The following is a 56239-nucleotide window of genomic DNA, read 5'->3' on the forward strand; positions in this document are numbered from 1 at the left end:
CCAGCAACGGATCGAGGAAGCGGGCCTTCTGGTCCGGCGTGCCGACGGCGGCAAGCTTGGCGATCGGGCCGTTGGTGATGTTCAGGATGGTGCGCAGCGAAAGCCAGGCATAGCCGGCCTCTTCCATCATCATCGCCCAGGTGAGTTGGTCCAGCCCCATCCCGCCCTGCTCTTCGGACAGCCGCCCGCCGATGTAGCCGAACTGCGCCAGCCCCTTCAGGATCTCGAAGGGAAAGGTCTTTTCCTGATCATGCCGGCTGATCAGCGGGGCCACCTCCGCCTGCATGAATCGGCGAATGTTGTCGCGCAGCAGCCGCTGCTCGGAAGTTGCTTCGAAAAACATGGATGTCTCCTGTAATAGCCCGGTTGAGAAATGCATACGGCGCCAGCGGCATCATCGCCAGGCACCGTCGAAACAAAGCCGGACACAGGAGCGCTCCCATGTGCCGGCTTAATCCTTCTGGGCGGCGGGAAAGACCAGATCCCGTGCCGCCTCGATCACCTCCAGGTACTCGTCCTTGCGGCGATTGAATCGTTCGGTGGGGCCCGCCAGCGAGATCGCGAACGGTTCGTCGCCGATCCGTCCGGCCACCGCGATGGCCGTCACCCCTTCACCACCTTCGTCCTCGACCCATGCCCAGCCGCGCTCACGCACTTCCGCGATCTGCTTTTCCAGCGCAACCGGATTGATTTCCGTCTTGGGGCCCAGCTTGGGCAGCGCGCGCAGGCGCAACTGGCGCGCGGCGTCTTCCGGTGGCAGTACCGCCAGCAGCGCCTTGCCGAGCGCCGTGGCGTGCAAGGCCAGGCGTTTGCCGACGCGCAGCACGTAACGCAATTCGTAGCGGCTTTCCTGGAAGCCGGTCACCCGCACGTAGGCGCCGTCGAGCCGGCCGCACAACGAGGTCTCGCCCGTCTTGCCGGTGAGGAACTCGGTGGCCTCGGCCGCCACGGCTGCCAGCGGATCGTTGCCGGCAATGGCCTCGCAGATCGAATGGAGCCGCATCGTGGGATAGAAGCGGCGCGTGCGCGCGGTACGCATCAGATATCCCGTCTCGGTCAGCGTATGCAGCAGGTCCGAGCAACTGCTCTCCGGCAGGTCGAGCAGGCGCGCAAGTTCCGAATTGGAGAGCTCACGCTTTTCGCGCGAGAACACCTCGAAGACGGCAAGACTGCGCGCGGCAGCAGGAACAAAGCTAGGCATGGGTTCTCCGAAATTCTCGTGATGACAGGGCGGCGTCCGCCCAAACCGCACAGTCTACGAGATTTCGTACGCGCTTTCGTGTTTGACATGGGAGTTTACTACGATATACTGGATAATAATCCGACATATCGTAGTTAAGCAAGATAAAGATCGGCGACGGCACCGCGACGGCGCCTCGACGTGCGAGGCACCCGCGCCCCCTGATGGGCAAACAAGACACTGAAGAGGAGACACGATGCAGACTGCGGAATCCCGCTCGCCTGAAACACAAACGGCGCCATGCCTGGCCGTCCTGCGCTGCGGCGCATGTGACAAGCCCACCTACCCCGCTTCCGCCTATGGCTGCCAGTACTGCGGCGCCGAACCCGAGCGCGGCACGGTGGAACAGATGCCCGCCCGGGGCACGCTGCGCAACTACGTGACCGTCCATGCGCCGCTGGTGCGCGACATGCCTCCGCCATTCGTCGTCGGCGAGGTCGAATTCGCGGAAGGCATACGGGAAGAGATCCTGCTCGACGTGGCCAGCGAATCGGAACTGGCTCCGGGCATGACAGTACAAGGCGTGATCCGCCCCGACGCCCCGTGCGGCGACCGCTATCCACTGCGCTTCGCCCCCACAGGCCAGGAGGTGCAGCGATGAACCGCTTGCTTCAGCAAAACCCGGTCTACGTCATCGGCATCGGCCTGCATCCGTACCAGTTCGCATCGGACACCCCTTATGTCAGCCTTGGCCTGCGCGCGATGCGCGAGGCGCTGGCAGACGCCGGCATCGCTTGGCCGGAGGTGCAGAGCGCCTACGTGGGCACGTCGGCGATCGGCATGGCAACCGGGCGCATCATGTTCCGCCACCTGGGCTCCACCGGCCTCGCCGTGACGCAGGTGGAAAGCGCCTCGGCATCGGGCTGCTCGGCGTTCCGCCAGGCGTGTCTGGAGGTGGCGAGCGGCGTCGCGGACGTGGTGGTGGCGATGGGAGTCGACAAGTTCGGCGATGGCCGCAAGGCCGCCGACAAGGACGGCCTGCCGCACCTTGCGCCGACCGCGACCATGCCGCCCGTGAAGTTCGCGCTGATGGCGCATGAATACCTGCGCCAGCACGGCCTGAAGCCCGAAGCGATGGCGCGCGTCGCGGTGAAGAACCACGGCAATGCTGCGCTCAACCCGTATGCGCAGTTCCGCAAGCCTCGCACACTCGAGCAGGTCATGGCTTCGCCCAAGGTGGTGGGTGACCTGACGGTGCAGCAGTGCTGCCCGCGTGGCGACGGCGCCGCCGCCGTGATCGTGGTGTCCGAGGCCGCGATCAAGCGGCTCGGCCTGGACAAGCGCCGCGCCGTGCGCGTGCTGGCATCGGTGGCGAACAGCGAGGAGCTGAAACACGGCGATTCGTCGGCAGCCGTCGACATGGTGCGCAAATCCACTGCGATGGCGTACGAGCAGGCCGGCATCGGCCCGCGCGACCTGAACCTGGTGGAACTGCACGAGGCCTTCTCGATCGAGGAACTGGTCTACACCGAAGCCATGGATCTGTGCGCGCCCGGAGAAGGAGCGGCGTGGCTCGAACGCGGCGCTTCAGCCATCGGTGGCCAATGCGCGGTCAATGCATCGGGCGGCCTGCTCGGCATGGGTCATCCGACCGGACCCACCGGCATCGGACAGATCGCCGAGATCACGCGCCAGATTCGCGGCGAAGCACACGGACGGCAGCACCCCGGCGCGCGCCTGGGGCTCGCTCACATGATCGGGCTCGGCTCGGTGGCCTTCGCGCACGTCCTGGCGGCATCGCACTGACCCCACGGGCTCGCCGGCCGCGAGTGCGGTTGGCGAAGCCGCCGCGCACGTATCCGCACAAGCGATCGGCGTGTACATCATTCCAAGCAAGGAGACATCGATGCAGTTCGAAACCCTGTTGTACGAATTGGTCGAGGGCGTGGCCATCATTCGGCTGAATCGCCCGGAACGCATGAACACCCTCGGCGGCACCATGAAGCCGGATCTCGCCAAGGCGTTCTTCGAGCTGGCGCGGGACGACGCCAGCGTTCGCTGCGTGGTGCTGACCGGCACCGGCGACAAGGCGTTCTGCGCCGGCGCTGACATCAAGGAGCGCGCGGGCGGCACGGCCCACCCCGCCGATTACTACGTCACCCAGCAACGGACGCACGAGCTGTTCCGCGGCATCGAGGAATTCGAGAAGCCCGTGATCGCCGCCATCAACGGCGTGGCGCTCGGCGGTGGCCTGGAACTGGCCCTGTGCGCCGACATCCGGCTGGCGGCCAGATCGGCACGATTCGGCCTGCCCGAGATCAAGCTCGGCGTCATTCCCGCCGCTGGCGGCACGCAGCGCCTGCCGCGCGTGGTGGGTCCGGCCGTGGCCAAGGAGCTGATCTTCACCAGCGAACTGATCAGCGCCGACACGGCGAAGGACATCCGCCTGGTGAACCGCGTGATCGACGACGACAAGCTGATGGACGAGGCAATGACGATGGCCAAGCGCATCGCCGCGCAACCGCCGCTGGCCGTGCGCTTCGCCAAGCGGTCGGTCAACCTGGGAATGCAAGGCTCGGTCGACCTGGGCCTGCAGTTCGAGTGCTACGGCGCGGCCATGGTGGTGGACAGTGAAGACAGGAAGGAAGGGATGCGCGCATTCGTCGAAAAGCGCGAGCCCCGCTTCGTCGGGCGCTAGGCCGCACGCGAACGACCATCGAAACATCGGCACATCGAAAACTGGAGGAGAACAGAATGGAACTGCATCTGCAAGGCAAAGTGGCATTGGTGACTGGCGGCGGACAAGGCGTGGGCCGAGGCATCTGCCTTGAACTCGCCGGTGAAGGCGTCAGCGTGGTGATCAACGACTATTTCCTGGAGCGCGCGCAGGCGGTGCAGAAGGAAATCGAAGCGGCGGGTGGCCAGGCATTGGCCGTGCAGGCGGACATCGGCGACGCCGAACAGGTGGAACGCATGTTCGCGCAGACACGCGAACGCTTCGGCGACGTCGATATCCTGGTGAACAACGCCGGCGTGACTGTGGCGCGTCGCACCAAGGGCGGCATGCCCCCGACGTTCATGGAAATGCCGGTGGAAGACTGGAAGGAAGTCGTCGACCTGAACGTCTACGGCGTGATGAACTGCTGCCACAGCGCCCTGCCCGGCATGCAACGCAAGGGCAGCGGCAAGATCGTCAACATCATGTCCGAAGCCGGACGTGTCGGCGAGGCGCGCCTGGCGGTCTACTCCGGCGCCAAGGCCGCCATGCTGGGTTTCGCGAAGGCGATCGCGCAGGAGCACGGCCGTGACCGCATCAACGTCAACACCATCGCACTGGGCGCGGTGTCGCACGAAGGCATCGCCAACGGCCCGCTTCATCCGTCGTCCACACCCGAAGCCGACGACCGCCTCAAGAAGATGCTCGGCGCCTACCCGATCGCACGCGGGCTGGGCAGGCTGTCGCGTCCGGAGGACATATCCGGCGTGGTGGCATTTCTGGCATCGGATCGCGCGGCCTTCATCACCGGCCAGAGCCTCGGCGTGAGCGGCGGCTACGTGATGCTCTGAAGCCAGCCGCTCTGGCGCGCGCCAGATCCTGACGTCCGATGGAGGAGAACACATGAGTCCGGCAGCATCCGGCCACGCGGCCGAACGTATTTTCCAGACCCGCCTGGCAGCGCTGCTGAATATCCGCTATCCGATCCTCCTGGGCGGTATGCACCTTCTAGGCACGTCAGATGTGGTGGCGGCCGTGGTCAACGCAGGGGCGATGGGGTTCATCACCGCGCGCTCCTTCCCGACCCTCGACGCCTTTCGCGCCGACCTGCGCCGCTGCCGCACCCTGACCCGGGGTCGACCCTTTGGCGTCAACGTCACACTATCCGCGCGCGAGGACCGCAACCGACTGGCCGCGGCGTGGGTCGACATGGCGCTGGAAGAAGGCGTGCGCGTGTTTGAGAGCGCGGGCATGTCTCCCGAGCAACTGGTGGCGCCAATCCACGCCGGCGGTGGCCTGCTGATCCACAAGTGCCCGAGCGTGCGCCATGCACTCACCGCACAGCGGCTTGGTGTGGATGCCGTCGCGCTGGTGGGGCTCGAGGAAGGCGGGCATCCTGGCGCCAACCAGTTGTCCGCCTTCGTCAATGGTGCGTTCGCGCTGGAGCGCGTGGAGATCCCACTCGTCATCGGCGGCGGCATCGGCAGCGGCCGTCAGATCGCCGCCGCGCTGGCGCTTGGTGCTGATGGCGTGGTGATGGGCAGCCGCTTCATGGTGGCCACGGAAATCGCTGCCCACCGCGCGCTCAAGAAGCGCATCGTCGCGGCCGACGAGCATTCCTCGATTGTCATCTTCCGCACCCTGAAAGATACTTGGCGCGTGCTTGACAACGCCGCCGCGCGCGAGGTGCAACGCCTCGAAGCCGAGGGCGCCCGCACTCACGCGGCATTTGGCGACCTCATCCTGTCGTCACGCACTCAGGAGCGCGTGTACCTGCGCGGAGACACCGACGCCGGCATCGTCTCACTCGGACCGGCCGGCGGATTCGCCGATGCGATCGAACCGGCTGGAAGGATCATCGAGCGTCTGGTCGCGAATGCGTGCACTGCGTGCGGGGCCATGATGCAGCGCGTGGAGAGGAAGTGGGCGTGATGCTGCTCCATGTAGCCTACGATCCGGCGCCGCTACCTCCCACATCCGCGGCAAGATAGCCATCCCAATCCGGTTTGCGCCGCTCTTTCGCCGCGCGCACGCCTTCGATGGCCTCGGGGTGCATTTGCGTTACGAACACCTTCGAACCCCGCGCGCCTCCTGTGATCGATCATCGAGTGGCCCGGCCACACCAATCGCACCGCCGACGAAGGCGAGCCAAGCATAGCGTCGGGGCCGCCGTATAAATCGCTGCCTCAGCTGGCCCGGGGTGGCGTATCCCAGACTGGAAGCGCCACAAGCTGAACGCGCAGCGGCGTCCCGCTAGATTGCCGACTCTCTCACGGCACCCGTGGCAAAGAACGCCTGCAGGTTCTCGAACACCAGTTCCGCCATCGCCTGGCGTGTCTCGTGCGTGGCGCTGGCAATATGCGGGAGCATTACGACGTTGTCGAGCCCGAACAGCGCCGCGGGCACGTTCGGCTCATCCTCGAAGACATCCAGTCCGGCCCCGGCGATGCGCTGGTGAACCAGTGCGTCGACGAGCGCGGCCTCGTCCACCACGGTGCCGCGCGCGATATTGATCAGGAAGCCTTGCGGACCCAGTGCGTCGAGGACGGCGGCTGAGACCAGGTGGCGCGTCGACGGACCGCCGGCGGTGGCGATGACGAGGTAGTCGGCCCAGCGCGCCAGGTTCGCCAGCGAGGGCTCGTAGGTGTAAGGCGCATCGTCGGAGCGGTTGCGGCTGTGATACCTGAGCTCCATGTCGAAACCGGCTGAGCGGTGCGCGATCACGCGCCCGATGCGGCCCATGCCGATGATGCCGAGCCGCTTGCCGCTCACGCGCGTGGCCAGCGGAAACTGCCCCTTGGGCCATTCGCCCCGGCGCACGAAGCGGTCCGCGGCGCTGATCTTGCGCGACACGTCCATCAGCAGCGCGAAGGCGGTATCGGCGACGCAGTCGTTCAGCACGTCCGGGGTGTAGCCCACGGCGATGCCGCGGCTGCGTGCGGTGTCAAGGTCGAGCTTGTCCAGGCCCACGCCGAAGCTGGAGATCACGCGCAGCGACGGCAAGGCGGCCAGCAGCGCGGCGTCGGCCCCGATCGCAGCACGCGTGGTCAGGGCGACGAACTCGCTGCCGTGGCGGGCGAGGAAGCCGGCGGGGTCGGTCTCGGTCCAGAACGGATGGACATCGTAGTGCTCGGCAAGACGCGCTTCGATGGCATCAGGCAGTCGGCCGTGCTGCAGCAGGCGGGGTTTCATGCGCTATGTCCTTATTTGAAGAGAGAGTCGGGCGTCAGTCCGACCGTAGTTTGTTGTCGACGATGATCTTGGCGTAGCGCTTGCGGTCGGTGGCGATCAGCTCGCCGAACTGCTGCGGGGTGCTGCCCACGGGGATGGCGCCCTGCTCGATCAGTTGCTGGCGGACCTCAGGCACCGCAACCACCTGTTTCACGCCCGCGGCGATCTTCTCGACGATCTCCTTTGGCGTGCCGGCCGGCGCGAGCAGGCCTACCCACGAACCGGATTCCGCGCCGGAGATCCCGGCCTCCTGCAGCGTCGGTACATTGGGCAGTGCCGGCGAGCGCACCTTGCCCGTCACCGCCAGCGCGCGCAGCTTGCCCGCCTTGACGTGCCCCGCGGTCTCCAGCACCGAAGCGAACAGCATGTCGACGTTGCCGGCCATCAGGTCGGTCATGGCGGCACCGCCCCCCTTGTAGGGCACATGCAGCATGTCGGTGCCGGTCGCGGCCTTGAAGATCTCGCCCGACAGATGCGGCGAGCCGCCGGTGCCCGAGCTGGCGAACGTCAGCTTGCCCGGCTGCGCCTTGGCCAGCGCCGCCAGGTCCTTGGCGGTCTTGGCGGCCAGCTTGGGCGTGACCACCAGCACGAACGGCAACTCGGCCATCTCCGTCACCGGCACCAGGCCGTTGGGGTCGTAGGAGAGCTTGGTGTACAGCGTCGGGTTGATCGACTGCGTGCCGACATTGCCCGCGACCAGCGTGTAGCCATCGGGCTTTGCCCGCGCCGCAAGTTCCAGGCCGACATTGCCGGCCGCGCCCGGGCGATTGTCCACCAGCACCGGCTGCTCCCATAGCTGCGACAGGCGCTGCGCGACCAGCCGCGTGGCGATGTCGGTGCCCCCGCCCGGCGTGAACGGCAGGATGATCGTGACCGGCCGGGTTGGCCAGCCCGCTGCGCCTTGTGCCTGCGCAGCGGGTGCGAGCAGCGGCAGCGCCGCCAGGCACAGGGTCAGCAGCGCGCGGCGCCGGCCGCCATGTCCTTGTTTGCGATGTGGCATGTTGTCTCCCTATCCCACGTCATTCCGGCTGGATGGCGGCGTTCTTGGCTACCTTGGCCCACTTGACCATCTCCGTCTGGATAAAGCCTGCGAACTGCGCAGGGCTGCCGCCCACGGGCTCGATGCCGGCCGCCAGCATGCGTTCGCGCACGTCCGGCGCGGCCAGGGCCTGGTTGATGGCGGTGTTGAGCTTGTCGATCACTGCCTTGGGCGTGCCGGCCGGTGCGAGGACGCCGCCCCAGGTGCTGGTCTCATAGCCCGGCAGGCCGGCTTCGGCCATGGTCGGCACCTGCGGCGCGATCGCCGCGTGCTTGGTCGTGGTGACGGCGAGCGCCTTGACCTTGCCGGCTTTCACTTGCGGGCTGATCGCGGCTACGGTGTCGAACATCAGCGAGACGCGCCCGCTGGTCAGGTCCGGATGTGCCAGCGTGCTGCCCTTGTAGGGTACGTGGACCATGTCGATGCCGGCCATGCTCTTGAACAGCTCGCCAGAGAAATGCGGCGCCCCGCCCGATCCGCTCGACGCGAACGACAGCTCGCCGGGATGGGCCTTGCCATAGGCGATCAGTTCCTTGACCGACTTCACCGGGAGCGACGGCGAAACCACCAGCATCAGCGGCACGACGTGCGTCTGCACGACCGGCTCGAAGCTCTTCACCGTATCGAACGGCAGCTTGCGCACCATGCTCGGATTGATGGCGTGGCTGCTGGCCACGAGCGCCAGCGTGTAGCCGTCCGGGGCGGCCTTTGCCACCAGGTCGGTGCCGACGATGCCGGTTGCGCCGCTGCGGTTGTCGACGACTACCGCATGGCCCCAGGCCGCGGTCAGCTTCTGGCCGACCAGCCGCGCCACGAGGTCGATGGCACCGCCCGGCGAGGCGGGGACGACGATGGTGATTGGTTTGGTGGGATAGGTTTGCGCGCGGGCGCCGGTGGGCGCGAGCGCGACGAAGAGCGCTGTCGCGGCGAGGCCGGCGGCAAGGCGGGAGTATTTCGGTGCGATGGAACGGAGGGTGGTTTTCATGGTGTCCCCTGCCTGTGAATTAATTTGACGAATGTCGCCTGGCGGCGGGGCGGTTTGCTCCCCCTCTCCCGCAAGCGGGAGAGGGAGTACCCCATCGCGGGGCGGTCTCATGCCCCCCTTGCCTCCCCGCTTAATCAACGCGCGCCCCTGACTTCTTCACCAGCGCTGCCCAGCGCGGGATCTCCTTGTCCATCAGCGCCGACAACTCGGCGGGCGAGCTGCCCACGACCTCCATGCCGAGCTGCTGCGTCAGCCGCTGCTGCACCGCGGGCTGCTTCAGCGCGCGCACGACTTCGGCGTTGAGCCGTTGCACCACGTCCTTCGGCGTGCCGCGCGGCGCGTAGAGCGCCTGCCAGGAAACCATCTCGAAGCCGCTCACGCCTGCTTCGGCCATGGTCGGCACCTTAGGCAGCAGCGCGGATCGCTTGGGCGAGGTCACCGCCAGTGGACGCAGCTTGCCGGCCTTGATCATCGCCTCGCCCGCAGTCAGCTGGTCGAACAGGAAAGGCACGAGCCCGGCGGCCACGTCCTGCACCGCCTGCGGACTGCCCTTGTACGGCACGTGCGTCATCGGGACATGGATCAGGTCCGCGAACAGTTCGCCGGCCAGGTGGGTCGACGTGCCCGCACCGGATGAGGCGAAACTAAGGCCGTTTTTCTTCTTCGCGTAGGCGATCAGTTCCTGGACGTTGTTGACCGGCAGCTCCGCGTTCACCATCAGCACATTCGGCACATAGCCAACCAGGCTGACCGGCTCGAAATCCTTGACGGGGTCGTACGACAGGTTCCTGTACAGGCTCGCGTTGATGGCGTGGGTGCTGATGGTGCCGCCGAAGAGCGTATAGCCATCGGCCTTGGCGCGCGCCACATACCCTGCGCCCACGGCGCCGGCCGCGCCGGGCCGGTTTTCCACCACCACCGGCTGCCCAAGGGCGCGCGAGACTTCCTGGCCGATGGTGCGCGCGACGATGTCGGTCGAGCCCCCGGCCGCGAACGGCACGACCCAGGTGATCGGGCGCGATGGCCACTTGTCCTCGGCATGAGCCGGCGCGCACACGGCGCCGATGCTGAGCGCCAGGCACGCGGCCACGGTGCGGGCGCCGCGAGTCGCGAGCGCAAAACGTTTCTTCATCTTTGTCTCCTGCCATGGCCGGTCAGCGCCGGCCAGTCTGTGTAGTCGTTGGCTCGGGCCGGCGTCAGGACCGGCGTCGGGGACCGGCTTAGCGGCCCGTGGCCTTGCGCCAGGCCGCGAAGTCCGCACGCGCCTGTTCGGTGGTGGGCGGATAGAGGCCGATGATGGAGCGGCCCTTGTTCACTTCCTCGGTGACGAAATCCTCGAACGCGGTCATCTCCACCGCCTCGGCGGCGATCTCTTCCGCAAGGTGGGCCGGGATGATGATCACGCCTTCGCCGTCGCCAACCACCACGTCGCCGGGGAACACCGCCACGTCGCCGCAGCCGATCGGCACATTGAATTCCAGCGCTTGGTGCAGCGTGAGATTGGTCGGCGCCGACGGGCGCTTGTGATAGGCGGGCATGGCCAGCCGGGCGATCTCGGGCGAATCGCGGAAGCCGCCGTCGGTGACGATGCCCGCGCCACCGCGCTGCATCAGGCGCGTGACCAGGATCGAGCCCGCCGAGGCCGCGCGTGCGTCCTTGCGGCTGTCGATCACCAGCACCGCGCCCGGCGGGCATTGCTCGATGGCCTGCCGCTGCGGATGCGCGGGGTCCTGGAACACCGTGATGGGGTTGAGGTCCTCGCGCGCCGGGATGTAGCGCAGCGTGAAGGCCTCGCCCACCATGTTGCCGTGCTCGGGATTGAGCGGACGCACGTCCTGGATGAACTGGTTGCGCAGGCCGCGCTTGAACAGCGCGGTGCACAGCGTAGCGGTGCTGACGGATTTGAGCTGCTCACGTACAGAGGGGCTGAGTTGGGTCATGGTGGTCCTTGCCGGGCGGCCGCGCGTGGCCGTGTCAGTAAATGCTCGGCTCGCCGGTGGGCGAGCCGAAGTCGGTTTGCAGGAAGTCAAAATCGCAGCCTTCGTTGGCCTGCCGGATATGCTGGGAGAACATCCAGCCATAGCCGCGCTCGAAACGCGGCGGCGGCGGCGTCCATTGTTCGCGGCGGCGCGCCAGCTCCTCATCGGACACTTCCAGGTGGATGCTGCGCTGCTCGATGTCGACCGAGATCAGGTCGCCGGTTTGCACCAGCCCGAACGGCCCGCCGACATACGATTCCGGCGAGACGTGCAGGATGCAGGCGCCATAGCTGGTGCCGCTCATGCGCGCATCGGACATGCGCAGCATGTCGCGCACGCCCTGCTTCACCAGCTTCTTCGGGATCGGCAGCATGCCCCACTCCGGCATGCCGGGCCCGCCTTGCGGCCCGGCGTTGCGCAGGATCAGCACATGGTCGGCGGTGACGTCGAGGTCGTCGCGCTCCACCGCTGCCTTCATCGAAGGATAGTCATCGAACACCAGCGCCGGCCCTGTGTGCTTGAAAAACCGTTTCTCGCAGGCGCTGGGCTTGATCACGCAGCCGTCCGGCGCGATGTTGCCCTTGAGCACGGCCAGCGCGCCTTCCTGGTAGAGCGCGTTCTCCGGCGCGCGGATCACGTCGTCGTTATAGACCTCGGCCCCGGCGATGGACTCGCCCAGCGTGCGGCCGGTGATGGTCAGCGCGTCAAGGTGCAGCCGGTCGCTGATGCGGTTCATCAGCGCAGGCAGGCCGCCCGCGTAGAAGAAGTCTTCCATCAGGTATTTATCGCCGCTGGGCCGGATGTTGGCGATCACCGGCACGCGCCGGCTGGCGCCCTCGAAGTCCTCCAGGCCGATGTCATGGCCGGCGCGCCGCGCCATGGCGATGACATGGATGATCGCGTTGGTGGAACAGCCCATCGCCATGGCGACGGCGATGGCGTTCTCGTACGACTGGCGTGACTGGATGCGCTGCGGCGTCAGATCCTCCCACACCATGTCGACGATGCGGCGACCAGCCTCGGAGCACATGCGGATGTGATTGGCATCGGCGGCCGGGATCGAGGACGCGCCGGGCAATGTCATGCCGATCGCTTCGGCGATGGCGGTCATGGTGCTGGCCGTGCCCATCGTCATGCAGGTGCCGTGGCTGCGCGCGATGCCGCCTTCGATGCCGATCCACTCGGCCTCGCTGATATTGCCCGCGCGGCGTTCGTCCCAGTACTTCCAGGCGTCCGAGCCGGAGCCCAGCACGTTGCCCTTGTAGTTGCCGCGCAGCATCGGGCCGGCCGGCACGAAGATGGCCGGCACGCCCGCGCTGGTGGCGCCCATCAGCAGGCCCGGCGTGGTCTTGTCGCAGCCGCCCATCAGCACGGCACCGTCGATGGGATGCGAGCGGATCAGCTCTTCGGTCTCCATCGCCAGGAAGTTGCGATAGAGCATGGTGGTCGGCTTGACCGAGCTCTCCGACAGCGAGATCGCCGGCAGTTCGATGGGGAAGCCGCCCGCCTGCAGGACGCCGCGCTTGACGTCGTCGACGCGCTGCTTGAAGTGGGCGTGGCAGGGATTGATATCCGACCACGTATTGATGATGGCGATGAGCGGCTTGCCCATCCACTCGCCTGGCGAGTAGCCCATCTGCATGATGCGGGACCGATGGCCCGATGAACGGAGGTCATCGGGGGCGAACCAGCGCGCGCTGCGCAGCGCGTCCGGCGTCTTCTTGCGAGCCGTCATTTGTCTCTTCCACCTTTTGTCAGATGCCCCGCCGCATCCGGCCGGGCCTTGATGAAAAACATTAAAGCACTAATATATTAGTACGTCAATGCGGGTGGAATCCCTTAGAATCCCACCATTCGGGACGCATCAGGACCGCCAGCGTGACGGTTCAGGCGCCCCAGCTTAGTTTCCTGCCATGCCAGCCGCACTCTCTTCACCGCCCGCCCAGTTCCAGTTCGACCGCACGCGCCATGCCGCCCCGCAGGTGTTCGAGCACCTGCGCGACCAGATCCTCTCGATGGCCCTGCCTCCCGGCACCATCTTGTCGCGCCCGGAACTGGCCGAGCAATATGGGACCAGCCAGACCCCGGTCCGTGACGCGCTGATCCGCCTCGGCGAAGAAGGCCTGGTCGACATCTTTCCGCAGCACGCCACGGTGGTCAGCCCGATCAACGTCGCCCTGGCCACGCAGGCGCACTTCCTGCGCCGCTCGGTCGAGCTCGAAATCGTGCGCACGCTGGCGCTGCAGGCCGATCCGGTGCTGGTCGAACGCCTGCGCGCCACGGTCGCGCGGCAGCGCATGATGCTGGAGCTGCAGGACCTCGACGAATTCAGCGTCACCGACCAGGCCTTCCATCGCGAGCTCTATGACGCCGCCAAGGTGCCGGACCTGTGGGGCCTGGTGCGCCGGCAAAGCGGCCACCTCGATCGGCTGCGCCGCCTGCACTTGCCCATTCCCGGCAAGGCGCTGGCCGTGCTGCGCGACCACGACGCCATCGTCGACGCGATCGCGTGCGCCGATCCGGCGCGCGCCGAGGTAGCGCTGCGCGCGCACCTGTCCGGCACGCTGGCCAATATCGACGACATCCGCGCGCGCTTCTCGGACTATTTCCGCTGAGGCACCATCACCGCGCAGGCGGTTGCGCAGAGACAGCGTACACACCGACCGCCGCCCCACGCCGCCCTATCCGTAGATGACCTTGCCGGGGTTCATCAACGACTCCGGGTCCAGCGCCTGCTTGATTTTTCGCATCACCTCGCGCTCCAGCGGCGCCTTGTAGCGCAGCATGGCATTCCTGCGCAACTGGCCAAGCCCATGCTCCGCGCTGAAAGAGCCCTGGTAGCGGGCCACCGCATCAAGCACGATATCGTTGATGCGATCGGTTTCTTCTTGCCAGTCTGCCGTGCTCCAGCCCGGCGGGCGCGACACGTTGAAGTGCAGGTTGCCGTCGCCGCAATGGCCGAAGATCACGGGGCGCACGCCGTCGTAGGCGGCATGCAGCAGCGGCACCACTTCATCGATAAAGGCCGGGATGCCCGACACCGGCACCGCGATATCGTGCTTGATGTTGGCGCCGTCATGCTGCTGGGCTTCGGGAATGGTCTCGCGCAGCGCCCAGACCCCGGCGGCCTGGTTCTCAGAGGTGGCAATGGCCACGTCCTCGATCAGTCCGGTTTCCAGCGCGCTTTCAAGGGCGGACTGGAAGGCGGCCTCGAGCGCCTGCTGCTCACCACCGTCACTGGCCTGCATCAGCACGGACCAGGGGTGCTCCCCCGCAAGGAACGACGGCGTCTGCGGAAAATACTGCCGGACCATGGCGACGCAGGCGTCGCTTATCAGCTCGAACGCGGTAAAGCGGTCCCCCAGCCGCGAGCGCATCAGCGCCAGCAGCTCGATGGCATGCTGCGGGCTCGTCGTCGCGGCCAGCGCCACGACGTTGGCGTGGGGACGGGGAAACAGCTTGAGCACCGCGGCCGTGATGATGCCAAGGGTGCCCTCCGAGCCGATGAACAGCTGCCTGAGGTCGTAGCCGGTGTTGTCCTTGCGCAGCCCGCGCAGCAGGTCGAGCACCTGCCCGTCAGGCAGCACCACTTCCAGCCCCATGACGAGATCGCGCGTATTGCCGTAGCGGAGCACCTGCACACCGCCGGCATTGGTCGCGATATTGCCGCCGATCTGGCACGAGCCCTGCGCGCCGAGCGACAGCGGGAACAGGCGGTCGTGTCCGGCCGCCACATCCTGCAAGGTCTGCAGGATGCAGCCGGCGTCGGCCGTCATGGTGTTGTTCAGCAGGTCGACATGGCGGATCCGGTTGAGCCGGCCGAGGCTGAGCACCACCTGGCGGCCGCTGTCGTCCGGGGTGGCACCGCCGCACATGCCGGTATTGCCACCCTGCGGCACGATCGACACCCGGTGCGCGGCGCACAGCCTCACCAGCGCAGCCACTTCGCCCGTATCGGCCGGCCGCAGCACGGCAAGCGGCGCCCCGATGAACTTGCCGCGCCAGTCGGCGGCCCAGGCATCCAGGCCTTCGGTCAGGACATGCGCGTCGCCAAGCAGCGCGCGGGCCCGGGTCAGGAAATCAGTCATGGTTCGGTTCCTCAACGATCCTCAAGCCCTGCGGGCCGTTACGGGTCATGGCGCCTGCACCGGTTCAGGCATTACGGCGCCGAACTTGTCGATCCACGGGGCCAGCTGCGCCACGATTGTCGGCCTCAGCGCCACCCCATGCTCCAGTTGCGCGGCCTTGCGCGCCAGCGCGGCCTGCCCCGGCAGCCGCACTTGTTCGACGCCGGGCCGGGCAGGCGCTTGCCGTCCCTGGTGGCGACCGCCGGGTGGCTGGCGATGACGTCGAAATCGCCCCGTACCTGCATGCCGCCGCTTTCAATCTCGACCAGGTATGTCGGCAGCAGCTGCAGGCCGTGCGTGTCGTGGCAGCATCAGGTCGCCCTCGACCAAAATGTCGGCGACGTCGGCGGCGCGGTCCGCGGGCATGTCCGCCCGTTCCAGCAACTGCGCCAGCGCGCGCAGCGCTGCCGCGTCATAGCGGGTGCCGGGCTGCCGTGTGATCCCATCCATGGATTGCCTCCTGTGCGGCGATGCGCCGGCGTCAGTCACCGTCGACGGCCACGCCGGCCGCCTTGACCACCTTCTCCCAGCGGGTCTTCTCTGCCATGGCGAAGGCCTGGAACTCGGCGCTCGGCCGGGGATCCGGCTCGGCGCCGGCGTTCACCAGCTGCTCGCCGAAGTCCGCACGCCGGGACGCGGCCATGATGACCTGGCTGAGCTTGTCCACCACCTCGCGCGGCGTGCCGGCGGGCGCGAACACGCCGAACCACGAGCCGGTGACGAAGCCGGGCAGGCCGGCCTCTTCCATGGTCGGCACGTTCGGCAGCGCGGCCATGCGCTTCGCGCCGGTGACCGCCAGTGCCTTGAGCTTGCCCGCCTTGACGAAGGGCAGCGAGGTGGGCGCGTTGTCGAACATGATCTGTACCTGGCCTCCCATCAGGTCGGTCACGGCGGGCGCGCTGCCCTTGTAGGGCACGTGGACCATCTGCGTACCGGTCATGACCATGTACAGCTCGCCCGACAGGTGGATCGAGGTGCCGGCGCCAGACGAGGCGAAGGTGGCCTTGCCGTTCTGGCTCTTCACGAACTGCGTCAGCTCGCGCACGTTGGCGGCGGGTACAGACGGATTGACGACCAGGATGTTCGGCACCGATGCCACCAGCGCGACGGCGGTGAAATCCTTCGCCGCGTCAAAGGGCATCTTGCGATAGAAGCTGGGGTTGATGGCGTTGGTGCCGACGGTGCCCATCAACAGCGTGTAGCCGTCCGCCGGTGCCTTGGCGACTGTGTCGGCGCCGATATTGCCGGACGCGCCCGGGCGGTTCTCTATCACCACCGGCTGGCCCAGCGCCTTCTGCACTTCCTTGCCGACCAGGCGCGCGACGATGTCGGTATTGCCGCCTGCCGTGAACGGGACCACCAGCCGGATTGGCTTGGAAGGATAAGCATCGGCCAAGGCCGTAGCCGGCGCGAGCGCCATCAGCAGCGATGCGGCCGCGGCGGCCCGGATGGCGCGCCTGCGCAAAGCGTCGGTGCGTGTCGTTTTCATCTTGTCTCCTGTTGTGTTCTGTTCTTGTCGGCGCCGGGCCGCGCGATGCGGCCCGCGGGTCACCGCCGCCTCACTGATCCACCCACATCGCCGGCGTGATCTGGCGCGGATCGGTCACCAGTTCGATCAGCGCCGGCGTGCCGGCGGCGCGGGCGCTGTCGAAGGCCCCGGCAAACGCATCGGCATGCTCGACGCGCTCGGCCCAGGCGCCGCAGGCGCGCGCCATGGCCACGAAATCGGGATTGCGGATGCCGGTGCCGCTGACGCGCCCCGGATAGCGCTTCTCCTGGTGCATGCGAATGGTGCCGTACATGCCGTTGTTGACCAGCACCACGATGACATTAGCGCCGGCCTCCGCCGCGGTCGCCAGCTCCTGCGGATACATCAGGAAGCAGCCGTCGCCGGCGAAGCAGACCACGGTCCGGTCCGGATTTCTCAGCTTGGCCGCGATGGCTGCCGGCACGCCGTAGCCCATCGCGCCGCAGGTGGGGGCCAGCTCGGTGCGCGGCTGCCGGTAGGCATAGAAGCGGTGCAGCCAGACGGTGTAGTTGCCGGCGCCGTTGCTCAGGATGGCGTCGTCGGGCAGTGTCTGGTCGAGGTGCTGCATTACCTTGTTCAGGTCGACACCGCGCAGCTGCGCGTTTGGCGCCACCGGCGTTGCAAAGGCGACGTGGTCGGCGCGCGCGGCGCGGGTCCATGGCGCCCAGCGCGGCGCTTCCGGCGCGGCCAGTGCGGCGAGCATGCGCGTGCCGGGCACAATGCCGGACTGGATCGCCAGCTCGGCCTGGTACACGCGGCCAAGCTCGGCGCTGTCGGCATGGACATGCACCAGCCGCTGGCGCGGTCGCGGCGGCTCCAGCAACTGGTAGCCGTCGGTCGCGATGTCGCCCAGGCGGGTGCCGAACGCGAGGATCAGGTCGGCCTCGCGCACGCGCTGGGCCAGGCGCGGGTTGACGCCCAGGCTCAGGTGGCCAGCATAGTGTTCATGGCGGTTGTCAAAGACATCCTGGCGGCGGAAGGCGCAGGCCACCGGCAGGTCCCATGCCTTGATGAAGGCGGCAAAGTCGGCTGCCGCTTCGGCGGTCCAGCCCGCGCCGCCGGCGATCACCAGCGGGCGTTCGGCGCCGGCCAGCGCGGCGCGCAGTGCCTGGGCATCTTCGTGCGACGGTGAGGCCGTGACCGGCCGGTACGGTGCCGCATCGGCGCATTCGCACAAGCCGTCGAGCACGTCCTCGGGCAGCGCCAGCACCACCGGGCCGGGCCGGCCCGAGGTCGCGCACTGGAAGGCCCGGGCTACCAGTTCCGGGATGCGCGCGGGGTCATCGATCTGCGCCACCCACTTGGTCATGCCACCGAACATCGCTACATAGTCCACTTCCTGGAACGCCTCGCGCCCCACGTGCTGGCGCGCGATCTGGCCGACGAACAGGATCATCGGCGTCGAATCCTGCGCGGCGATATGCACGCCGATACTGGCATGTGTGGCGCCCGGGCCGCGGGTCACGAAGCAGATGCCGGGGCGGCCGGTCAGCTTGCCGTCGGCCTCGGCCATGTTCGCCGCCGCACCCTCATGCTTGCAAACCACCAGGTCGATGGCGGGCTGGTCGTGCAGCGCATCCAGCACGTCGAGGAAGCTCTCGCCCGGCACGCAGTAGATGCGATCGGCGCCATGCAGGCGCAATGCGTCCACCAAAACGCGGCCGCCGGTGCGCTGGATTAGCGTCCGGGGTTCGGATGAATGGGCGGGGGACAACGCGGATTGTGGGGTCATGGCGGGTCAGCAGATACGGGTGGGGATGCACAGCGCAGATTGTTGCCTTGGGCCCGCCGCCACTGCCCGCGTCTTCCTGCATGCCTGCTATGCAGAAAACGCAAGGCTCGACCCGCCGCCGGGCGGTAGATTGCTGGCAGGCCGCAAAGCGGCCCCACAAAGAAAATCAGGAGACAACCCTCATGCCAGACCTCACCTGCCCGCAGGACGCCTGCCTTGCGCGACGGATTGCCCCGCGCCTGGCCCTGGCCTCGCTCGCCGCGCTGGCCATCGCCGCCCTGCCCGCCAAGCCGGCGTGGGCGCAGGACGGCTGGCCCGCCAAGCCCATCACCTATATCGTGCCGTTCGCGGCCGGCGGTTCCACCGACGTGCTCGGCCGCCTGATCGGCCAGCGGCTGTCGCAAGCGCTCGGCCAGCCCGTGGTGATCGAGAACCGCCCCGGCGCCGGCGGCAATGTCGGCTCCGACTACGTCGCCAAGGCGGCGCCGGACGGCTACACGCTGGTCGGCGGGACCATCAGTTCCCATGCGATCAACGTCAGCCTGTACCCGAAGATGCCGTATGACCCGGTGAAGAACTTCCAGCCGGTGGCGCTGATCGGCACCCTGCCCAACGTGCTGGTGGTCAACGCCAACAGCCCTTGGAAATCGGTGCAGGACGTGATCGCCGCGGCCAAGGCGCGCCCGAGCGGGGTCAGCTTCGGTTCATCCGGCAACGGTACCTCGCAGCACCTGTCCGGTGAGCTGTTTGCCTCGATGGCCGGCCTGAAGCTCCTGCATGTGCCGTTCAAGGGCAGCAGCCCCGCCGTCCAGGCCCTGCTCGGCAACCAGGTCGACATGGTGTTCGAGAACAGCATCGCCGCGATGCCGCTGATCCAGGCCGGCAAGCTGCGCGCGCTGGCCAGCACCGGGCCGCGCCGTGCCCCTGAGTTGCCCGACGTGCCTACCGTGGCCGAGAGCGGCCTGAAGAGCTATGAGATCGTGTCGTGGCAGGCGATCTTCGCGCCGGCCGGCACGCCAATGCCGATCATCAACCGGCTCGCTGCCGAGATCGGCAAGATCATCCGCGAGCCCGAGGTGCGCAACCGCCTGGTGAACATGGGCATCGAGCCGTCCGGCGCGGGACCCGCCGAGCTGTCCGCGTTCCAGAAGGCCGAGGTCGCCAAGTGGGGCAAACTGGTCAAGAGCGCCGGCATCCGCCTGGAGTAGGCACCTGCCCCCGACCATCACTAAAGACATGAGCGAACACCATATCCCTACCGCGGCGCTGCACCGCTGGGTCAACGAACTCTGGCTCGCGGCCGGCTCCGACGCCCACGAGGCGCGCCTCACCGCCGACCACCTGGTAGGCGCCAACCTGAGCGGCCACGATTCGCACGGCGTGGGCATGATCCCCAAGTACGTGCTGTCGTGGCAGGCGGACGAGCTGCAGCTGAACCGCAACGTCAGCGTGCTGCACGACGCCGGCAGCATGCTCAGCCTCGACGCCAACCGCGGCATGGGCCAGGCCGTGACCGAGGAAGCCATGGCGCTGGCCATCGAGCGCGCCAGGGCGCACGGGGTTTGCGTAATGGGCCTGCGACAGTCGCACCATCTCGGGCGGGTCGGGCACTGGGCCGAACAGGCGTGCGCGGCCGGCATGATCTCGATCCACTTCGTCAACGTGCTGTCCAAGCCCATCGTCGCCCCGCACGGCGGCTGCGAGGCGCGCTTCGGCACCAACCCCTTCACGATCGGCGTGCCCGTGGCCGGGGCACCGCCGCTGGTGCTCGACTTCGCCACCAGCGCGATCGCGCTGGGCAAGGTGCGGGTGGCCAACAACAAGGGCGTTGACGTGCCGGCCGGCTGCCTGCTCGATGCGGATGGTGTGCCGACCACGAGGCCGGGGGTGATGTTTCCCGGCGAGGGCGAGGCGCAGGGCGCGCTGCAGGCGTTCGGCGGCGAGTCCGGCGGCCATAAGGGCTACGCGCTGGCGGTCATGTGCGAGCTGCTCGGCGCCGCCGTGACGGGCGGCCACACCATCCGCCCCGAGACGCTGACCCACCGCCACGCGGTCTGGAACAACATGCTGGCGATCGTGTTCGACCCTGAGCGGCTGGGCACCAGCACCAGCTTCGGCGATGAGGTCCAGGCCTTTGCCGACTGGGTCCGCTCATCGCGGCTGCAGGCGGGCCATGCCGGAATCGCCCTGCCCGGCGAGCCCGAACGGCAGCGCCGGCGCGAACGTGCCGAAACCATCCCGGTCGACAGCGGCACGCTCGCTCAGCTCGATGACGCCGCGGCGCGGGTGCAGTCCATACGCGGCACCTCGCCCGGGCCGCTGTCGCGCCTGGCGGCCTAGTTCGCCCCACTATCGATCCTGCTCCCCCAGCCAATCCCGACAAAAGGAAAAGACGCCATGCCCACGCCCCCCCAACCTCGTCCGCCGTACTCGCCGCTGCCCAACGCCTTCCGAAACGCCGTGCTGGCACAGCAGCGGCAGATCGGCTTATGGTGCTCGCTGGCCAGCCCGGTCACCGCCGAGATCATCGGCCTGGCCGGCTTCGACTGGCTGCTGCTCGATACCGAGCATGCCCCCAACGATCCGCTGACGCTGCTGCCGCAGCTGATGGCGCTGAAAGACAGCCCCAGCGCCCCCGTGGTCAGGCCGCCATGGAACGACCCGGTACTGCTCAAGCGCCTGCTCGACCTTGGCTTCTACAACTTCCTGATTCCGTTCGTGGAGAGCGCCGAACAGGCGCGCCAGGCGGTGTCAGCCACACGCTACCCGCCGCTGGGCACGCGCGGCGTGTCGATGACGCAGCGCAGTAACCGCTATGGCACGGTGCCCGGCTACTTCGAACAGATCAACGACAACATTTGCGTGCTCGTCCAGATCGAGAGCCGCAAGGGCGTCGATGCCGCCGAGGAAATCTCCGCGGTCGAAGGCGTGGATGGCATCTTCATCGGTCCGAACGACCTGGCCGCGGCATGCGGCCACCTGGGCAATCCCAACCACCCCGAGGTACAGGCCGAGATCGCGCGCATCTTCGCCGCCGCGCAGCGGGCCGGCAAGGCGGTCGGCACGCTGACGCCGGTGGAAGCCGACGCGCGGCGCTACCTGGATATGGGGGCCAGCTTCGTCGCCGTGGGGCTGGACCACGTGCTGCTGCGACAGGCCACGCAGGCGCTGCGTGAGCGCTTCACTGACTGACGACCGGAAACTGCGCTCAGACCAGGCGCGCGCCCGGCCAAGCCCCCGACATCACGGTATTGCGGACCGACTGGCGCACGGTCTGCATGATGTCCCACAGCTCTGGCACCGGCGGCCGGTTGCGCGCGGTGGCCAGCGCTACCTGCCGCGTCACAACCGGCTCGACCAGCCTGGCGCAGCGCAGCCGCCCCTGGGCCACGCGGTCCGCCACCGCGGCAAACGGCAGCAGCGTGGCGCCGCAGCCGTCTTCCACCAGCCGCATCGAGACGGTATTCGACGCATCGCACTCCATCGCCAGCTGCAGCGACTTGCCCGCACGCGCGACCAGGTTCTCGGCCAGCACGCGCAGGCCGTGGCCGGTGCTCGGCAGGATCAGCGGCACCTCGTCCAGGCTGGCGCAGCGAAAGCTCGGCCCGATATGGCCCCATGACGTCGGCGTGACCAGAGTCAGGTCTTCCTCCAGCAGCACGTCGACCTTGAGTGCGCCGTGCTGGTCCGGCAGGTAGATCAGCGCGACGTCGATTTCGCCGGCGGCCAGCCATCCCAGCAGCGGGCTGGCGAGCCCTTCGACAAAGCGCACGCGGGTGGCGGGAAAGCGCTGCTTGACGGCCGTGCCGATGCTGGCGAACGCGGTGTTGGCGATGGTCGGCTGCGCCGCGATGATCAGCTGCGCGGGGCCTTGCGCGGTCGACGCCCGGATCGCCTCGCGCGCCTCGGCGAGCGTGGCCGAGACTTGCCGCGCATACCCGAGCAGGGTCTGGCCCGACTCGGTCAGGATCATGCCGCGGCCGGTGCGATGGAACAGCCGGGTGTCGAGATTGGCTTCCAGTCGGGCGATCTGCCGGCTGACGGTGGACTGGTCGGCGCCCTGCTCGAGCGCCGCACGGGAGATGCTGCCCGTGCTGGCTACGCAGACGAAGCAGGCCAGGTCTTCAGAATTCAATGGAGCAGGAGCATTTGCGCTCATGTATTGCACATTCCGGGGTGCGTGTTGGTGAGGGACCGGCATGCGCCAGGCGTCCACACGCGCGGACGCACGCCTGCGAACCGGCTGTCGTGCCAGGCCGATTTTAACCGTGCGGCACCCTGAGGCGGCAACCGTGTGCTGGCTTGAACACGCCTTGGTTTGGCACTAAGTTGGATTCACATCCGGGGGGATCCGCACGAAGCAGGAGCAAACATGGCCACCGCACTTTCCGTCGTCAAGGCCGCTTACGACGCCTTCGGGCGCGGCGATGTCGCAGCCATTCTCGATCTCGTTGCCGACGACGTGGACTGGAAGCTGCTGGGGCCGCCCGCAATCCCCTACGCCGGGCAGCGCAGTAGCAAAGCTGACGTGGCGCGTTTCTTCGCGGAGGTTGGGCAAGCGGACGACACGCAACTCTTCGAGCCGCGCGAGTTCATCGAGGCTGGCGAACACGTGACCGTGCTGGGATTCGAACGGTTCATGGCGCGCCAGCAAGGGAAACTGGTCGAAACCGACTGGATTCATGTCTTTACAGTTCGTGGCGGCAAGATCACGCGCTGGCGCGGTTGCTACGATACCGCTGCGCGCTTTCTGTAAGGCGCGGTGACTGGAACGGCACCTGTCGTCGCACAGGTCTCCGCCAAGCCAACACCGCGGATATGTATTCGTGCACTGGAGACGACGCTATCCATCTTGCGACGGCGGCGAACGAATCGGCTTCGAAGGCCTTTCCATTGGTTGGCATCGGTGCCTCGGCTGGCGGACTCGACGTTGCAGATCGCCATTTCGGCTAATGGCGACCACTAATTCCGCGAATGCGGGTGCCAGCCAGGACAGATTGATACGATGAAGATGAAAAAGGCCCTTTGCCTGGCCAGCGCTCGAGAGCGCTACGGAGGGAGGGCTCACGGTTGACCAGTCGCGGTGTGAACGCGGATGACCAGAATGGCCCTATTGTTGGGACCTCTCGCGAATTCATACGCATGTCTCTACCGAACAATCACCCTCCCCGATCGCCTTGCCCCACCAGCAATGGAATTTCGTCGACACCGCCTCGGCGTAGCCCGCGTTAGCCGAATTAATGGCCCGCCCAGCCGCACTAGCTGAATCGCTGGACATGCGCGCTAACGAGCGTTGCTCTTGCACCACGGCCAATAACGCGTCGCGGCGGCTTTTTTCCACATAGAGATCAAAGGGCTAAAACCATGTGATTGCTAGCGGATATAGCGGTCACCGCTAGCGGATTTCATGATCGCCAACAGCGGCAGCCAGAGAATTGCTATTCCGCGCGAATCTTCGCCTCCGCCACGATCTTGGCGGAGCGAACCATGTCCTCCTTCTGAAATCGCGCGAAGTCTTCCGGCGTGCCTGGCGACAGTAAGTAGCCTTGCTCGACGAGGCGGGTGCGGAGATCCGACGCTAGCGCTTTATTGACCGCAGCGTTAAGCCGCTTTGTCACGTCGGCTGGCAAATTCGACGGACCCCATAAGCCGTACCAGGAGTAGAACTCGTAGCCTGGCACGGTTTCAGCGACCGTGGGCACATCAGGCATCGAAGGCAGCCGATCCCTCGATGTCACGGCAACTACGCGGACCATGCCACTCTTGTGATACGACATGACACCTAGCACCGGATCAATGAAGCCATCGATCGCGCCACCGATGAGATCCTGATAGGCGGGTGCGGAGCCTTTATAGGGAACGACCAGATAATCGATCTTGCCCGCGCGCTTAAGCAATTCCGTGGACAAGTGTCCCGCCGAGGCTTGCGATCCGATCGCGAAGGACATCTTCCCCGGATGCGCCTGCGCGTAGGAAATCAGCTCCTTAATGTTCCGGATCGGCAGTTTCTTATTGACCGATACGGCTAGCGGGCCTTTACCCACTAGGGCAATGGGCGTGAAGTCTTTTACCACGTCGTAGGGCGACGACTTCAACGTCATTGGCGTGGTAGTGAAGGTGGATGCGCTGAACAACAGCGTGTATCCGTCCGCGGCACTTTTGGCTACGGCATCGCCACCGATCACGCCTTGCCCGCCAGGACGGTTTTCGACGATGAAGCTTTGTCCAGTTTCCTCCGACAGCTTCTGCGCGAGCATGCGGCCCACGGTATCGGTCGGCCCGCCCGGCGGAAATGGAATGATGACTTTTACTGCCTTGGACGGGTAGCCTTGGGCTGAGGCGAGCACGCTGGCGCCAAGAAGCAGTGCGCCTGCGACGGAGCGAAGATAGGATTGGTACAGCCTTTTGAACAGCATGGTGTGTCTCCTCTGTTTCGACTGCGAATGCGCTACCGTTGGCGGCAGGCACGCAGCCATGCCACCACGCGGTAACGCAACAGGCAATAGGATGGCTGGGCAATGCGCAGCCTGTTCCTCGCCGTTGCGATAGATTTCGCTTCTCTTTGTGGTATAGGAGGATGCGGCGACCTCAGGGTTGTGCCAGCGCCGCCATCTCGGCGAAGAGATCCGCCTTACCCTCGAAGCCGATGCCAGGCAGTTCCGGCATAGTGATGTGGCCGTCGATCACCTTCACCCCGTCCGGGAAGCCCCCATAGGGTTGGAAAAGATCGGGATAGCTCTCATTGCCACCGAGGCCCAGACCAGCGGCGATGTTGAGAGACATCTGGTGTCCACCATGCGGGATACAGCGGCTCGGCGACCAACCATGGGTCCTCAGAACTTCCAGGGTTCGCTCGTACTCGACCAGTCCGTAGGACAACGCGCAATCGAACTGGAGGTAGTCGCGATCGGGACGCATGCCGCCATACCGAATCAGGTTGCGAGCATCCTGATGGCTGAACAGATTCTCACCTGTGGCCATTGCTCCCGGATAGTACTCGGCCAACGTAGCCTGCAGGTGATAGTCGAGGGGATCACCGGCTTCCTCGTACCAGAACAGCGGGAAGTCGCGCAGCATCTTGGCGTAGGCAATGGCAGTATCGAGATCGAATCGTCCGTTCGCATCGACAGCAAGTTTCGCGTCAGAGCCGATTTCCTGAAGTACCGCTTCGATGCGCAGTCGGTCCTCCTCGACGCTCGCACCGCCAATCTTCATCTTGACCACGTTGTAGCCGCGCTTGAGGTAAGAGCGCATTTCCGAGCGGAGCGCATCCAGACCTTTACCGGGGTAATAGTAGCCGCCGGCCGCGTACACAAACACGCGCGGGTTAGCTTGGACACCATGCCGGTCGGCCAGGAACTGGAAGAGCGGCTTGCCAGCAAGCTTAGCCACGGCGTCCCACACAGCCATGTCGATCGTACCCACTGCGACTGAGCGCTCGCCGTGACCGCCGGGCTTCTCGTTAGACATCGCGGCCGCCCACACGCGCGTGGGATCGAGATTGGTGCCGCTATCGTCAAGCAGCGAGTCGGGATCGGCTTCCAGAATGCGCGAGGCAAATCGTTCGCGGATCAGGCCACCCTGACCGTAGCGGCCGTTCGAGTTGAAGCCATAGCCGATGACGCGCTTCCCGTCACGAACGGCGTCAGTCACCACCGCGACAAGGCTGCTCGTCATTTTCGAGAAATCGATGTAGGCGTTGCGAATCGGTGACGAAATCGGCTTCGTCACCTCAAGGATGTCAATAATGCGTACGGACATTGCTATCTCCGGTATCTGTGTTGGGTGCCTGCCGGCGTAGTGGTGCGGTTCAGGTACGGCACTAAAGTGAGCCACCACCGCAGATCACGATCTGCTGGCCGGTAATGGCCCCCGCGTCTGGCCCGAGCAGGAAGCTCACCAGCCCAGCGACTTCTTCCGGACTGATAAAGCGGCCAATCGGGGGCACGCGTGGGGGTGTTCCCTGGCGGCCAGGGTCGTTAAGCATCGGGGTCTCCGTGGCACCCGGTGCTACGACATTGACGGTGATCCCGCGCGGGGCCAGTTCCGCTGCCCACGAGCGGGCCATGCCGACCAAAGCCGCCTTGGTCGCTGCGTACTGGCTGCGTCCAGGGGCCCCGGCGGCTGTACGGCTGCCGATCAGCACGATGCGTGCGCCGCGCTGCATCTTCGGCATCAACGCGTTGGCGAGCACGGCAGCCGCATCGACGTGGATGCGCCACATGCCCTCGCCGTCTTCGGGCTTGAGGTCGCCAAGCACGGCGGTTCGCATGAAGCCTGCTGCGTGGACGATGGCATCAATCCGCGGCAGCGCCGCCACGGTTGCGGCGAGCTTGGAAGCATCAGTCAGGTCGACCTCTATTGCCCGAAAGCCCTTGGTGCTGGGAGCGGCCGTGCGGTCCAGCCCGATGACTTGCCATCCGGCGTCCAGCAAGCGACGCGTGATGGCAGCGCCTATGCCGGAGCTGGATCCGGTAACGAGCGCCACACCCGTGCCGGTATTTCGAGTGGATTGATTCATGACTGCCCCTTTGGGAACGAATGGCCCCTCTCTTGGCGCGGCATGATTGCGGCGCCAAGAGGCCTTGCGCGTATCTGCTTCAGGATCAGGCGGCTGCTGGTTGCGTGATGCCGGCGTGTGCCAAGGCGGATTTGATTGCGGCCAACTCAGCAGCCGAAGGGGCGTGGGTCGGCGGACGCACCGTCCCATCGCGAAGGATGCCAGCCAACGCCATGGCCGCTTTCATGCGGCCGTGCGCCTCGCCAGTCGGCTCGCCGGCGCCATATACCGCGTCCTTAAGGGGGTTGATCAACGCTTGCACACGCATTGCCTCACGCAAGTCGCCGGCCTTGACGGCTTTGAGCAGGTCATTGATCAGACCGGGGATCAGCGATGCGAAGCCAACCAATGCACCGTCCAGGCCCTGCACCATCGACGCCAACAGGTATTCGTCGTGGCACGTCATGAGAACCTTGGTCGGATCGGCCTCGCGGATCGCCTTGATGTCACGCGCGTACTTGTTCATCTCGCGCTCGCCCATCTTGAAGGCCTTGACGTACGGCAGCTTGGCAAGTTCGGCAAGCAATTCGCTGGAGTAGGATCCTCGCGTCCAAGCCGGGTAAATATGCACCACCAACGGCAGGCCGCTGGCCTTGCCAATGGCTTCGAAGTAGTCGAGGCAGTGTTCCGGCTTGAAGCCGAAGCGCAGCCAATGGTGCGGCGGCATGATATCGAGTCCCGCGGCGCCCGCTTCCGTGGCCCAACCGGCCTGTTCCACGGCATCGTTGATGCCTTCACATACAATGGACGAAATGACCGGGCAGATTCCCTTGGTGGCGTCCGCGGTGATGCGCGTCACTTCGGCGCGCTCACGCGGTGTCAGTGAGAAAACCTCTCCTGTGTGACCATTGGTCATCAATGCAGTCACGCCTTCCTGAGCACCGAGCCACTTGGCAAAGCGCCGCAATTCCGGTTCGTTGATGCTGTAGTCCGCGTTGAAGGGAACCGCGATGGCAGGAATGATGCCGTGGAAGTTGATATCGGACACGTTTGTCTCCAGGGAAAAAGCTAGCGCCTAAGGCGCAGACGAGGGGTTGGGGAAGAAGCGGGCGGCATATCGGGAGCGATAAAGCCACCAGAAGATTGCAGCGAGCGGGAGAGGCTGGCCGCGGCCTCGACGACTGCAGGCGCCATGGCGGATTCGAATTCATCGAGAGAAGTGTTCAAGGCAGGTGCAGCGACGCTAAGTCCAGCGATGGGCACTCCGTCCACATCGAGCACCGGGGCGGCGACCACAAAAAGGCCGGACACCGTTTCCTGGTTAGAGACTGCGTAGCCCTGAGCACGCACCGACTTCAGGCGTTCAAGAATGGTGTCGAGGTCCGTCTGCGTGGTCGGTGTCAGCTTTTGACGCGGCTGTGCCTCAAGCACGCGGATCTGCGTCTGCTCTGGCAGCCAGGCAAGGATCGCATAACCGACAGCCGTGGAATAAGCGGGTATCCTGCTGCCGATGCGGATATCCACCCCGAGGCGCGTCAGCCCCGCCAGGACACGCTCGGTGTATAAGACATCCGCGCCATCGAGGACGCCAACGGAGGCGGCTTCATTGACCTCTCCGACCAACTCGCGGAGGATCGGCCGTGCACGCGTACGAAGATCCGCATGGGCAATGGCGTTGAAGCCAAGGTCTAATACTTTCAGGGAAAGCCTGAACAGGCGTGTGTCGGGCACGCGTTGTACGTACCCGATGTCAACCAGCGTGTTGAGAAACCGGAATGCCGTGGCGTTATCCAGTCCAGAGCGGCGTGCCACTTCGGCCATCGTCAGTTCGGACTCCTGGGCCGAGAACGCTTCGAGGATGCGAAAGCCCTTCGCCAGCGACTGCACCGTGTTCTTGGATGCGTCGCCTGCGCTGGTCGTCTTCGAAGCGGATCGGAAGGATTTCTCGGTTGCCATGTCAATCTCCACTGTGAGTTCGGATTCCGAATTTTAATTCGGGAACTGCACAGAGGAAAGCCCAGAAAGGTGTCGTCACGAGCCGTAGCATCCTTCTACTCATCCGCCCGGTAAAAATTCGGATTGCGAATTAAAGTTCGGAATACTGGCTTAAGAATCGCCAGTTGCCTGGCTTACTTCTATCGCGAATCAAAATTCGGAATGCGAACTTTGATTCGCGATATGAGACATTGTAGGCAGCGCTCCCCTGCTTTCGCAAGGATGAAGAAATCGGGGTTTCTACTGAGTCGGCCTATGACTCGCCGATTCGAGGCAGTCTTTTGCTCGCTTGCTTAAACAGCCATGCATACTTAGCCGTCAATCTTGTGCCGTAAAATGCACATGCGCGTAGAGCCAAATCGGCCCGAAATCAAGCCCCCAATGCGGCCGTCACACAAAGTGCGGGAGACCCAGGTTTGCCCACGCGGCGTAGCAAACACAGGGAAGCCTGGACCGACGTGAATGACGGCACCCTCCTGAACATTCACGCCTTCGCCGAGAACAATTCTCTTGTTGTCTCCACGTATCACGGCACCGGGTCATATTGAGACGTTTTCCCCTATCTCCACATCTCCGATAATCACGGCATGCTCAGACACGTATGCAGTCGGGTGTATGGATGGCTTGCAAGATCCGATTTTATGTATGGCCATGATGGCAGGGGCAACTGAGGATAGTTCATCGGTCAGCCCGGCAAAGGATTGCAGGGCGTCGGGAATGAAGCGATTTCATCGCCCACATTTACTCAACACGGATGCCTCGTGACTTGACCAAGGTATGCCAACGCGCTGACTCAGTTTGCAGGAAGCTCTTGAATGCTTGTGGCGAATTGCCAACCGGATCGAGTCCTGCCATTTTCAGCTTGGCCCGTACCCCTGCATCGGCCACGGCCGTCTGTACGGCGCTGGCAATCGCGTGCATCCGCTCCGGCGGAGTTCCCTTTGGCAGAAATACACCATTCCACTCGAGCACTTCATAAGCGTTCAACAAAAAGTCAATCTGTAGTCTGTACCGAATCCCTGAAGGATTACGTCGACATCAGCTTCTAGGGTTTTGGCGTCGCGGGCCTTGAAGGCCAGCCACTCGTATTTCATCTTGTGCCAAAGCTTCTCAATGCGATTGAGCTCCGGGCTGTACGGTGGCAGGAAGTACAACGTCAAACCTTTCCTTCGTAGCAGCCAGAGATAAGGCCGAAGTGCGCGTGCCGTGTGGACCGAGGCATTGTCGAGAATCACGGTCAGCGGCTTGCCGACGTGTTCGACCAGTAGGCCGAGGAATCCAACGAACAGCATCGAGGTCATCGTCTCCCACAACTTCACTGCAAACAGTCCTCCTGAGGAAAGCAGTGCTCCGACCACGTTCAGGCGCTTACCGCGCCGGGCTTCAATCATGTGCTGCTGCCCGACTGGTGTCCAAGCACTTCGATTCGGCTGCGCTTGCGCGAAGCCAGCTTCGTCTACGTAGGCGAGCTCGATTTCGCCACGCTTAGCTTGCTCGACCAACTCCCCGATTTCAGATTGGGCTTGTCGGAATCGCTGCTCATCCCGCTTTTTTAAACTATGCCGGGTTCGCTTCCATACCAGCCCCGCTCGCTTGAGAGCTGCTGTCAGCGTATTGCGATGAACCCGAACCCCGAACTTCTCTTCGAGTCGTGAGAGCAGTTCCGGAACTGTCAGCGCTTCCTGCGTCGCCCATGCCTTCAACTGTTCAACGTGCTCCGTCGACAGCTTGATGGGGCACCGCTGCGCGGCGCGTCTGACAGCGCTGCCATGCCTTTTTCCAACCAACGATAGCGCCTCTCGTATACCGCCTCCAACGTCAACTCCTGTCGCTTGGCTATCTCCTTGGCAGGCACGCCATCGCTAAACATCAGAATTGTCCGCGACCTGTCTCGTGTTCTTCCATCACGGCGGCTTCTCGCCAGTGCTTCAAGCTCAGTACGTTGTTCCTTCGTCAGTTTCAGCGGCTTCAATACGGACATCGTCTATGTCGCAGTTCTTATTTGATTCGATATTATAGAGGTATTTCTTGTGAACCGCTTACTCTGGCATGCCGCTCTCTGCCAAGGTCGGCGTGTTGGGTAATGCCTTCATGCGCGCTTTCGACGTGACAGCAAGGGCGCGGAGCTTCCCGCCTGTGACATATTGAAGGGTGGACGCAGTATTCCCGAAGTAGACTGCAACCTGTCCGCCCATCACATCAGTCAGCGCTGGCGCGCCTCCCTTGTACGGAACATGCAGCAATTCGATTCTGGCCTGCTCATTGAACATTTCCGCTGCCAGGTGCGATCCGGTGCCGGCGCCCGCGGACGCGTAAGTCAGCTTGCCAGGGGACTTCTTCGCGGCGGTGATGAAGTCCGAAAGTGTCTTGTAGGGCGCGTTCGAGGCCACCACGAGAATCTGCGGGGCGGTCGCGACGAGGGAGATCGGGATGAAGTCACTTGCGGGGTCGAACGGCAGTTTGCGTAGCGCTCCGTTCACCGCAAACGCAGATGCATCGTACAACACCGTATAGCCATCGGGTGCCGCCTTCGCGACCGCATCGGCGCCGATGACGCCTCCTGCCCCGGCTTGTTATCGATCACTACAGTCTGCCCAAGTATTTCTCCCATTTTCTGGGCCACGACACGCGCTGTGTTGTCGGCACCGCCACCCGCTGAATAGGGCACAACCATGCGGATCGGCTTGTCGGGGAACGCGAAGGCGCTGAGCGGCACCGCCGCAGCAAGAATCGCCAGGCCTTTGCCAAGGCGCTGCAGGGTCGTTTTCATGTTGTCTCCAGATTTTTGTTGGTTCGGACCGGCTATGCGGTCTCGAATCCGTATAGCAAGGCAGGGTTGTCCACCAGGATGCGCCGCCGCACGTCATCCGTGCCGGCCCAGTGGGCCAGCAGGTCATACAGCAAGGCATCGTCCGGCTTGACGCGGGTCTCTGTTGAGTGAGGCCAGTCACTGCCCCACACCAGCCGTTCCGGCGCGGTGCGTACCCATGCCCTCGCCAGCGGGTCGATGTCCGCATAGTGCCCGGCAGCGCCCACGACGGAATCCAGGTACGCGCCGGACAGCTTCAGCCACGCATTGCCGCGCGCCAGCAACTCGGATACGAATGCAAACGCAGGGTGCGCTGGGCCGCCCGGCAGCGGCAGGCGGGCAAGGTGATCGAACACCAGCGGCGTGCGAAGGCGTTCCAAAAGGTCGCGGTGAGCGACAATCTGATCTGCGGTCCAGTGCAATTGCAGATGCCATCCCAGCCCCGCAACACGATTGGCAAGTTCTTCGACCATCTCGAAGCCCACCACCGCGTGCGCCTCGGTGTAGAGAGAAAACCGGATGCCACGGATGCCACCTACATGCAGAGAGTGCAGGGTTTCGTCTGTCACATCGGGCCGTACCACGGCAACGCCGCGGGCACTGGCGATACCCAATTTCCGGATCGCATCGAGCGTGGCGCTGTTGTCTGTGCCGTAGCAGCGAGGCTGCACGATGACTGCGCGGCTGGTGCCAAGCAGCGCTTGCACGCCACGGTAGTCGTCCACGGTGGCATTGGCCACCACGGGTGCAATCGCCGCGAAGCGCGGGTCGTAGATGTGCAGGTGGGCGTCACAGGCGTTGGCGAGCGCGGCGCTGTGTGGCGCGCAGCTTGCCGAACTGTTCGACACCGGCGGGATCGGGCCGCCGTAGCGGGATTCAGGCATGCCGTGCCAGCCTGTCCGCAGCTTCACGGACCCTGTCCCCGTGCTGATCGAGCGCGGGGGCGGCGAACGGTTCCGGACCGGGGGTGCGCCCAAACTTCACGGCACGCGTGAAGCCGCGATAACGGCCAACCACGGGGTGTTCGAACGTTGCCAGCATCTCTTCCGCGGTGACCTGGGGAAAATCGAACATGTCCTCCACCGAGCGAGCGGCCGCGCATGGCACCTCCTCGCCGAATATGGCCTCCCATTCGAGCGCCGAACGCTCCTGCAGGGCCGCGTGCAGCCGGGGCACAATTTCCTCGTGATGCTCGGCACGCTTGCGTACGCTGTCGTAGCGATCGGTCTCCAGGAGTTCAACCAGGCCAGTTTTCTCGCAAAGTGCTTTCCAGAAATGCGGCGTGTTGGCCGAGATATAGATGTAGCCGTCCCGCGTGGGATGAATCCCGGTAATGCCGCCGGAGCGCATGTCGCGCCCGATTTCTTTCGGCTCCGATTCGGCCCAGACCATCCGCGCCGACTGCATAGTCAGCGCCGCGCGCAGCAGCGACACGCCCACATACTGCCCTGTCCCGCTCTTCTCCCGTTCATAGAGCGCCGAAGACACCGCGCCCGCGACCAGCGCCGAGGCATAGTAGTCCACCACGGAGCCGTACAGAATCTCCGGCGGTCCCCCGTCCTTTCCCTGCAGTGTGCACATGCCTGTCATCGTCTGCAGCACCTGGTCGTAGCCGGCCTTGTCCTTCAGCGGCCCTGTCTCGCCATAGCCGCTGACAGCGCAGTAAATCAGCCGTGGATTGAGAGTCTTGAGTTGTTCGTACCCAATGCCAAGCCGACCAGGTACGCTGGGGCGGAAGTTATGCACAAGCACATCGGCATGGCGCACCAGCGCCAACAGTCGCTGGAAATCGTCCGGATTCTTCAGGTCAAGCACGACTCCGAGTTTACTTCGATTGACACCGAGGAAGGCTCGGCTTTCGGCTTCGAGCGTCGACGGGTATTTACGAAGATTGTCACCCACGCGCGGCTCGACCTTGATGACGTCCGCGCCCTGGTCTGCGAGCAGTGAGCAGCCATACGGTCCAGCGATATAGGCGCTCAGGTCGAGCACGCGCACGCCGCTCAGTGGACCTGGCTGTCCCGCCCGGTTTGAGCCGAAGACGTCTTCCCCGGCAGTGGTGTTTGTTTGCATACAGCCTCCGAATCAGGTAGGGGTTCAGTCCGCGACAATGTTCTGCTGTTTGGCCAACGCCTTCCACCGGACCACGTCGGCCGCAATCGTCTCGGCGAACTGTTCGGGGCTAACGGGCTTCGCCTCGGCGCCTTCCTTAAGGATCGCCGCCTTAACGGCTGGCTTCGCCAACGCCTGATTCACCGCCGCATTGAGCCGCTTGACGACTGCCTGCGGTGTACCTGCCGGCGCGAGAAAGCCCCACCAGAGTTCAAACTCGTACCCGGGGACGGCGCTCGCCATCGGCACCAAATCCGGCGCGACAGGGCTTGGCTTCAGGCTCGTGATCCCCACGGCCCGCACCTTGCCGGCCCGGACCATTGGCAGCAGCGAAGGACCGCTAGAGATCAGCACCTGGGTCTGGTTGCCGATCAGGTCGGTGATGGCGGGGCCCATGCCACGGTAGGGTACGTGGGTAATGGCCAGCTTGCCGGCCTTGGCCTTGAGCAGCTCGGTACCGAACTGGTTCACGCTGCCGGGGCCGGACGATGCGTAGTTGAACTTGCCCGGATTGGCGCGGATTGCATTGATCAGCTCCTGCGGAGTCTTCGCTGGAAAGTCGTTGCTGACCGCCACGATGAACGGTCCCTTGGCCACCATCGCCACCGGCGCAAAGCTCTTGACCGCATCGTATGGCAGCTTGCTCTGAACCGCCGTATTGGTTGTCATGCTCGACGAGACCGCGACCAGCGTATAGCCGTCCGGCGCTGCCTTGGCAGCCATCCCGGTTCCCGTGTTGCCGCTCGCTCCGGGGCGGTTATCGATGACCACTGGCTGCTTCAGTTCCTCGCCAATCTCCTTCGCCACGATACGGGCGAAGATGTCGTTGGAGCCCCCAGGCGGATACGGCACGATGATCGTGATGGGCTTGGACGGATAGGGGGTCTCGGCGGCGGCCTCTGCCGACACCGTCAGTGCGCCGAACGCAGCGATCAGCCCGAAGCATGCGGCGGCACGACGCGATATTGAGGTCGTCATGTTTTGTCTCCTGTATGGCTTTATGTGGGTCTGTGATGCGGTCTCAGGCAGCGATCAGTCCGAGCCGCCTGGCGATCTCGACAGTGGCCTGTGCACGCCGGACGAAGGGACCGTCGATCATCTTTCCATCCACGACGTAGGCCCCGATGCCGTCGGCCTGCGCCTTGGCTGCAGCCGCCACGACCCGCAGCGCGTGCGCGATCTCGTCGTCGGACGGGCGATAGACATCGTTTGCCAGCGCGATCTGGCTTGGGTGGATGCAGCTCTTGCCCAGAAAGCCCATTTGCCTGGACACCTCTGCCTCGTCGCGGAAGCCTTCAGCATCGCGTATGTTGGCAAACACCGTGTCATAGGCGTAGACGTTGGCTTCGGCAGCTGCCATCCGTACTGCGAACATGGCCGATGCGATCGCCGCGGAGTTGCGCCGATGGATGCCGGCTGGCTCGAACAGATCGCCCAGCCCAAGCTGCAGGCCAGCCACGCGGGGATGTGCGCCCGCGAGTTCGGCGGCGCAGCGCAGCGCCTTTGGCGACTCGATATTCAGTAGCAACCCGACTTTCGCATCCTCGTCGGTGAAGCCGTTGTCCCGTTCCGCCCGTTCGATCGCCGCCGCCACGCTGCGGACCTCGTCGGCGCTCTCCGGCTTTGGCAGGTTGACCAGGTGCAGGCCTGGCACCACCACCGCGGCCAGGTCGGCCTCGCAATGGCCGCTGTCGAGGCCATTGACGCGAACGATCAGGGTCTTCGCCGTCGAGCGAGTCTCCGGGGAACGCAGTAGTTGCGACAGCAGATCGCGGGCCTCGGCCTTCTTTTCTTCGGCAACCGCATCCTCCAGATCGAAGGACAGCGCATCCGCGTCGCTTGCGAGCGCCTTGGCGAAAAACTCGGGTCGTGAACCGGGGACGAACAGCTTGCTTCTCATGGCCAACACCGTATCTACGTGGGGTGAAAAGCAGTTTGGCCTAACCGCAAGGAAAGATAAACTATACTTTTCTACGTTCGCACAATAGAAATTTTATGGAAACAAGCTATCTCAAGGCGTTCAGTCTGGTCGTGGAAACCGGCACGCTGGCCGAAGCCGCGAGACGGCTCAATGTGACGCCGGCGGCGGTCTCCCAACAGATCCAGGTGCTGGAGCGTGAACTAGGCACTGAGTTATTGGCACGGGCCGGACGTACCGTAGCGCCCACCGAGTCAGGGCGCCGCCTCGCTGCGCGCTGTGTCTCGCTGCTCAGGGAAGTCGATGAGTTAAGGGGGTGGGTGAACCAGGCGGACGCGGTGCGCGAACTTCGTATCGGTACTATCAATACGGCGCTCCACAGTCTCCTGCCGGATGCGCTCGCGCGTTTTACGGCCAAGCATCCGGGCGTGTCCGTCCACATCAGATCTGCCATGTCAGGCGAGCTCTACGACGCTGTCAAGCAATCGGAGTTGGACGCCGCCGTCTGCCTGCACCCGCCCTTCTCCATCCCCAAAGCCTTTGCCTGGGAACTGCTGCGCAAGGAACCGCTGGTCGTGCTTGCAGCCCAGCGGGACAGGGAAGCGGATCCGCATGAACTGCTGCGCACCAGGCCGCTGATCCGCTATGACCGTAGCCTTGGCGGAGGCAAGCAGGCCAACGACTACCTGCGCAAGGCCGGCATTACCCCGTCGCAGGAACGCTTTGAGCTGAGTTCCCTACTCGCCATCGCCATGATGGTGGATCGTGGTCTCGGGGTGTCACTGGTCCCGGATATCGCCTCGCCGCTGACTGCCGGCCTGCGTATTGCGAAGCTCCATCTACCGTCGGAACCAGAGCCGCGTCGGTTCGGCCTGCTGTGGCGACGGACCTCGCCCTGCGCCAGTCTGATCAGATCCTTCCTTGAGCAGGCTCGCCTCGCGGCTAAGGTGTAGCTGATTTATGCGCGGAATACAGAACGAAGGCGCTCAGGGATTGGCCTAAACGCGGGGGCGCGGTTTAAGCCGTACAGTCCACAAGCGCAAATGGCACAATCTTCCGGTCAAGGGGATATCACCGCCTGAAATTGTCTATGTCCTCGCCATTGAGAACGGCACATCGATAGTTAGCGAGATACCGGAAGAAACAGCTGTTGCCGTGAAGTGAAGTAATCGCGGGTCTTCCGCAATTTGTGTGACGACGACGATCTCGCGCTGAAGGAAGTTTTAGCGTGGAACGGGGTCGTCACCGGCGCCCACCACCATTTTTCTTGATGACCATGTGGGCGAATCTGGTAGCCTTCTGCCGCCCGCACGGTCTCACCCGCCGCGATGGCGATCGGACCAGCTTGTCCAGCGGGACAAGGCAGGCCGCTCTTTCAGTTTGGCTTCATTACCCGCAGCCGCAGAAGCTCGATGCTCGCGCGGCCATACATCTGACGCTTGAGGAACTTGAGCCGGTTGACGTGACCCTCGGTCTGGCCATTGCTCCAAGTCAGTTTGAAGGCCGCCCGCACGGCCGGTAAGTCGGCGCGCAGGCTTTGCGCGAATCTGCGCATTTCCACAGCGTCGCAGCGTGACAGACGCTTTAGCCATCGATCGAACTGCCTCGGACTTCGCCGGTGCATGAGGCCGAGAAACTCCCGCGCAAGGCTGCGAACTTCGCCCACCACGGGTTCGATCTTGCACAGCGCCTGCATGAGGCGCTCGTGGTCCGCACTCCTGGGCTCCTCGACGGCGAGCTTCCTCCATCCGACAAGCCATCCGAACACGCGCCGGGCCGACGGGCACGGCATCGTGCGCACGGGTGGCTGGAGAAGCGGTGCCTTGCCCAGCGGAAAGAGGAGGCGGACCACGCAATTCTGCACGGCGGCGCGACTGCCTGTATAACCTCGCTGCTTGAGTTCTTGCCAGATCAGTTCAGGAAAGCGACAGCCCTGGGCGATTCGTTCCTCGATATAGCTGAGATGGGTATCCAAAGGCGTCGGACCTCGCGCCCTGGGTGCACGCTCAGGGAAGGCCCCCGCGGTGGCGAAGTTGCGCACGGTTCGATGGTCGATTGAGAGCTCGCGCGCGATTCCTTTCATCGTGCTGCCTTGGGCGCTTAGCGCCATCACCCGCTCATACAGGGCCAGCCGCGTGGCGCGCCGCTGATCGCTCAGGCGCTGCCATGACCACAGTGAGTCGCGGCTCAGCACCCGCTGCCGGCCAAGCGTCACGCCACCGACCTCGACTTGCTGCGCGGCTTCGCGCAGTTGCGGCCCGAGCCGGCACAGCAACCTCTCGACGTTGTCGCGCAGGTTGCATAGTAGATGCCAGCGATCGGAGACTTGCCTGGCTGCCGGCAGTGCGATGTCGACCGCCTCGGAGTAGGCGCCCGCCCGATCCCTGGCGACGATCTCGATCGATCGGTGTGCACGCATCCACACGGTCACCGCAGTTGATTCCCTGCCGGCAAACACTTCGATCGGCTCACGTCGCTCCAAATCGACGATGATCGTTCCGTATTGGTGACCGCGCGCGATCGCCCAGTCATCGATGCCGACGACCCGCGGTCGTGGTTTGCGCTTGCGCCCAGAAGCCCTGCGCAACTCCCGCGGCACGGTGTCGGCACTGGTGCGCAAGCCCAAGGCGTTGGCAAGCCGGGCGGCCGCCTCACCACCGAGGGCGTGGCCCAGCGCGTGCAACGCCCGAGCCTGCGATCGCGTACGACGTTGATGCCGACCGGCCAGTGCGTGGAGGTTCTCGGCAAACGTACGACGCGGGCAGCCGGCGTTCGCACACTTGAAGCGACGCACCTCAACGGCGAGAACGACCCGCTGCTCGAGCATCGGTCGTTCTTCCAGCCTGCGCACATAGCTGCCGTGGATTCGGTTACTCCAATGACGGCAGGCAGGACAAGCTGCCGCGCGAACCGTACTGCAGGCTTCGACAGTGATGGTATCCCCTCGCGCGTCGCTGGAGACGAAGCGCTTACTCACACGGGCGAGGATACGATCGATCCCACCGAGAACTTGGCTTGCCTCGTATTCCAAGGAGGGGCCGCTGCGGTAGCAGGCAAGCCAAATCTAAACCAACAACTTTACGTTAGAGGACTGAAATGTCATACCCCCCTTGCCAATACTGGCCTGCTGTCGGCCTTCTTCCTGTGGCACGCCCGTGACACCATGGACTGGCTGTTATATGCTCCAATCCACACTTGCCTCCCAGTCCGGCTACACAAGAACAAGGCATCAGCCAAACCTGCATGTTCAAATTCATCGGGCGTTTTCGACAGCGGCTGCGCTACCTGGACCTGAGCCTGAAGGCCAGCCGGTCCGTCCGGATCCGGGTCGTCGAGCGGCCCGGCTTGTGGATGGGCGCTCAGCAGCTCGAAACCATGCTGGCCGATATGCGCGGCATCGTGCGGCGGGGAATCGGCAAGGATCTCGATTACGGGGTGCTTTCCGGCGACCCTGAAAGGCTGCGGCGGGCCGTGATCACGCTGCTTTATGACCGGGACAGCGGCCAGCCGATTGCGTTCAATGCGCTGTCGGTCATGCCGATCGAGATCAAGGGACGGCCGGCCGAGGCGATTCACCTTGGGCTGGTGATGGTCGATCCGGGCTATCGCACACAAGGACTGTCCTGGGTGCTGTACGGGCTGACCTGCATCCTGCTTTTCTTCCGCCGCGGCCTGCGCCCGATCTGGATCAGCAATGTGACCCAGGTGCCGGCCATTATCGGCAAGGTTGCCGAGGTCTTTGTCACGGCCTATCCCAACCCCTTCGAGCCGTCGCGGCGCAGCTTTGAACACCTGAGCGTGGCCCGCGAGATCATGAAATCGCATCGGCATGTCTTTGGGGTTGACCGGGCGGCGGGATTTGACGAGGCGCGCTTCGTGATTACCGATGCCTATACGGGCGGCTCGGACAATCTCAAGAAGACGTTCGACCAGGCGCCGAAGCATCGGGACGAGCGCGCCAACGAACTCTGCCAGCGGGAACTTGATTACCAGCGCGGCGACGATTTCCTGCAAATCGCCTGCCTGGACCTGGCCAGCGCACGGAAATACCTGTTGCGGGAAATCCCTCGGGACTCCCTGCCCGCCATCCTTTATCAGATTGCGTTCCTGGCTGTCGGTCGGATCGTGCTGCCATTGTTCCACTGGCTGAATCCGCGCGAGCCGATGGGAGTCCTGCGCGCAAGGAAAAGCCAATGATTCCACCCTTTTCATACGAGGAATTCACCACCCGCAACATCGGTTTCGTGACCGACGCAGAACAGCAGCAGTTGCGCAGTGCACGGGTGCTGATCTGCGGTGTCGGCGGCATGGGCGGCGCCTGCCTGCAGGCGCTGGCACGGGTGGGCATTGGCGGCTTTGCGCTGGCGGACTTCGATGCGTTCGACGTGTCGAACCTGAACCGCCAGGTGTTTGCCAGCCTGGATACCGTTGGCGTGAACAAGGTCGAGGCCACCGTGGCGCAGATCCGGCGCATCAACCCGGAACTTGCCATCGAGACCTTCGGCGCGGAGTGGACCGACAAGCTCGATGAACTGCTGAGCCGTTACAAGATCGTGGTCAACGGCATGGATGACATGGCCGCGGGCATCGCGCTCTATCGCAAGGCGCGGAAGCATGGTGCGACCGTCATCGACGCCTATACCGCTCCCCTGCCCTCCGTCACGGTCGTCCGGCCGCAAGATCCCCGGCCCGAGGAGCGTCTTGCCTATCCCACGGCCGGCATGGACTGGAAGTCCCTGACGCCGGAGGTCAGGCAGGAATGCCTGGGCAAGGAACTGGAATATGTGATGGTCAACTCGAGTTCCGTCCGGCATGTGGAGCTTGGCATCGCCAAGGACCTGCTGACCGGCAAGCGCAAGCGCATGTCGTTTGCGCCAATGGTGATCACCACGGGCAACCTGATGGCGTTCGAAGCGATCAAGCTGGTGCTCGGCCGGCCGCGGCTGGCCGGTGTGCGCGGCTATTTCTTCAATCCCTGGAGCATGCGTGTCGAGACGCCGCGCAATGCGCTGACGGCGTGGGCCGTGCGCGCGCTGGTACGGCGCTTCATGGCGAGGTTGATGCGAGATGAGGGTTGACGCGTGATTGACGCCCTGGCAAGCGATGTGGCCGTTACCTGGCTCGGCGCGGTGGGCTGCGGGCTCTACCTGCATTTCCTTTGGTCCCGGCGCGAGGCCGGGGCCGCCACCGGCCTGTTCCTGTTCGGGGTGCTGACGGCGCTGCTGGCGGTCCGGGGCTTTTCCTGGCTGTTTGGCGGCACGCTGCTTGCGCAGCTGGTGTTTGCCGCGGCAACCTTGCTGCCCATTGCCATGACCCTGTTTGCCGAGCGCCTGGTGCGGCGCCACCACCCGTTCTGGCTGAAGCTGCTGGCGCTGGGTGTGTCGGTGGTGTTCTTCGTCATCAATCTCTTTACCGATCTGTCGGGCAATACGCCGCTGCCGCTGGCGTTCCTTGGCTGCTTCGCCGTGGTCACGGCAAGCAATGGCTGGTTCCTGCTGTGGCAGCGCGATGCCGAGCTGTCCGACAACGAGGAACGCCTGGCCCGGGCGGTGGTGGTGGTCGTGGCCCTGGCCGTCCCGCTCGCGGCCACTGACTTCCGCGAGGAACTCGGCCATGTGCCGGTTCGCCTCGGTGCGCTGGGGGCGCTGGCATTCGTCTATGTGTTCCTGAACCTGTCGGAATCGCAGCGGGTCGTGCGCGGGCTGCTCGCGCATATCGCAGCCGCCCTGCTCTTCGCCGTCGTGCTGGCCAGCGTGATGGCACTGGCTTCGCGCGGGGCCGGCCCGGGCTTTGCCGAGGCTGGCGTGCGCGGCATGCCCGTTGCCATCGCATGGGTGCTGCTGACGGCCATTTTTGTCCGCATTCGCGCCGTTTCACTGGCGGGCGATGGCAATGCATTCCTGCGCTGGCTGCTCCACGTCCGGCTGGATACGCCAGAGGGTTTCCTGCATTCGCTCAGGCGCCTGCCGCAAACCGCCGACCATGTGGTGCTCGGCAACGCGGAGCTTGCTGGCTACGCGCTGGACGCGCTGTTCAACCTGGCCGGCAAGCGGCGTGAGCCCGTGTCGATCGGCGACGCCAGGGCGTGGGCCAGGATCCGGGAAGGCGATCGGGTCGAGGCCGCGGAGCAGCTGGTGGACCTGCTCGAGCGCCACGAAATGACCCATGCCCTGCTGATCGCGCGCCAGCCCGCGCAGGTGGTGCTGTTGAACCTGCCGCAAGGCGCCAACGCAGCCATTGGCGAGCTGCGCGCGGCGGTGATCCTGCGGCTGGCGCGTCATCTCGGGCAGCGGGAGGCCGCATGACAACCGTGCTGCGTGAAGGCGATTTCGACGCGTTCTTCGAGGCGCCCTTCGCCTGCTATGGCCGCGATACCCATTTTGTCTCGCCGATGAAGGGGGATCTTGCGCGCGCGCTGGACCCGGCGAAGAACCCGCTGTTCCGGCAGTTTGCGCGCCGCACCTGGTTCACCGCCCATCGGGACGGACGGATCGTGGGCCGTATCCTGGCCCATATCCACGATGCATCCAATCAGCAATACGGCCAGAAGCGCGGCTACTTCGGCATGTTCGACTGCATCGATGACGTGGAGGTCGCGCAAGCCCTGCTCGACGCGGCGGCGGGCTGGGTGAAGCACAACGGCTGTGACGAACTGGCTGGCAGTTTCAACCTGACGATCACGCAGATGATCGGCATCGTCACCGAGGGCTTCGAGCATCCGCCATACACCTACCAGGAATACACGCCGCCGCATATTGCCAGGCTGCTCCAGGCATGCGGTTTCGAGCCGTTCTTTCCGATGCGCACGTTCGAGCTCGACGTGCGCAGCTACGATCCGCAGCAGTTGATCGGGAGCAAGCAACGCGCGCTGCTGGATGATCCCGCCTGGCAATTCGAGCCGATCCGGCGGCGCGGCTTTGACCGGCGCCTGCTGGATGCATGCGCTGTCCTGAACGATGGTTTTGCCAGCAACCCGATGTTCGTGCCGCTGACTGAGGAGGAATTCCTGTTTCCCTGCGCCGGCATGATGTGGATCATCGACGAGCGCCTGTCCTATACCGCTTATTTCAACGGGGAACCGATCGGGGTGCTGCTGTGCGTGCCGGACCTCAATCCGTTTCTGCGCGCCACCGGCTTCCGCCTGAAGCTGTCCACGCTCTGGCATCTGATCAGGTTCCGCGCCAGCCGCAAGCGTGCGGCGATCATTTTTTTTTCCGTGCGCAGGGACTACCACAGCCGCGGCGTCAACGCCGTCATGCTGCACCATCTGCTCAAGGCCATGCGCGGTGCCGGGTACTCGCACCTGGGCATCAGCTGGGTATCGGATTCGAACGGCGCCAGCCAGAAGCAAATGGAGAAGATGGGCGCCAGGCCACTGCATCGGCTGCATCTCTTCAGGAAGGCCATAGTGTCCTGTTCCGCAGATACCTTGCCATGAAATCGCCCAGTTGGCCGCCATGCGTCGTTGCTCGTCGTTGCCATAGCTACGGCTATGGCGCCTCCTCGCGCCTAGCCTGACGGCCAACTGGCCGATTTCATTTTGGCAAGCTATCTACGGAATAGGATACTAGCGACATGCTCACACGCGATCAGCAACTCACCCTCGTTGCCCAGGCAGGTCGCGCTCCCAGCGCGCACAATATCCAGCCCGCCCGCTGGCGCTTTGCCGGCGACAAGGTTGAACTGTTTGAAGACTCTGCGCGATGGCTAACCGTGGGCGACCCCACCGGGCGGGACAACCAGATCGCCCTGGGCATGGCCTGGGAAGGCATGGCCATGGCGCTGTCGACGCTCGGGTTGGGGCTCACGCAGCCTGCGGTCTCCGGCCTGCCCTACCCGCCCGCTACCCTGGGCCTGCGCCCGGCCGCATCTGGCCTGATCACATCAGGTGCTAGCCCGGATCCCCTTGCCGACTTCGTGGATGCGCGCCGCGCCTATCGAGGCAAGTTTCTCCGCGCGACCCCGCCGCAGATCAAGTCGTTGGGCGAATGCGCTGCGGCCAACGCGGAGTTCGTCACGCTGGCGAGCGAGAACAGCACGGCGCAAATCGCCAATTGGTATGACGACGCCGCTGCTGCGGGATTGAATGACCCACGGTTTGCCGAGGAGCTCTATCACTGGCTGCGCTTGTCACCGCATGATCCAGGCTGGCCGCGCGACGGGCTTTCGGCCGAGTGCATGGCGCTGTCGCGGTGGGAAGCCTGGGGCGCGTCGATTGCGCTGAGCCCCCGTGTGGTCCGGCTGCTCTCGGCGCTATCGCTGACCCGCCTGCTGGCATCGGAAAGCGCAAAAGTGAAAAGCGCGGCCCGGATCGTCCTGATTCATGCCGCACCCGACGTCACGAGCTTTGACGTCGGGCGCCGCTGGTACCGGTTCTGGCTGGCCATGACCGCCAGGGGTTTTGCCGGCGTGCCGATGTCGGCGCTGGCCGATTCAGCTGGCCATGCCGCCGTGCTTGCCGAAAGCCAGCGCTTGCCGCGCGGAAACCGGCTCGTGAACATCATGCGCTTTGGGCCGGTGCCGGTCCGGGACATCCCGCGAAGCGCAAGACTCCCCACCGCAGAACTGATGCACGCATCCTGATCCAACGACGCTTGCGCGGCTGGGGGCGCGATCCTGGCTATGCCTGCTCGCGCACCTCGGCGAAGGCGCGGACGGGGAAAGCCGCCGCGTCCCGCGCCTTCAGCGGGATGGAAAAGAAGCGAAACGGCACGCCATGCAAGCGCGACAGTCCGGTGAGGTTCTCGACGATCAGGATGCCCCGCCCCAGAAGCCGGGTGTGCGCCGGGCGTTCCGGATCCTGGGTGGAGTCGACGTTCGCGCAGTCAACCCCGAACAAGGCAATGCCCGCATCGCAGAGCCGGCCAATCACGTCGCGTGAGACAAACGGGTGCGATCGATAGATCTCCGTTCCCCAATGGCGATCCCAGTCGAAATTCACCAGCACGGCCCGGCCAGCGAGATGCTCGGGAAACTGCAGGTCATCCCACGCAAATTGCTGCCCGGGGGTCGCGTGGCGGGCATCGATGACCACGCCGTCTAGCACCAGCCGGCTGAGATCTAGAGCAGCAATGTCTTCCGCGCCTTCGAAGCGGTGACGGGGTGCATCCAGCTTGGTGCCGACGGATGTCTGGAACGCCACCTCGGAAATCTCGAACGAGGCTTTGCCCTCGTAGTGCCAGCCTGATTGCGCATGCGTCATGAACGGCCGGATATGCGCGGTCAGTTCGACCGCTTCGCCGGTTTCGCGCTTGAAGAGGACACCAGGCATCCCGTCGTGGAACACATGAGAGAGATCGACAATCATCTTCTGCGCTCCAACCTGATTGCGCTGAACTGATGCTACTGCCGTGCCTTCAGGCGGGTCAAGCCGCCAAAGGGGGCATCGTGAGCCGTTCAGTCTGACCCGGGCAACACGCAAGGCTAAAGCAGCTTCAGGAATTCCAGCAGCGCATCCTTGTCGCTTTCGGCAAGGGTCGAGAACGCCTTTTCATGGCCGCGGTTGTCGCGCCCCGCTGTCGCCGTGTCGTAGAGCACGGGTTTCGACCACGGCTGGTAGCTGGCCGGATAGGCCCAGGTACCGTCCGCTTCGAGCTTGCCGGCGATGCCCAGCTTGCCATAGTCCAGTGCATGACCGCCGACCCAGAAGCGCCTGGGCCGCGCCCGCGGATGCATGAGATGCCAGAGCGTGGGCACGGAGCCGTTATGAAGGTACGGCGCCGTCGCCCACACGCCGGAGAGGATGGGCGCGACATAGCCCCCGGTGTTTGCCGCGTCGATATGCTTGCCCAGCTCGGAGCGCGAGATGGCTTGCAGCAGGCCGGGGTCGATCGCTTGCCAGCGTGTCGGGTCAGTACCGATATCCGCTTGTGCCACCAGCCGGTTGGGGAAGCTTACAAGGCGCGGGCGCTCCGTGTCCTGGCTGTAGCTGCCGTGGCACTGGGCACAGTTGGCATCAAAGACGGCGCGGCCGCGCGCGGCGCGGGGGCGGTCAACCGGGCCGGGGAACCGCGGCGGCGTGTAGCCCGCCATGAACCGCATGACGTCTTCCACCTGCGGAATGGCGCGGCCGGCGCGATCCGGCGGCATGCCCATGGTCGGCACGGTGAAGAAGGCCACGATATGCGCCAGCCGCCCGGCATCATCGGCGGCACCGGGCGCTACCGGCGCAAAGCGCGGCGCGCCCTTGCTGGTATAGACGCCGTCGTAGAGCAGAGAAGAGCGCAGGCTGCGGTAGCCCAGTTCCGGAATCGAGGTGGAGCCGCTGGCGGCCGTGCCCGCTGAGAGAAGATGAAACTGGAACTTGAGTGCCGCGACACCATTGGTGCTGCCGGCCGCGCCGTTGCTGAACGGCAGCGGCTCGTCACCGCTGGCTTCGAGTTCCGCCACCCGCTTCACCAGCCGCGGCCAGACGAATTTCCGGAGGGTATCCAGTTCCTCCTTGCTTGTGTCGGGGTAAAGCTGCTGGATGGCTGAGAGGAGCTTTTCCGGATCGGATTTCACCCGCTTCACCGCCTGATAGACCGCGGCGACGAAGGCGTCGAGGTTGAGGGAGGTATTCGGCAGCCCCAGCCAGACATCGTTGGTAGGACGCCCGTTCTTCCCGTAGGTGATGCCCGCATGGCACGATGCGCATCCCAGGTTGGACGCCTCCAGGCGGATCTTCGGGATGTCCCGGCCGATCATTCCGCTGACCACGCCCAGGGGCTTGTCGAACCTGGGCTGTTGCTGGCGCGGCCAGTTGCGGACCGCATCGGGATAGATGAAGCCAAACTCGCGCAGCGCCCGGCGCAAGGCGTCCTGGGTGAGCGGAACGCCGGGGCCGCCGGCAAGCAGCAGCGCCGTCGTTGCCAGCTTCCACGGCAGCGCATTGGTCTCCAGGGTATCGGTGCTCAGGCCGCCGAAGTCATCGAAGACAAAGCGCGCCGCGCCGAGGTCATCGGCTCGATCCCCGGCCCTGAAGTCCCGCATGACCGCGGATTCGCCTTCAGCATAGCCGCGCAGGAAATCGCATCCCGACAGCGAAGCCAGGAGCAGACCGATCGCGAGCACGCGTACAAGAGGCATCGTAGTCAACGTCCGACAGTGCGCGCCAGGGAAATCCGGACCGCGCCGCGCTGATGGTAGCCGACGATCCGTGCTGTCTCAAGCCAACCGCTGCAGCCAGGCCACTGCCCAGGTGGCGCCGCGGCGATCTGCCGGGGCAGCCTTGCCCGGCGGGCGCCGTTACCCCGTTACCATCACCACGTGCGCCTGCATCGGCCCGGCCAATGGACCGGCGCCGTAAGCCTCCAGGAACGCCTGTTCGCAATGGTCGGTTGCCCGGCCGAGAGCATCCGGCCCGCGCCGCTCCAGGTCGGCGCGCAACGGCGTGCCCTGGCAGAATGCCACCGCCGGGATGCGGGCGGCGCTGGCGCGGCTGGTTGCCGCGACGGTTTCAAAGACCGGGGATGACTGGAATCCGCCCAGGCGCAGGTCCTGCTCGATGGTGGCCTGGCTGTGGTAGCCATGCGGGACGCGGGCCATGAACTCGGGCGGTGCGTCGGGAAACAGCGTGGCGAGTGCCCCGGTGACATCGCGGGCAAAGGCGTTGAATTCCAGCCGGTCCCAGACATTGAAGATCAGCGTGCCGCCCGGCACCAGCACGCGGCGGGCTTCAGCGAAGGCGCGGCCCTTGTCCGGGAAGAACATCACGCCAAACTGGCAGGCGACCATGTCGAAGCTGGCATCGGCAAACGGCAGCGCCATGGCGTCGGCCTCGCGCCATTGCACCGGGCGGCTGGTGCCGGCCTGCTCCGCCCGCGCCAGCATCGGCGCGTTGAGGTCGGTGGCAACGATCACGGTATCGGCCGGCAGCCGCCCGGCGATTTCCCGGGTCAGCACGCCGGTGCCGGCGGCCAGTTCCAGCACCCGCCGCGGCTGCAGCGCGGCGATGCGGGCAGCCATGTCGGCAGCGTATGGCGCAAAGAGCATCGGCACCATCAAGGCCTCATAGACTTCGGGAATCGCGCCCGCGAAGACCTTGTCCGAGTGTTGCAAGTCCATGAAACCCCCTGCCCTGGCGTGAAAGGTGCCGGCATCGCCTGACTGGGTGTAGGACACATTGCGGCGAAAGTAAACCGTGGCGGCCAGACCTAATCCCGGATGCGCGGCATCCAGCCGCTGCCGCGCGTGCGCGGATCGACCGGCAGCTGGCGCTGCAGCGCGGCCTTGGCCAGCATGTGGGCACTGATCGGCGCGGTCAGGAACAGGAAGGCGGTCACCAGCAGTTCATGCAGGCTGGCATCGCCCCGGAAGCTGAAGTACGCCACCGAGGCCAGCACCACCCCGCCCACGCCCAGCGTGGTCGACTTGGTCGGCCCATGCAGCCGCATGAAGAAGTCCGGCAGCCGGAACAGCCCGATCGCCCCGACCAGCATGAACACGCTGCCCACCAGCAGCAGCGCGCACACGATGAATTCCGCAACAGGATGCAGCATCCGGCGCTCCCTAGTATTCGATGATGTCGCCGCGCTGCAGGTACTTGGACAGCGCCACGGTGCCGACGAAGCCCATCACCGCGATCAGCAGCGCGGCCTCGAAGAACAGTGCCGAATCCAGGCTGATGCCGAGCACCACGATCAGCGCGATGGCGTTGATATTCAGCGTGTCCAGCGCCACGATGCGGTCCGGCAGGCTGGGTCCGCGCAGCAGGCGCGCCAGGGTCAGCAGGAAGGCCAGGCCCAGGATCACCAGGCAGACCGGTATCACGATGGCAAGCATTGGAAGATCTCCTTGAGCGGGGTTTCATAGCGCGACTTGATGAGCTCGACCAGCGCGGCCTCTTCCTCCAGGTCCAGCACGTGCACGAGCAAGGCGCGGCGGTCGTCGCTCAGCTCTGCGCACAGCGTGCCGGGGCTGAGCGAGACGATGCTGATCAGTGCGGTGGTGGCGAGTTCGTGCTCGACATCGAGCGGCACCACGATAAAGGCGGGGCGCAGGCGCGTGGTGGGGCCCAGCACCATGATGGCCACTTCCACGTTAGCTTTCACGATATCGAACAGCACATGGATGCTGAGCCGCAGGATCAGGTCGGGCCGCGACAAGCGGAACGCGCCCAGCACCAGCCAGCGGTCGGCCAGCCGGCCGATGGCCCAGCCGAGCAGTGCCCCCAGCAGCCAGTGCCCGGGGGCCAGGCTGTTGGTCAGCAGCAGCCACATGATCATCAGGATCAGGCTCAGCCAGGGATGGGGAAGCAGGCGCTGCAGCATGGCTTACCCCGGCTGCCCGGGCAGCACTGCCCGGAGATAGGCGGCGCGGTCCAGCAGCTGCGCCGCCGCGTCAGCCACATAGTCGCTGACCGGCCGCGCGCATACCGTCAGCGCGACATTGCCCGCCAGCAGCAGTGCGCAGCAGGCCAGCTTGCGCGCGTCGGGCCGCACGCGCACGCGTGCCGCGCCGGGATGGTCTTCGTCGAGGTATTCATCCCCTTCCGGCACGCGCTCCGCCTCATGCGGCAGCCGCCACAGCAGCCGCGTGCCGGTGCGGGACACGGCAATCAGCAGCAGCAGGCCCGACACCAGCACCGCGGGCCACAGCGCCGGCACCCACGGCGGCGGGGTCGCGCGCAGGACCATGAGCTTGCCGAGGAAGCCCGACAGCGGCGGCAGCCCCACCGCTGCCACCACGCCCACCAGGTACAGCAGCCCGGCCAACCGCGAGGCACTGACCGGGGCCCCGTCCTCGCGCGCCGGCTCCGGCTCCAGCGCGTCGGCCAGCAGGAACAGCGCGGCGGTGCACAGCGTGGTGCTGAGCAGGTAGAACATCGCCGCGGCCCAGCCGGCTTGCGTCTGCATCGATAAGCAGGCGGCCAGCAACCCGACCGATGTCACCACCAGGTAGCTGGTCATCGCGCGCAGCGTGCCGGCAGCGACCGCGCCCAGCGCGCCGACCGCCAGCGTGACCAGCGCCAGCACGAACACCCAGTCATGCAGGAATGGCCCCAGCAGCCCCTGCGGGCCGCCGAAGATCAGCGCATCGCAACGCAGCATCGCGTAGATGCCGACCTTGGTCATGATGGCAAACAGCGCTGCGACCGGGCCGGTGGCGCTGGCGTAGGCGCGCGGCAGCCAGAAATACAGCGGGAACAGCGCCGCCTTCAGCGCAAAGACCAGCATCAGCATGGCGCCGGCGGCCACCGCCAGCGGCAGGTCCTGGGCCGGCAGGCCGGCCAGGCGCAGGCCCAGGTGCGCCATGTTCAGCGTGCCCGAAATCCCGTACAGCACGCCGACCGCCACCAGGAAGAATGAGGACGCCACCAGGTTCAGGATCACATAGTGCAGCCCGGCGCCGATGCGCGCCCGCCCTGCCCCATGCACCAGCAGTGCATAGGACGCGATCAGCAGGATCTCGAAGAAGACGAACAGGTTGAACAGGTCGCCCGCCAGGAAGGCGCCATTCAGGCCCATCAGCTGGAACTGGAACAGCGCATGGAAATGCCGGCCCTGCCGGGCCGTGGCCTCTCCCGCCGCCGCCAGCGCGGCGACGGCCAGCACCACGGTCAGCGCCAGCATCATCGCGCCGGTGCGGTCCAGCTGCAGCACGATGCCGAACGGCGCGGGCCAGTTGCCCATCGCATAGACCGCAATCTCGCCGGTAGCCGCCTGGCGCAGCAGGTGCACCGCCACTGGCGCCAGCAAGAGCGTGGCCACGGCGCAGACGATGCGCTGCGCGCGCAGCCGCTGGGCCGGCATCGCGCTCAGCAGCGCACCGGCAAACATGGGGATCAGGATGGGCAGCAGCACAGTGTGGTTCATGGCCGCGTCTCCTGACTGCCGCCATCGGCAGCGCGCCCCTCGGGCCGGCCGGCGGCGTCGACATGATCGCTGCCGGTAAGCCCCAGCGAGCGCAGCGCCAGCACCACCGCGAACGCCGTCATGCCGAACGCGATCACGATGGCGGTCAGCACCAGTGCCTGGGGCAGCGGGTCGGCATAGCTGGCGCCCGCCACGATCACCGGCGGCCGGCCGATCGACAGGCGCCCCATGCCCAGCAGGAACAGGCTGACCGCATACGACAGCAGCGTCAGTCCCAGCACCACGGTGAAGACGCGCTCGCGCAGCAGCAGGTAGATGCCGCCCGCGGCCAGGATGCCGATGGTGATGGCGTAGAGCGCGGCCATCAGGCGTCCTCCGCGGCCTGGGCCGGCGGCAGGTTGCGCACGCCCAGGTGCGATACGATCACCAGCGTGGTTCCCGTCACGGTGCAGAAGACTCCCAGGTCAAAGATCATCGCCGTGGCCAGCTCCACCTCGCCGATGCCAGGTATGTGGAAATGCCCGAAGGCGGTGGTCAGGAATGGATAGCCGAAGGCCAGGCTGCCCAGCCCGGTCAGGCCCGCCAGCAGGATGCCCGCGCCGGCAATGGCGCGATAGTCCGGCGCGATGCGCGCTTCGGTCCAGCGCACGCCGCTGGCAACGTACTGCAGCAGCAGCGCCACCGACGTGATCAGCGCCGCGACAAAGCCGCCGCCCGGCAGGTTGTGCCCGCGCAGCAGGATATAGACCGCCACCAGCAGCGTCAGCGGCAGCATCAGCCGCGCCAGCATGGCCAGCAGCAGCGGATGCGCCTGGCTGCTCCACGGCAGGCCATCGGGCGCTGCCGACGGCGTGTCCAGCCGCATGCCCTTGAGCAGCGCCTGCACCGCCAGCCCTGCGATCAGCAGCACGCAGATCTCGCCCATGGTGTCGAAGCCCCGGAAATCCACCAGCAGCACGTTGACCACATTGTGCCCGCCGCCGCCCGGCACGGACTGGTCGATGTAGAAGGCAGACACCGGCTCATAGGGCCGCGTCATCACGGCGTAGGCCGCCACCGCCAGCAAGGTGCCGCCGCCAAGCGCCAGCACCATATCCCGCCCACGGCGCGCAGCCCCGGCGCGCTCCGGCGTCTCGCGCGGCAGGTAGAACAGCGCCAGCACCAGCAGCAGGATCGTCACCACCTCCACCGAGATCTGCGTCAGCGCCAGGTCCGGCGCGGAGAACCGCAGGAACGCCATCGACACCATCAACCCGCAGCCGCCCAGCAGCACCAGCGCGAACAGCCGCTGGCGGTGCGTCACCACCACGCCCACCGCGCACAGCCCGAGCAGCGCCAGCGTGGCGGCGCCGATCAGGTCGATGGCGCCCGCCGGCACGCTGCCACCGAGCCATTCCAGGTCGGCCAGGAAGTATGCCGGCACGGCCAGCAGCGCCAGCAGCATCCAGGCGACATAGGTCTGCAGCGAGCCGTTCTCCAGCCAGTGCGTGACGGCCGCGGCAAAGCGTTCCAGCGCATGCATGCCATGTTCGAACGACTGGCGTGCGCTCAGGTGGCTGATCGCCTGTTGCAGGCGCCTCAGCGCGTCGCGGCGCAGGAAGAACAGCGCCGCGCCCACGGCCATCGACACCAGGCTCATCAGCAGCGGCAGGTTGATCCCGTGCCACAGGTTCAGGCTGTACTCCGGCAGGGGTGCGCGCAGCGTGGCCAGCGAAGCCGCCGCCAGCAGGTCGCCCACCGTATAGGCCGGCACCAGACCGACCACCAGGCAGATCACCACCAGGAACTCCACCGGCACCTTCATGAAGCGCGGCGGCTCGTGCGGCGGGTAGTTGGGCAAGTCGGGCTGCCGGGCGCCGAAGAACACGCCGTAGATAAAGCGCAGCGAGTAGGCCATCGTCAGCGCCCCCGCCAGCGTCGCCGTGGTCGGGATCACCCAGTTGAAGTCGCCCAGCAGGCCCTGCGCCAGGGTCTCGCCGAAGAACATCTCCTTGCTGAGGAAGCCATTGAACAACGGCACCCCCGCCATCGACAGCGATGCCACGATGGCCAGCACCGCGGTGTGCGGCATATAGCGCGCCAGCCCGTGCAGGCGGTCCAGGTCGCGCGTGCCGGTTTCATGGTCGATGATGCCGGCCGCCATGAACAGCGACGCCTTGAACACCGCGTGGTTGATGATATGGAAGATGGCCGCCACCGTGCTGAGCTGGGTATCGAGCCCGAACAGCAGCGTGATCAGGCCCAGGTGGCTGATGGTGGAATAAGCCAGCAGCCCTTTCAGGTCCCGCTGCAGCAGCGCCAGGCCGGCGCCCACGATCAGCGTGGCCAGCCCCGTCATGCTGACCAGGTAGAACCAGCTGTTGGTGCCGTCCAGCACCGGATAGAGCCGCGCCAGCAGGAACACGCCGGCCTTGACCATCGTGGCCGAGTGCAGGTAGGCCGAGACCGGCGTGGGCGCGGCCATGGCATGCGGCAGCCAGAAGCTGAACGGGAACTGCGCTGACTTGGTGAAGACCGCCAGCAGGACCAGCACCAGCATCGGCAGGTACAGCGGGTGGTGCTGCACCTTGCCGGCCTGCGCCAGCACCTCGGACAGCTCGAAGCTGCCGCAGATATGGCCCAGCAGCAGCACCCCTGCCAGCAGCGCCAGCCCGCCGCCGCCCGTGACCGCCAGCGCCATGCGCGCGCCCTGGCGCGCATCGGTGCGCCATGACCAGAAGCCGATCAGCAGGAACGAGAGGATGCTGGTCAGCTCCCAGAACACCACCAGCAGCAGCAGGTTGCCGGCCAGCACCACGCCCAGCATGGCCGCCATGAACAGCAGCAGCAGGCAGAAGAAGCGCACCGCGGATTCATTGCGCGCGAGGTAGTAGCGCGCGTACAGGATCACCAGCAGGCCCACGCCGAGCACCAGCAGCGCGAACAGGAACGACAGGCCATCCAGCCGCAGCGACAGGTCCAGCCCGATCTGCGGCAGCCACGCCACGCGCCAGCCCAGCGCATGCCCCGGCTGTTCGAAGACCGCGCCGCGCAGGCTCAGCAGCAGCACCAGCGCGGCCAGCGGCAAACCGATGACGACCGGCGCCAGCAAGCGCGCGGCCCGCATGCCGATCAACCACGCCAGCGCCGCGGCCAGCAGGGGCAGCGCGATCAGCAGCACCAGCGCCATGCGCCCCCCTCAGCAGTTGCCCGGGGTCACGGCCGGCGTGTGCCGGCCGTTGACGCGCCGGGCGGCAAGCCGGGCCGATGGTGATTGTCTTGCAAATGGGGCGGTGGTCATGGGCCAGGTCCTCTATGCGGGCAGTCTTGCCCCCTACTTTCCGGATTCTGCCGGCATTGCGCAAGTCATGCTTGCCTTATTGCGCGGCGCACGAAAGAATTCATCGCTTTGCTGGAAGAATCTGAATACGCGCGGCGATGGCGCGTGCTGCGCAGCAGCGAGCGCGCGTAGTACCCTTCGACAGCGCATCTGACAGGACACCAATGAAGCGGCCTTTGTTCCTTGCGATGGCAGTGATATTCGCATTTGCCGCGGCCGTGTTGCCGATTGCGGCCAGCATGCGCGTGGCCGAAGAGGAAGTCGCCCGGCGCGAGGTGGCGCAACTGCAGATGCTTGCCAATGCTGCCGTCGCCCGCATGGGGATGGTCATGGCAGACGCCACTGGCGCGCTGCACGAAATGGAAGGCCTGCCCGACGCGCCCTGCTCCGACGGCAACCTGGCCAGCCTGAGGCGCATCACCTTCACCTTCCACCACCTGCGCGATGCCGGGCGCTATGCCGGCAATTACCGGTTGTGCTCGGCACTGCTGGGCGACGTCTTCCGGCGGCATATGACATTGCCCGAACCGGACTGGCGCGACACCCAGGGCTTTGAATACTGGTTCGACCTCGACAACCCGTTTGGCGCGCCCGGCCCCGCCATGCTGGTAGGGCGCCACGGCCACTACGTATCGGTCGACCCCAAGTCATTCGTCGACATCGTCGAGCTCGATGGCCGGCACATCGGCGCAGTCAATACTGCCACGGGCGTCTTCATCGCCACCACCACCGGCTCCGACGTGGCGCAGATGGCGCGCGAATACCAGCGCAACGCCAACGGCGCCGACGAACTCGACAATCCCGGCAGTTCCGTGCGCCGCTCCACCCGGATTCCGTTCGCGGCCGTGGTACTGGCACCGCCCACCACGCTGCTGGCCGCCTGGCCAATGCTGGTAGGCTCTTTCGTCGTGGCGGGGCTGGCGATCGGCGTGCTGCTGGCCGCGCTGGTGTTTCGCGCCATGTCGCGCCGCGTGACCATGGAGGGCGCACTGCGCAACGCCGTGCGCCGCCGCCGGCTGGAGGTGCACTACCAGCCGATCGTCGCGCTGGAAGATGGCCGCTGCGTGGGCGTGGAGGCGCTGCTGCGCTGGAAGCGCGACGGCCAGCCGGTGCCGCCAGACCTGCTGATCACGCTGGCCGAGCAGACCGGGCTGATGCCGCAGATCACTGACCACGTGCTCGACCGCGCCATCGCCGAGCTGGGCCCGCTGCTGCGCGCCCGGCCCGGATTCTATGTGTCGATCAATGTTTGCGCGGACGATGTCAGCTCGCCGCGTTTTCTCGACGTGCTTACCGCGCGCCTGCAGGTCACCGGGATCGCGCCCCGGCAGATCCGCATCGAGATCACCGAACGCAGCTTTCTGCACGCCGAGACCGCGCTCGAAGTGATCCAGGCCTTCCGCGATGCCGGGCATCCGATCTACATCGACGATTTCGGCACCGGCTACTCCAGCCTGTCCTACCTGCAGGTATTCAAGGTAGATGTGCTGAAGATCGACAAGTCCTTCATCGACACCATCGGCCGCGAGGCAGCTTCCAGCGCCGTGGCGCCGCACATCATCGCCATGGCCGAGGCGCTGGGCTTCGAGGTCGTGGCCGAGGGCATCGAGCATGAAGACCAGGCGCGCTTCCTGCGCGAGCGCGGTGCGCAGTTCGGCCAGGGGTGGCTGTTTTCACGCGCCTTGCCGGCAGACGGCCTGCAGGCGTACCTGGCATCCCCGGCGCGCCCCTGAGCGGTGACGCGCCGCGAGACGCTAGGCGCTTGCCTGGATATTGCGGGCCTTGATCAGCGCGGCCCAGCGGACCTGCTCCTCGGCAATCAGCCGGTCGAAGGCCGGCGCGTCGAGCGCCAGGATCTCTGCATCGAGCCCGGCCAGCTTGCCGCGCACGTCGGCCGTGGCCATGGCCTGCCGCAGCACCCCGCTCAGGTAGGCGATCACCTTGTCCGGGGTGCGCGCCGGCGCCGCCAGGCCATACCAGGAGCGCACCAGCACGCCGGGGTAGCCGGCCTCGGCAATGGTTGGCACCTCGGGCAGCGACTGGGTGCGCTGCCCGGCGTTGGCGGCCAGCGCGCGCACGCGCCCGGCCTTGATCAGCGGCAAGGCAATCGACTGCGACAACAGCGCGAAATGCAGCTGCCCCTGGCCCAGGTCCGGAACGGACGGCGGCTGCCCCTTGTAGCCGATATTGGCCGCCTTGATGCCGGTGGCCTCGAAGAACAGCTCCTGCCCCAGGTGGATGGAGCTGCCGGTGCCGGGGTTGGGCACATTGATG

The 56239-nt window shown here is 65.6% G+C and carries 55 protein-coding genes (2 of these 55 only partly in view); 17 read left to right on the forward strand and 38 right to left on the reverse strand.

The annotated features are described in order from the left end of the window. On the reverse strand, positions 1-343 hold the 5' end (the start) of the coding sequence (locus RS901_RS15420) for an acyl-CoA dehydrogenase family protein (protein ID WP_316149655.1). It extends 806 nt beyond the left edge of the window; only the first 343 of its 1149 coding nucleotides appear in the window; the start codon lies at positions 341-343; its stop codon lies beyond the left edge, outside the window. A 108-nt stretch (positions 344-451) separates the two neighbouring features. Then, on the reverse strand, positions 452-1201 hold the full coding sequence (locus RS901_RS15425) for an IclR family transcriptional regulator (protein WP_316149656.1): 750 nt from the start codon (positions 1199-1201) through the stop codon (positions 452-454). Positions 1202-1436: 235 nt separating this feature from the next. Between RS901_RS15425 and RS901_RS15430 the strand changes: the two genes are divergently transcribed. From RS901_RS15430 to RS901_RS15450, 5 genes are all read left to right on the forward strand, one after another. Continuing rightward, on the forward strand, positions 1437-1841 hold the full coding sequence (locus RS901_RS15430) for a Zn-ribbon domain-containing OB-fold protein (protein WP_316149657.1): 405 nt from the start codon (positions 1437-1439) through the stop codon (positions 1839-1841). Further along, complete coding sequence (locus RS901_RS15435; protein ID WP_316149658.1) at positions 1838-2986, forward strand: thiolase family protein; 1149 nt, start codon at positions 1838-1840, stop codon at positions 2984-2986. Before RS901_RS15430 ends, RS901_RS15435 begins: the two co-directional genes overlap by 4 nt. 100 nt (positions 2987-3086) lie before the next feature. Continuing rightward, a complete protein-coding gene (locus RS901_RS15440; protein WP_316149659.1) occupies positions 3087-3878 on the forward strand; it encodes an enoyl-CoA hydratase/isomerase family protein in 792 nt (263 codons plus the stop codon). Positions 3879-3934: 56 nt separating this feature from the next. Then, positions 3935-4747 (forward strand): SDR family NAD(P)-dependent oxidoreductase, encoded by an 813-nt coding sequence (locus tag RS901_RS15445; protein WP_316149660.1) that lies wholly within the window; start codon positions 3935-3937, stop codon positions 4745-4747. Between the two features lie 52 nt (positions 4748-4799). Continuing rightward, positions 4800-5828, forward strand: a complete 1029-nt coding sequence (locus RS901_RS15450; protein ID WP_316149661.1) for a nitronate monooxygenase — start codon at positions 4800-4802, stop codon at positions 5826-5828. 321 nt (positions 5829-6149) lie between these two features. Here the strand turns inward: RS901_RS15450 and RS901_RS15455 are convergent, their stop codons facing one another. The 6 genes from RS901_RS15455 to araD all read right to left on the reverse strand — a co-directional run bounded on the left by RS901_RS15455 (position 6150) and on the right by araD (position 12865). Next, entirely contained in the window at positions 6150-7088 is a 939-nt protein-coding gene (locus RS901_RS15455; RefSeq protein ID WP_316149662.1) for a 2-hydroxyacid dehydrogenase, read from the reverse strand. 34 nt (positions 7089-7122) lie between these two features. Continuing rightward, positions 7123-8127: a tripartite tricarboxylate transporter substrate binding protein gene (locus tag RS901_RS15460; protein WP_316149663.1), complete on the reverse strand. Its 1005-nt coding sequence runs from the start codon at positions 8125-8127 to the stop codon at positions 7123-7125. A 19-nt stretch (positions 8128-8146) separates the two neighbouring features. After that, positions 8147-9151, reverse strand: a complete 1005-nt coding sequence (locus RS901_RS15465; RefSeq protein WP_316149664.1) for a tripartite tricarboxylate transporter substrate binding protein — start codon at positions 9149-9151, stop codon at positions 8147-8149. Between the two features lie 130 nt (positions 9152-9281). Further along, complete coding sequence (locus RS901_RS15470) at positions 9282-10283, reverse strand: tripartite tricarboxylate transporter substrate binding protein (RefSeq protein WP_316149665.1); 1002 nt, start codon at positions 10281-10283, stop codon at positions 9282-9284. Between the two features lie 88 nt (positions 10284-10371). Further along, on the reverse strand, positions 10372-11091 hold the full coding sequence (locus tag RS901_RS15475; protein ID WP_316149666.1) for a ribonuclease activity regulator RraA: 720 nt from the start codon (positions 11089-11091) through the stop codon (positions 10372-10374). A 34-nt stretch (positions 11092-11125) separates the two neighbouring features. Then, entirely contained in the window at positions 11126-12865 is a 1740-nt protein-coding gene (gene araD, locus RS901_RS15480) for an L-arabinonate dehydratase (protein WP_316149667.1), read from the reverse strand. 178 nt (positions 12866-13043) lie between these two features. Between araD and RS901_RS15485 the strand changes: the two genes are divergently transcribed. Then, complete coding sequence (locus tag RS901_RS15485; RefSeq protein WP_316149668.1) at positions 13044-13745, forward strand: GntR family transcriptional regulator; 702 nt, start codon at positions 13044-13046, stop codon at positions 13743-13745. Positions 13746-13811: 66 nt separating this feature from the next. On the opposite strand, the gene RS901_RS15490 is transcribed toward RS901_RS15485, so the two are convergent. The 5 genes from RS901_RS15490 to RS901_RS15510 all read right to left on the reverse strand — a co-directional run bounded on the left by RS901_RS15490 (position 13812) and on the right by RS901_RS15510 (position 18517). Beyond that, entirely contained in the window at positions 13812-15218 is a 1407-nt protein-coding gene (locus RS901_RS15490; protein WP_316149669.1) for an FAD-binding oxidoreductase, read from the reverse strand. A gap of 45 nt (positions 15219-15263) precedes the next feature. Further along, the gene (locus RS901_RS15495; RefSeq protein ID WP_316149670.1) at positions 15264-15410 is read right to left on the reverse strand and encodes a hypothetical protein; all 147 of its coding nucleotides are present in this window, start codon (positions 15408-15410) and stop codon (positions 15264-15266) included. A 102-nt stretch (positions 15411-15512) separates the two neighbouring features. Continuing rightward, on the reverse strand, positions 15513-15707 hold the full coding sequence (locus tag RS901_RS15500) for a hypothetical protein (protein WP_316149671.1): 195 nt from the start codon (positions 15705-15707) through the stop codon (positions 15513-15515). Positions 15708-15738: 31 nt separating this feature from the next. Next, a complete protein-coding gene (locus RS901_RS15505; RefSeq protein WP_316149672.1) occupies positions 15739-16746 on the reverse strand; it encodes a tripartite tricarboxylate transporter substrate binding protein in 1008 nt (335 codons plus the stop codon). Between the two features lie 70 nt (positions 16747-16816). Continuing rightward, a complete protein-coding gene (locus tag RS901_RS15510; protein ID WP_316149673.1) occupies positions 16817-18517 on the reverse strand; it encodes a thiamine pyrophosphate-binding protein in 1701 nt (566 codons plus the stop codon). 182 nt (positions 18518-18699) lie between these two features. Between RS901_RS15510 and RS901_RS15515 the strand changes: the two genes are divergently transcribed. The 3 genes from RS901_RS15515 to garL are packed head-to-tail and all read left to right on the forward strand — an operon-like array spanning position 18700 to position 21709. After that, complete coding sequence (locus RS901_RS15515; RefSeq protein ID WP_316149674.1) at positions 18700-19725, forward strand: tripartite tricarboxylate transporter substrate binding protein; 1026 nt, start codon at positions 18700-18702, stop codon at positions 19723-19725. A gap of 28 nt (positions 19726-19753) precedes the next feature. Further along, positions 19754-20857, forward strand: a complete 1104-nt coding sequence (locus RS901_RS15520; RefSeq protein ID WP_316149675.1) for a malate/lactate/ureidoglycolate dehydrogenase — start codon at positions 19754-19756, stop codon at positions 20855-20857. A 57-nt stretch (positions 20858-20914) separates the two neighbouring features. Beyond that, on the forward strand, positions 20915-21709 hold the full coding sequence (gene garL / locus RS901_RS15525) for a 2-dehydro-3-deoxyglucarate aldolase (protein WP_316149676.1): 795 nt from the start codon (positions 20915-20917) through the stop codon (positions 21707-21709). A gap of 16 nt (positions 21710-21725) precedes the next feature. Here garL and RS901_RS15530 read toward each other — a convergent pair whose 3' ends face one another. Beyond that, positions 21726-22676, reverse strand: coding sequence for a LysR family transcriptional regulator (locus tag RS901_RS15530; protein WP_316149677.1), 951 nt, complete (start codon positions 22674-22676; stop codon positions 21726-21728). A 213-nt stretch (positions 22677-22889) separates the two neighbouring features. Between RS901_RS15530 and RS901_RS15535 the strand changes: the two genes are divergently transcribed. Continuing rightward, the gene (locus tag RS901_RS15535; RefSeq protein ID WP_316149678.1) at positions 22890-23273 is read left to right on the forward strand and encodes a nuclear transport factor 2 family protein; all 384 of its coding nucleotides are present in this window, start codon (positions 22890-22892) and stop codon (positions 23271-23273) included. A gap of 682 nt (positions 23274-23955) precedes the next feature. Here RS901_RS15535 and RS901_RS15540 read toward each other — a convergent pair. The 13 genes from RS901_RS15540 to RS901_RS15600 all read right to left on the reverse strand — a co-directional run bounded on the left by RS901_RS15540 (position 23956) and on the right by RS901_RS15600 (position 35833). Beyond that, positions 23956-24933, reverse strand: coding sequence for a tripartite tricarboxylate transporter substrate binding protein (locus RS901_RS15540; protein WP_316149679.1), 978 nt, complete (start codon positions 24931-24933; stop codon positions 23956-23958). 172 nt (positions 24934-25105) lie between these two features. Further along, positions 25106-26278, reverse strand: coding sequence for a mandelate racemase/muconate lactonizing enzyme family protein (locus RS901_RS15545; RefSeq protein ID WP_316149680.1), 1173 nt, complete (start codon positions 26276-26278; stop codon positions 25106-25108). Positions 26279-26339: 61 nt separating this feature from the next. Continuing rightward, complete coding sequence (locus RS901_RS15550; protein ID WP_316149681.1) at positions 26340-27038, reverse strand: SDR family oxidoreductase; 699 nt, start codon at positions 27036-27038, stop codon at positions 26340-26342. An 85-nt stretch (positions 27039-27123) separates the two neighbouring features. Continuing rightward, entirely contained in the window at positions 27124-28065 is a 942-nt protein-coding gene (locus RS901_RS15555) for a dihydrodipicolinate synthase family protein (protein WP_316149682.1), read from the reverse strand. 20 nt (positions 28066-28085) lie between these two features. Next, a complete protein-coding gene (locus tag RS901_RS15560; RefSeq protein WP_316149683.1) occupies positions 28086-28973 on the reverse strand; it encodes an IclR family transcriptional regulator in 888 nt (295 codons plus the stop codon). A 780-nt stretch (positions 28974-29753) separates the two neighbouring features. Then, positions 29754-29999 carry a tripartite tricarboxylate transporter substrate-binding protein gene (locus RS901_RS15565; protein ID WP_316149684.1) on the reverse strand — a complete coding sequence of 82 codons (246 nt, stop codon included), beginning with the start codon at positions 29997-29999 and terminating at the stop codon, positions 29754-29756. Next, entirely contained in the window at positions 29996-30799 is an 804-nt protein-coding gene (locus RS901_RS15570; RefSeq protein ID WP_316149685.1) for an IS630 family transposase, read from the reverse strand. The genes RS901_RS15565 and RS901_RS15570 overlap by 4 nt, the downstream gene beginning before the upstream one ends. Before the next feature lie 252 nt (positions 30800-31051). Continuing rightward, on the reverse strand, positions 31052-31564 hold the full coding sequence (locus RS901_RS15575) for a tripartite tricarboxylate transporter substrate-binding protein (protein WP_316153527.1): 513 nt from the start codon (positions 31562-31564) through the stop codon (positions 31052-31054). After that, the gene (locus RS901_RS15580; protein ID WP_316149686.1) at positions 31489-31782 is read right to left on the reverse strand and encodes a hypothetical protein; all 294 of its coding nucleotides are present in this window, start codon (positions 31780-31782) and stop codon (positions 31489-31491) included. Before RS901_RS15580 ends, RS901_RS15575 begins: the two co-directional genes overlap by 76 nt. A 32-nt stretch (positions 31783-31814) precedes the next feature. Then, positions 31815-32705, reverse strand: coding sequence for an amidohydrolase family protein (locus RS901_RS15585; RefSeq protein WP_316149687.1), 891 nt, complete (start codon positions 32703-32705; stop codon positions 31815-31817). Next, entirely contained in the window at positions 32698-33894 is a 1197-nt protein-coding gene (locus RS901_RS15590) for a CoA transferase (protein ID WP_316149688.1), read from the reverse strand. The genes RS901_RS15585 and RS901_RS15590 overlap by 8 nt, the downstream gene beginning before the upstream one ends. 24 nt (positions 33895-33918) lie before the next feature. Then, positions 33919-34911, reverse strand: coding sequence for a tripartite tricarboxylate transporter substrate binding protein (locus RS901_RS15595; RefSeq protein ID WP_316149689.1), 993 nt, complete (start codon positions 34909-34911; stop codon positions 33919-33921). 43 nt (positions 34912-34954) lie between these two features. Then, positions 34955-35833: a CoA ester lyase gene (locus tag RS901_RS15600; RefSeq protein WP_316149691.1), complete on the reverse strand. Its 879-nt coding sequence runs from the start codon at positions 35831-35833 to the stop codon at positions 34955-34957. A gap of 95 nt (positions 35834-35928) precedes the next feature. Here RS901_RS15600 and RS901_RS15605 point away from each other — a divergent pair, with 95 nt between their 5' ends. Then, positions 35929-36804: a LysR substrate-binding domain-containing protein gene (locus RS901_RS15605; protein WP_316149692.1), complete on the forward strand. Its 876-nt coding sequence runs from the start codon at positions 35929-35931 to the stop codon at positions 36802-36804. Positions 36805-37226: 422 nt separating this feature from the next. Here RS901_RS15605 and RS901_RS15610 read toward each other — a convergent pair whose 3' ends face one another. After that, the gene (locus tag RS901_RS15610) at positions 37227-38882 is read right to left on the reverse strand and encodes an ISL3 family transposase (RefSeq protein ID WP_316149693.1); all 1656 of its coding nucleotides are present in this window, start codon (positions 38880-38882) and stop codon (positions 37227-37229) included. 212 nt (positions 38883-39094) lie between these two features. On the opposite strand from RS901_RS15610, the gene RS901_RS15615 reads away from it, so the two are divergent. From RS901_RS15615 to RS901_RS15635, 5 genes are all read left to right on the forward strand, one after another. Continuing rightward, complete coding sequence (locus RS901_RS15615) at positions 39095-40048, forward strand: hypothetical protein (RefSeq protein ID WP_316149694.1); 954 nt, start codon at positions 39095-39097, stop codon at positions 40046-40048. Continuing rightward, positions 40045-40929 (forward strand): ThiF family adenylyltransferase, encoded by an 885-nt coding sequence (locus RS901_RS15620; RefSeq protein WP_316149695.1) that lies wholly within the window; start codon positions 40045-40047, stop codon positions 40927-40929. The genes RS901_RS15615 and RS901_RS15620 overlap by 4 nt, the downstream gene beginning before the upstream one ends. A gap of 3 nt (positions 40930-40932) precedes the next feature. After that, a complete protein-coding gene (locus tag RS901_RS15625) occupies positions 40933-42156 on the forward strand; it encodes a hypothetical protein (protein ID WP_316149696.1) in 1224 nt (407 codons plus the stop codon). Next, entirely contained in the window at positions 42153-43289 is a 1137-nt protein-coding gene (locus RS901_RS15630; protein WP_316149697.1) for a GNAT family N-acetyltransferase, read from the forward strand. Before RS901_RS15625 ends, RS901_RS15630 begins: the two co-directional genes overlap by 4 nt. Positions 43290-43426: 137 nt before the next feature. After that, a complete protein-coding gene (locus RS901_RS15635; protein WP_316149698.1) occupies positions 43427-44434 on the forward strand; it encodes a hypothetical protein in 1008 nt (335 codons plus the stop codon). Between the two features lie 37 nt (positions 44435-44471). Here the strand turns inward: RS901_RS15635 and RS901_RS15640 are convergent, their stop codons facing one another. From RS901_RS15640 to RS901_RS15680, 9 genes are all read right to left on the reverse strand, one after another. Next, positions 44472-45158, reverse strand: a complete 687-nt coding sequence (locus tag RS901_RS15640) for a cyclase family protein (protein WP_316149699.1) — start codon at positions 45156-45158, stop codon at positions 44472-44474. A gap of 116 nt (positions 45159-45274) precedes the next feature. Beyond that, positions 45275-46918, reverse strand: coding sequence for a hypothetical protein (locus RS901_RS15645; RefSeq protein ID WP_316149700.1), 1644 nt, complete (start codon positions 46916-46918; stop codon positions 45275-45277). Positions 46919-47077: 159 nt separating this feature from the next. Beyond that, entirely contained in the window at positions 47078-47896 is an 819-nt protein-coding gene (locus RS901_RS15650) for a class I SAM-dependent methyltransferase (protein ID WP_316149701.1), read from the reverse strand. Between the two features lie 89 nt (positions 47897-47985). Beyond that, complete coding sequence (locus tag RS901_RS15655; protein WP_013956828.1) at positions 47986-48330, reverse strand: Na+/H+ antiporter subunit G; 345 nt, start codon at positions 48328-48330, stop codon at positions 47986-47988. A gap of 10 nt (positions 48331-48340) precedes the next feature. Then, positions 48341-48613 (reverse strand): K+/H+ antiporter subunit F, encoded by a 273-nt coding sequence (locus tag RS901_RS15660; RefSeq protein WP_013956829.1) that lies wholly within the window; start codon positions 48611-48613, stop codon positions 48341-48343. Next, a complete protein-coding gene (locus RS901_RS15665) occupies positions 48598-49101 on the reverse strand; it encodes a Na+/H+ antiporter subunit E (protein WP_316149707.1) in 504 nt (167 codons plus the stop codon). Before RS901_RS15665 ends, RS901_RS15660 begins: the two co-directional genes overlap by 16 nt. A gap of 3 nt (positions 49102-49104) precedes the next feature. Then, positions 49105-50646, reverse strand: coding sequence for a monovalent cation/H+ antiporter subunit D (locus RS901_RS15670; protein ID WP_316149709.1), 1542 nt, complete (start codon positions 50644-50646; stop codon positions 49105-49107). After that, positions 50643-51011: a Na+/H+ antiporter subunit C gene (locus RS901_RS15675; protein ID WP_316149710.1), complete on the reverse strand. Its 369-nt coding sequence runs from the start codon at positions 51009-51011 to the stop codon at positions 50643-50645. Before RS901_RS15675 ends, RS901_RS15670 begins: the two co-directional genes overlap by 4 nt. After that, complete coding sequence (locus RS901_RS15680; RefSeq protein WP_316149711.1) at positions 51011-53815, reverse strand: monovalent cation/H+ antiporter subunit A; 2805 nt, start codon at positions 53813-53815, stop codon at positions 51011-51013. Before RS901_RS15680 ends, RS901_RS15675 begins: the two co-directional genes overlap by 1 nt. A 338-nt stretch (positions 53816-54153) precedes the next feature. Here RS901_RS15680 and RS901_RS15685 point away from each other — a divergent pair, with 338 nt between their 5' ends. Beyond that, a complete protein-coding gene (locus RS901_RS15685) occupies positions 54154-55698 on the forward strand; it encodes an EAL domain-containing protein (RefSeq protein WP_316149712.1) in 1545 nt (514 codons plus the stop codon). A 21-nt stretch (positions 55699-55719) separates the two neighbouring features. On the opposite strand, the gene RS901_RS15690 is transcribed toward RS901_RS15685, so the two are convergent. Continuing rightward, on the reverse strand, positions 55720-56239 hold the 3' portion of the coding sequence (locus tag RS901_RS15690; protein ID WP_316149713.1) for a tripartite tricarboxylate transporter substrate binding protein. It continues 485 nt past the right edge of the window; only the last 520 of its 1005 coding nucleotides appear in the window; its start codon lies off the right edge, out of view — the gene reads right to left on this strand; its stop codon occupies positions 55720-55722.

The organism is Cupriavidus sp. BIC8F (genome assembly GCF_032465815.1).
In the GTDB taxonomy this organism is placed as follows: domain Bacteria; phylum Pseudomonadota; class Gammaproteobacteria; order Burkholderiales; family Burkholderiaceae; genus Cupriavidus; species Cupriavidus necator.

Bases quoted from the DNA above. Each gene is read 5' to 3' on its own strand.
- RS901_RS15650 (WP_316149701.1), bottom strand. From the start codon at position 47,896: ATGGACTTGCAACACTCGGACAAGGTCTTCGCGGGCGCGATTCCCGAA.
- RS901_RS15510 (WP_316149673.1), bottom strand. From the start codon at position 18,517: ATGACCCCACAATCCGCGTTGTCCCCCGCCCATTCATCCGAACCCCGG.
- RS901_RS15675 (WP_316149710.1), bottom strand. From the start codon at position 51,011: ATGGCCGCGCTCTACGCCATCACCATCGGCATCCTGGCCGCGGGCGGC.
- RS901_RS15560 (WP_316149683.1), bottom strand. From the start codon at position 28,973: ATGGCAACCGAGAAATCCTTCCGATCCGCTTCGAAGACGACCAGCGCA.
- RS901_RS15540 (WP_316149679.1), bottom strand. From the start codon at position 24,933: ATGCTGTTCAAAAGGCTGTACCAATCCTATCTTCGCTCCGTCGCAGGC.
- RS901_RS15425 (WP_316149656.1), bottom strand. From the start codon at position 1,201: ATGCCTAGCTTTGTTCCTGCTGCCGCGCGCAGTCTTGCCGTCTTCGAG.
- RS901_RS15430 (WP_316149657.1), top strand. From the start codon at position 1,437: ATGCAGACTGCGGAATCCCGCTCGCCTGAAACACAAACGGCGCCATGC.
- RS901_RS15665 (WP_316149707.1), bottom strand. From the start codon at position 49,101: ATGCTGCAGCGCCTGCTTCCCCATCCCTGGCTGAGCCTGATCCTGATG.
- RS901_RS15535 (WP_316149678.1), top strand. From the start codon at position 22,890: ATGGCCACCGCACTTTCCGTCGTCAAGGCCGCTTACGACGCCTTCGGG.
- RS901_RS15490 (WP_316149669.1), bottom strand. From the start codon at position 15,218: ATGACTGATTTCCTGACCCGGGCCCGCGCGCTGCTTGGCGACGCGCAT.
- RS901_RS15485 (WP_316149668.1), top strand. From the start codon at position 13,044: ATGCCAGCCGCACTCTCTTCACCGCCCGCCCAGTTCCAGTTCGACCGC.
- RS901_RS15600 (WP_316149691.1), bottom strand. From the start codon at position 35,833: ATGAGAAGCAAGCTGTTCGTCCCCGGTTCACGACCCGAGTTTTTCGCC.
- RS901_RS15455 (WP_316149662.1), bottom strand. From the start codon at position 7,088: ATGAAACCCCGCCTGCTGCAGCACGGCCGACTGCCTGATGCCATCGAA.
- RS901_RS15685 (WP_316149712.1), top strand. From the start codon at position 54,154: ATGGCAGTGATATTCGCATTTGCCGCGGCCGTGTTGCCGATTGCGGCC.
- RS901_RS15500 (WP_316149671.1), bottom strand. From the start codon at position 15,707: ATGGATGGGATCACACGGCAGCCCGGCACCCGCTATGACGCGGCAGCG.
- RS901_RS15645 (WP_316149700.1), bottom strand. From the start codon at position 46,918: ATGCCTCTTGTACGCGTGCTCGCGATCGGTCTGCTCCTGGCTTCGCTG.
- RS901_RS15640 (WP_316149699.1), bottom strand. From the start codon at position 45,158: ATGATTGTCGATCTCTCTCATGTGTTCCACGACGGGATGCCTGGTGTC.
- RS901_RS15680 (WP_316149711.1), bottom strand. From the start codon at position 53,815: ATGGCGCTGGTGCTGCTGATCGCGCTGCCCCTGCTGGCCGCGGCGCTG.
- RS901_RS15445 (WP_316149660.1), top strand. From the start codon at position 3,935: ATGGAACTGCATCTGCAAGGCAAAGTGGCATTGGTGACTGGCGGCGGA.
- RS901_RS15660 (WP_013956829.1), bottom strand. From the start codon at position 48,613: ATGCTTGCCATCGTGATACCGGTCTGCCTGGTGATCCTGGGCCTGGCC.
- RS901_RS15515 (WP_316149674.1), top strand. From the start codon at position 18,700: ATGCCAGACCTCACCTGCCCGCAGGACGCCTGCCTTGCGCGACGGATT.
- RS901_RS15530 (WP_316149677.1), bottom strand. From the start codon at position 22,676: ATGAGCGCAAATGCTCCTGCTCCATTGAATTCTGAAGACCTGGCCTGC.
- RS901_RS15595 (WP_316149689.1), bottom strand. From the start codon at position 34,911: ATGACGACCTCAATATCGCGTCGTGCCGCCGCATGCTTCGGGCTGATC.
- RS901_RS15605 (WP_316149692.1), top strand. From the start codon at position 35,929: ATGGAAACAAGCTATCTCAAGGCGTTCAGTCTGGTCGTGGAAACCGGC.
- RS901_RS15620 (WP_316149695.1), top strand. From the start codon at position 40,045: ATGATTCCACCCTTTTCATACGAGGAATTCACCACCCGCAACATCGGT.
- RS901_RS15440 (WP_316149659.1), top strand. From the start codon at position 3,087: ATGCAGTTCGAAACCCTGTTGTACGAATTGGTCGAGGGCGTGGCCATC.
- RS901_RS15475 (WP_316149666.1), bottom strand. From the start codon at position 11,091: ATGACCCAACTCAGCCCCTCTGTACGTGAGCAGCTCAAATCCGTCAGC.
- RS901_RS15635 (WP_316149698.1), top strand. From the start codon at position 43,427: ATGCTCACACGCGATCAGCAACTCACCCTCGTTGCCCAGGCAGGTCGC.
- RS901_RS15670 (WP_316149709.1), bottom strand. From the start codon at position 50,646: ATGAACCACACTGTGCTGCTGCCCATCCTGATCCCCATGTTTGCCGGT.
- RS901_RS15545 (WP_316149680.1), bottom strand. From the start codon at position 26,278: ATGTCCGTACGCATTATTGACATCCTTGAGGTGACGAAGCCGATTTCG.
- RS901_RS15505 (WP_316149672.1), bottom strand. From the start codon at position 16,746: ATGAAAACGACACGCACCGACGCTTTGCGCAGGCGCGCCATCCGGGCC.
- RS901_RS15615 (WP_316149694.1), top strand. From the start codon at position 39,095: ATGTTCAAATTCATCGGGCGTTTTCGACAGCGGCTGCGCTACCTGGAC.
- RS901_RS15450 (WP_316149661.1), top strand. From the start codon at position 4,800: ATGAGTCCGGCAGCATCCGGCCACGCGGCCGAACGTATTTTCCAGACC.
- RS901_RS15630 (WP_316149697.1), top strand. From the start codon at position 42,153: ATGACAACCGTGCTGCGTGAAGGCGATTTCGACGCGTTCTTCGAGGCG.
- RS901_RS15580 (WP_316149686.1), bottom strand. From the start codon at position 31,782: ATGAAAACGACCCTGCAGCGCCTTGGCAAAGGCCTGGCGATTCTTGCT.
- RS901_RS15590 (WP_316149688.1), bottom strand. From the start codon at position 33,894: ATGCAAACAAACACCACTGCCGGGGAAGACGTCTTCGGCTCAAACCGG.
- RS901_RS15435 (WP_316149658.1), top strand. From the start codon at position 1,838: ATGAACCGCTTGCTTCAGCAAAACCCGGTCTACGTCATCGGCATCGGC.
- RS901_RS15520 (WP_316149675.1), top strand. From the start codon at position 19,754: ATGAGCGAACACCATATCCCTACCGCGGCGCTGCACCGCTGGGTCAAC.
- RS901_RS15465 (WP_316149664.1), bottom strand. From the start codon at position 9,151: ATGAAAACCACCCTCCGTTCCATCGCACCGAAATACTCCCGCCTTGCC.
- RS901_RS15655 (WP_013956828.1), bottom strand. From the start codon at position 48,330: ATGCTGCATCCTGTTGCGGAATTCATCGTGTGCGCGCTGCTGCTGGTG.
- RS901_RS15550 (WP_316149681.1), bottom strand. From the start codon at position 27,038: ATGAATCAATCCACTCGAAATACCGGCACGGGTGTGGCGCTCGTTACC.
- araD (WP_316149667.1), bottom strand. From the start codon at position 12,865: ATGACGGCTCGCAAGAAGACGCCGGACGCGCTGCGCAGCGCGCGCTGG.
- RS901_RS15460 (WP_316149663.1), bottom strand. From the start codon at position 8,127: ATGCCACATCGCAAACAAGGACATGGCGGCCGGCGCCGCGCGCTGCTG.
- garL (WP_316149676.1), top strand. From the start codon at position 20,915: ATGCCCACGCCCCCCCAACCTCGTCCGCCGTACTCGCCGCTGCCCAAC.
- RS901_RS15470 (WP_316149665.1), bottom strand. From the start codon at position 10,283: ATGAAGAAACGTTTTGCGCTCGCGACTCGCGGCGCCCGCACCGTGGCC.
- RS901_RS15585 (WP_316149687.1), bottom strand. From the start codon at position 32,705: ATGCCTGAATCCCGCTACGGCGGCCCGATCCCGCCGGTGTCGAACAGT.